32 protein-coding genes, 14 tRNA genes and 12 rRNA genes (2 of these 58 only partly in view) are annotated in these 57,671 nt (G+C 44.7%); 47 read left to right on the top strand and 11 right to left on the bottom strand.

Going from position 1 to position 57,671, the window contains the following annotated elements:
- The 22 genes from OC457_RS13275 to OC457_RS13170 form a co-directional block, all read left to right on the top strand.
- A 16S ribosomal RNA gene (locus OC457_RS13275) occupies positions 1–861 on the top strand (it extends 684 nt beyond the left edge of the window).
- A gap of 101 nt (positions 862–962) precedes the next feature.
- Positions 963–1,038: transfer RNA gene (locus tag OC457_RS13270), tRNA-Glu, on the top strand.
- A gap of 2 nt (positions 1,039–1,040) precedes the next feature.
- Positions 1,041–1,116 (top strand) — tRNA-Lys (locus OC457_RS13265).
- Positions 1,117–1,184: 68 nt separating this feature from the next.
- A tRNA-Val gene (locus OC457_RS13260) sits at positions 1,185–1,260 on the top strand.
- A 330-nt stretch (positions 1,261–1,590) separates the two neighbouring features.
- Positions 1,591–4,484, top strand: a 23S ribosomal RNA gene (locus OC457_RS13255).
- A 137-nt stretch (positions 4,485–4,621) separates the two neighbouring features.
- A 5S ribosomal RNA gene (gene rrf / locus OC457_RS13250) occupies positions 4,622–4,737 on the top strand.
- Between the two features lie 451 nt (positions 4,738–5,188).
- Positions 5,189–6,733 (top strand): 16S ribosomal RNA (locus OC457_RS13245).
- 73 nt (positions 6,734–6,806) lie between these two features.
- Positions 6,807–6,883: transfer RNA gene (locus OC457_RS13240), tRNA-Ile, on the top strand.
- Between the two features lie 44 nt (positions 6,884–6,927).
- Positions 6,928–7,003: transfer RNA gene (locus tag OC457_RS13235), tRNA-Ala, on the top strand.
- Positions 7,004–7,368: 365 nt separating this feature from the next.
- Positions 7,369–10,262 (top strand): 23S ribosomal RNA (locus OC457_RS13230).
- A 137-nt stretch (positions 10,263–10,399) separates the two neighbouring features.
- Positions 10,400–10,515 (top strand): 5S ribosomal RNA (gene rrf / locus OC457_RS13225).
- A gap of 450 nt (positions 10,516–10,965) precedes the next feature.
- Positions 10,966–12,510 (top strand): 16S ribosomal RNA (locus OC457_RS13220).
- 73 nt (positions 12,511–12,583) lie between these two features.
- A tRNA-Ile gene (locus OC457_RS13215) sits at positions 12,584–12,660 on the top strand.
- A 44-nt stretch (positions 12,661–12,704) separates the two neighbouring features.
- Positions 12,705–12,780: transfer RNA gene (locus OC457_RS13210), tRNA-Ala, on the top strand.
- Between the two features lie 335 nt (positions 12,781–13,115).
- A 23S ribosomal RNA gene (locus OC457_RS13205) occupies positions 13,116–16,009 on the top strand.
- A 136-nt stretch (positions 16,010–16,145) separates the two neighbouring features.
- Positions 16,146–16,261, top strand: a 5S ribosomal RNA gene (rrf, locus tag OC457_RS13200).
- 432 nt (positions 16,262–16,693) lie between these two features.
- Positions 16,694–18,238, top strand: a 16S ribosomal RNA gene (locus OC457_RS13195).
- 73 nt (positions 18,239–18,311) lie between these two features.
- Positions 18,312–18,388, top strand: a tRNA-Ile gene (locus OC457_RS13190).
- A 44-nt stretch (positions 18,389–18,432) separates the two neighbouring features.
- Positions 18,433–18,508 (top strand) — tRNA-Ala (locus OC457_RS13185).
- A gap of 335 nt (positions 18,509–18,843) precedes the next feature.
- Positions 18,844–21,737: ribosomal RNA gene (locus OC457_RS13180) — 23S ribosomal RNA — on the top strand.
- A 137-nt stretch (positions 21,738–21,874) separates the two neighbouring features.
- Positions 21,875–21,990: ribosomal RNA gene (rrf, locus tag OC457_RS13175) — 5S ribosomal RNA — on the top strand.
- The 16S, 23S and 5S rRNA genes sit together here with 10 tRNA genes alongside, the layout of an rRNA operon.
- 69 nt (positions 21,991–22,059) lie before the next feature.
- Positions 22,060–22,136, top strand: a tRNA-Asp gene (locus tag OC457_RS13170).
- An 85-nt stretch (positions 22,137–22,221) separates the two neighbouring features.
- Here the strand turns inward: OC457_RS13170 and OC457_RS13165 are convergent.
- The 3 genes from OC457_RS13165 to OC457_RS13155 all read right to left on the bottom strand — a co-directional run bounded on the left by OC457_RS13165 (position 22,222) and on the right by OC457_RS13155 (position 25,319).
- Positions 22,222–23,257 (bottom strand): IS630 family transposase gene (locus OC457_RS13165; RefSeq protein WP_262054062.1). Its coding sequence is split into 2 segments (ribosomal slippage): positions 22,222–22,797 and positions 22,799–23,257, totalling 1,035 coding nucleotides; the frame shifts between segments, so codons are not numbered across the junction.
- A gap of 157 nt (positions 23,258–23,414) precedes the next feature.
- Complete coding sequence (gene pssA, locus OC457_RS13160) at positions 23,415–24,764, bottom strand: CDP-diacylglycerol--serine O-phosphatidyltransferase (protein ID WP_080176560.1); 1,350 nt, start codon at positions 24,762–24,764, stop codon at positions 23,415–23,417.
- Positions 24,765–24,887: 123 nt separating this feature from the next.
- Positions 24,888–25,319, bottom strand: a complete 432-nt coding sequence (locus OC457_RS13155; RefSeq protein WP_080176561.1) for a GNAT family N-acetyltransferase — start codon at positions 25,317–25,319, stop codon at positions 24,888–24,890.
- A gap of 74 nt (positions 25,320–25,393) precedes the next feature.
- Between OC457_RS13155 and murB the strand changes: the two genes are divergently transcribed.
- From murB to rpoC, 16 genes are all read left to right on the top strand, one after another.
- Positions 25,394–26,437, top strand: coding sequence for a UDP-N-acetylmuramate dehydrogenase (gene murB / locus OC457_RS13150; RefSeq protein ID WP_080176562.1), 1,044 nt, complete (start codon positions 25,394–25,396; stop codon positions 26,435–26,437).
- Positions 26,434–27,396: a bifunctional biotin--[acetyl-CoA-carboxylase] ligase/biotin operon repressor BirA gene (gene birA / locus OC457_RS13145; protein ID WP_080176563.1), complete on the top strand. Its 963-nt coding sequence runs from the start codon at positions 26,434–26,436 to the stop codon at positions 27,394–27,396. The genes murB and birA overlap by 4 nt, the downstream gene beginning before the upstream one ends.
- The gene (locus OC457_RS13140) at positions 27,396–28,127 is read left to right on the top strand and encodes a type III pantothenate kinase (RefSeq protein ID WP_080176564.1); all 732 of its coding nucleotides are present in this window, start codon (positions 27,396–27,398) and stop codon (positions 28,125–28,127) included. The genes birA and OC457_RS13140 overlap by 1 nt, the downstream gene beginning before the upstream one ends.
- A gap of 96 nt (positions 28,128–28,223) precedes the next feature.
- A tRNA-Thr gene (locus OC457_RS13135) sits at positions 28,224–28,299 on the top strand.
- Positions 28,300–28,313: 14 nt separating this feature from the next.
- A tRNA-Tyr gene (locus OC457_RS13130) sits at positions 28,314–28,398 on the top strand.
- 43 nt (positions 28,399–28,441) lie between these two features.
- A tRNA-Gly gene (locus OC457_RS13125) sits at positions 28,442–28,516 on the top strand.
- A 12-nt stretch (positions 28,517–28,528) separates the two neighbouring features.
- Positions 28,529–28,604: transfer RNA gene (locus OC457_RS13120), tRNA-Thr, on the top strand.
- Positions 28,605–28,704: 100 nt separating this feature from the next.
- Positions 28,705–29,889, top strand: coding sequence for an elongation factor Tu (gene tuf / locus OC457_RS13115; RefSeq protein WP_256383349.1), 1,185 nt, complete (start codon positions 28,705–28,707; stop codon positions 29,887–29,889).
- Between the two features lie 243 nt (positions 29,890–30,132).
- The gene (gene secE / locus OC457_RS13110) at positions 30,133–30,510 is read left to right on the top strand and encodes a preprotein translocase subunit SecE (RefSeq protein WP_080175051.1); all 378 of its coding nucleotides are present in this window, start codon (positions 30,133–30,135) and stop codon (positions 30,508–30,510) included.
- An 11-nt stretch (positions 30,511–30,521) separates the two neighbouring features.
- Positions 30,522–31,067, top strand: a complete 546-nt coding sequence (gene nusG, locus OC457_RS13105) for a transcription termination/antitermination protein NusG (protein WP_045038844.1) — start codon at positions 30,522–30,524, stop codon at positions 31,065–31,067.
- Between the two features lie 124 nt (positions 31,068–31,191).
- Positions 31,192–31,620 carry a 50S ribosomal protein L11 gene (gene rplK / locus OC457_RS13100; protein ID WP_080175050.1) on the top strand — a complete coding sequence of 143 codons (429 nt, stop codon included), beginning with the start codon at positions 31,192–31,194 and terminating at the stop codon, positions 31,618–31,620.
- 4 nt (positions 31,621–31,624) lie between these two features.
- Positions 31,625–32,329, top strand: a complete 705-nt coding sequence (gene rplA, locus OC457_RS13095) for a 50S ribosomal protein L1 (RefSeq protein WP_080175049.1) — start codon at positions 31,625–31,627, stop codon at positions 32,327–32,329.
- Positions 32,330–32,580: 251 nt separating this feature from the next.
- Positions 32,581–33,075 carry a 50S ribosomal protein L10 gene (gene rplJ, locus OC457_RS13090; protein ID WP_080175048.1) on the top strand — a complete coding sequence of 165 codons (495 nt, stop codon included), beginning with the start codon at positions 32,581–32,583 and terminating at the stop codon, positions 33,073–33,075.
- Between the two features lie 59 nt (positions 33,076–33,134).
- Positions 33,135–33,497 carry a 50S ribosomal protein L7/L12 gene (rplL, locus tag OC457_RS13085; RefSeq protein ID WP_080175047.1) on the top strand — a complete coding sequence of 121 codons (363 nt, stop codon included), beginning with the start codon at positions 33,135–33,137 and terminating at the stop codon, positions 33,495–33,497.
- Between the two features lie 230 nt (positions 33,498–33,727).
- The gene (gene rpoB, locus OC457_RS13080; RefSeq protein WP_080175046.1) at positions 33,728–37,753 is read left to right on the top strand and encodes a DNA-directed RNA polymerase subunit beta; all 4,026 of its coding nucleotides are present in this window, start codon (positions 33,728–33,730) and stop codon (positions 37,751–37,753) included.
- A gap of 101 nt (positions 37,754–37,854) precedes the next feature.
- A complete protein-coding gene (gene rpoC, locus OC457_RS13075; RefSeq protein ID WP_080175045.1) occupies positions 37,855–42,072 on the top strand; it encodes a DNA-directed RNA polymerase subunit beta' in 4,218 nt (1,405 codons plus the stop codon).
- A gap of 164 nt (positions 42,073–42,236) precedes the next feature.
- On the opposite strand, the gene OC457_RS13070 is transcribed toward rpoC, so the two are convergent.
- Positions 42,237–42,716 carry an Rsd/AlgQ family anti-sigma factor gene (locus tag OC457_RS13070; protein ID WP_080175044.1) on the bottom strand — a complete coding sequence of 160 codons (480 nt, stop codon included), beginning with the start codon at positions 42,714–42,716 and terminating at the stop codon, positions 42,237–42,239.
- 148 nt (positions 42,717–42,864) lie between these two features.
- Between OC457_RS13070 and nudC the strand changes: the two genes are divergently transcribed.
- Positions 42,865–43,641, top strand: a complete 777-nt coding sequence (gene nudC / locus OC457_RS13065; RefSeq protein WP_080175043.1) for an NAD(+) diphosphatase — start codon at positions 42,865–42,867, stop codon at positions 43,639–43,641.
- Between the two features lie 84 nt (positions 43,642–43,725).
- A complete protein-coding gene (gene hemE, locus OC457_RS13060; protein WP_080175042.1) occupies positions 43,726–44,793 on the top strand; it encodes a uroporphyrinogen decarboxylase in 1,068 nt (355 codons plus the stop codon).
- 200 nt (positions 44,794–44,993) lie between these two features.
- On the opposite strand, the gene OC457_RS13055 is transcribed toward hemE, so the two are convergent.
- Complete coding sequence (locus tag OC457_RS13055; RefSeq protein ID WP_080175041.1) at positions 44,994–45,905, bottom strand: D-2-hydroxyacid dehydrogenase; 912 nt, start codon at positions 45,903–45,905, stop codon at positions 44,994–44,996.
- 67 nt (positions 45,906–45,972) lie between these two features.
- On the opposite strand from OC457_RS13055, the gene OC457_RS13050 reads away from it, so the two are divergent.
- Positions 45,973–46,563 (top strand): YjaG family protein, encoded by a 591-nt coding sequence (locus OC457_RS13050; protein ID WP_080175040.1) that lies wholly within the window; start codon positions 45,973–45,975, stop codon positions 46,561–46,563.
- A 582-nt stretch (positions 46,564–47,145) separates the two neighbouring features.
- On the top strand, positions 47,146–48,450 hold the full coding sequence (brnQ, locus tag OC457_RS13045; protein ID WP_080175039.1) for a branched-chain amino acid transport system II carrier protein: 1,305 nt from the start codon (positions 47,146–47,148) through the stop codon (positions 48,448–48,450).
- 96 nt (positions 48,451–48,546) lie between these two features.
- Here the strand turns inward: brnQ and OC457_RS13040 are convergent, their stop codons facing one another.
- Positions 48,547–49,605 (bottom strand): CNNM domain-containing protein, encoded by a 1,059-nt coding sequence (locus tag OC457_RS13040; RefSeq protein ID WP_080175038.1) that lies wholly within the window; start codon positions 49,603–49,605, stop codon positions 48,547–48,549.
- Between the two features lie 228 nt (positions 49,606–49,833).
- On the opposite strand from OC457_RS13040, the gene hupA reads away from it, so the two are divergent.
- Entirely contained in the window at positions 49,834–50,106 is a 273-nt protein-coding gene (hupA, locus tag OC457_RS13035; protein ID WP_045032623.1) for a nucleoid-associated protein HU-alpha, read from the top strand.
- Positions 50,107–50,148: 42 nt separating this feature from the next.
- Complete coding sequence (locus tag OC457_RS13030; RefSeq protein WP_080175037.1) at positions 50,149–50,823, top strand: DUF1481 domain-containing protein; 675 nt, start codon at positions 50,149–50,151, stop codon at positions 50,821–50,823.
- 86 nt (positions 50,824–50,909) lie between these two features.
- Here the strand turns inward: OC457_RS13030 and purD are convergent, their stop codons facing one another.
- Positions 50,910–52,196, bottom strand: coding sequence for a phosphoribosylamine--glycine ligase (gene purD, locus OC457_RS13025; protein WP_080175036.1), 1,287 nt, complete (start codon positions 52,194–52,196; stop codon positions 50,910–50,912).
- Positions 52,197–52,333: 137 nt separating this feature from the next.
- Positions 52,334–53,926 (bottom strand): bifunctional phosphoribosylaminoimidazolecarboxamide formyltransferase/IMP cyclohydrolase, encoded by a 1,593-nt coding sequence (purH, locus tag OC457_RS13020; protein ID WP_080175035.1) that lies wholly within the window; start codon positions 53,924–53,926, stop codon positions 52,334–52,336.
- A 227-nt stretch (positions 53,927–54,153) separates the two neighbouring features.
- Here purH and zntR point away from each other — a divergent pair, with 227 nt between their 5' ends.
- From zntR to OC457_RS13005, 3 genes are all read left to right on the top strand, one after another.
- Positions 54,154–54,624: a Zn(2+)-responsive transcriptional regulator gene (gene zntR, locus OC457_RS13015; RefSeq protein ID WP_080175034.1), complete on the top strand. Its 471-nt coding sequence runs from the start codon at positions 54,154–54,156 to the stop codon at positions 54,622–54,624.
- 130 nt (positions 54,625–54,754) lie between these two features.
- Complete coding sequence (gene ppnP / locus OC457_RS13010; RefSeq protein ID WP_036788928.1) at positions 54,755–55,036, top strand: pyrimidine/purine nucleoside phosphorylase; 282 nt, start codon at positions 54,755–54,757, stop codon at positions 55,034–55,036.
- A gap of 285 nt (positions 55,037–55,321) precedes the next feature.
- A complete protein-coding gene (locus OC457_RS13005) occupies positions 55,322–55,489 on the top strand; it encodes a hypothetical protein (protein ID WP_262054061.1) in 168 nt (55 codons plus the stop codon).
- A gap of 96 nt (positions 55,490–55,585) precedes the next feature.
- On the opposite strand, the gene fis is transcribed toward OC457_RS13005, so the two are convergent.
- The 3 genes from fis to prmA all read right to left on the bottom strand — a co-directional run.
- Positions 55,586–55,882: a DNA-binding transcriptional regulator Fis gene (gene fis / locus OC457_RS13000; protein ID WP_005372656.1), complete on the bottom strand. Its 297-nt coding sequence runs from the start codon at positions 55,880–55,882 to the stop codon at positions 55,586–55,588.
- Between the two features lie 23 nt (positions 55,883–55,905).
- Entirely contained in the window at positions 55,906–56,871 is a 966-nt protein-coding gene (gene dusB / locus OC457_RS12995) for a tRNA dihydrouridine synthase DusB (RefSeq protein WP_080175056.1), read from the bottom strand.
- 176 nt (positions 56,872–57,047) lie between these two features.
- On the bottom strand, positions 57,048–57,671 hold the 3' portion of the coding sequence (prmA, locus tag OC457_RS12990; RefSeq protein ID WP_080175033.1) for a 50S ribosomal protein L11 methyltransferase. It continues 261 nt past the right edge of the window; only the last 624 of its 885 coding nucleotides appear in the window; its start codon lies beyond the right edge, outside the window; its stop codon occupies positions 57,048–57,050.

Raw genomic sequence — 57,671 nt, 5'->3', positions numbered from 1 at the left:
GTGTAGCGGTGAAATGCGTAGAGATCTGAAGGAATACCGGTGGCGAAGGCGGCCCCCTGGACAAAGACTGACGCTCAGATGCGAAAGCGTGGGGAGCAAACAGGATTAGATACCCTGGTAGTCCACGCCGTAAACGATGTCTACTTGAAGGTTGTGGCCTTGAGCCGTGGCTTTCGGAGCTAACGCGTTAAGTAGACCGCCTGGGGAGTACGGTCGCAAGATTAAAACTCAAATGAATTGACGGGGGCCCGCACAAGCGGTGGAGCATGTGGTTTAATTCGATGCAACGCGAAGAACCTTACCTACTCTTGACATCCAGAGAATTCGCTAGAGATAGCTTAGTGCCTTCGGGAACTCTGAGACAGGTGCTGCATGGCTGTCGTCAGCTCGTGTTGTGAAATGTTGGGTTAAGTCCCGCAACGAGCGCAACCCTTATCCTTGTTTGCCAGCACGTAATGGTGGGAACTCCAGGGAGACTGCCGGTGATAAACCGGAGGAAGGTGGGGACGACGTCAAGTCATCATGGCCCTTACGAGTAGGGCTACACACGTGCTACAATGGCGTATACAGAGGGCTGCAAACTAGCGATAGTGAGCGAATCCCACAAAGTACGTCGTAGTCCGGATTGGAGTCTGCAACTCGACTCCATGAAGTCGGAATCGCTAGTAATCGTGAATCAGAATGTCACGGTGAATACGTTCCCGGGCCTTGTACACACCGCCCGTCACACCATGGGAGTGGGCTGCACCAGAAGTAGATAGCTTAACCTTCGGGAGGGCGTTTACCACGGTGTGGTTCATGACTGGGGTGAAGTCGTAACAAGGTAGCCCTAGGGGAACCTGGGGCTGGATCACCTCCTTACCTAAAGACTTATACTGTTTTATGCAGTGTCCACACAGATTGCTTGGTTAAAATGTAAGAGAGCCACTTATTGTTGCCCAACAACAATAAGTATGAACATTGTCCCGTTCGTCTAGAGGCCTAGGACACCGCCCTTTCACGGCGGTAACAGGGGTTCGACTCCCCTACGGGACGCCAATGGGTCGTTAGCTCAGTTGGTAGAGCAGTTGACTTTTAATCAATTGGTCGCAGGTTCGAATCCTGCACGACCCACCATTTCCTTTCCACGAAGGAAAGCTAGTTTGAATTTACTTTTTAAAGTGAAAACAAATAGCAACTATCGTGGGCGATTAGCTCAGTTGGGAGAGCACCTCCCTTACAAGGAGGGGGTCACTGGTTCGAGCCCGGTATCGCCCACCACTCTCTAAGAATTTTCTGCACGGAATCGCAGATTTAATGAAGAATACCTTTGTTAAGTCCGCATTGTTGTCACTGAAAATCATTAGAAAGTGGTTATCGTTAGATAATTGCATGCTCTTTAACAATCTGGAAAGCTGACTAGTAAATTTAATCGAAAGATTAATTTTAAAAAATGTTTTTATTTTCGAATAAAAACGAGTTCTCAAAACAACACACATTCAAGTGTCTTGTATCGAGTCCGGCGAAAAACCAATGTTTAATATTTTCTTGATCGGATTATTAAACACAAACCTTGGTTGTTTGAACATACAAGACCTCTTGGGGTTGTATGGTTAAGTGACTAAGCGTACACGGTGGATGCCTTGGCAGTCAGAGGCGATGAAGGACGTATTAACTTGCGATAAGCCCAGATTAGGCAGTAAAAGCCACTTGAGTCTGGGATTTCCGAATGGGGAAACCCACTAGCATAAGCTAGTATCATTAACTGAATACATAGGTTAATGAAGCGAACCGGGGGAACTGAAACATCTAAGTACCCCGAGGAAGAGAAATCAACCGAGATTCCGGTAGTAGCGGCGAGCGAAACCGGATTAGCCCTTAAGTTAGTTCAGCGTTAGGTGAAGGTTCTGGAAAGTACCGCGATACAGGGTGATAGCCCCGTAACCAACAACGCTTTATTAGTGAAATCGAGTAGGACGGGACACGTGATATCCTGTTTGAACATGGGGGGACCATCCTCCAAGGCTAAATACTCCTGACTGACCGATAGTGAACCAGTACCGTGAGGGAAAGGCGAAAAGAACCCCTGTGAGGGGAGTGAAATAGAACCTGAAACCGTGTACGTACAAGCAGTAGGAGCCCACTTGTTGGGTGACTGCGTACCTTTTGTATAATGGGTCAGCGACTTAATTTTAGTAGCAAGGTTAACCGTTTAGGGGAGCCGTAGGGAAACCGAGTCTTAACTGGGCGAATTAGTTGCTAGGATTAGACCCGAAACCGAGTGATCTAGCCATGGGCAGGTTGAAGGTGAGGTAACACTTACTGGAGGACCGAACCGACTAATGTTGAAAAATTAGCGGATGACTTGTGGCTAGGGGTGAAAGGCCAATCAAACTCGGAGATAGCTGGTTCTCCCCGAAAGCTATTTAGGTAGCGCCTCGGACGAATACTACTGGGGGTAGAGCACTGTTAAGGCTAGGGGGTCATCCCGACTTACCAACCCTTTGCAAACTCCGAATACCAGTAAGTAATATCCGGGAGACACACGGCGGGTGCTAACGTCCGTCGTGAAGAGGGAAACAACCCAGACCGCCAGCTAAGGTCCCAAAGTTATAGCTAAGTGGGAAACGATGTGGGAAGGCTCAGACAGCCAGGATGTTGGCTTAGAAGCAGCCATCATTTAAAGAAAGCGTAATAGCTCACTGGTCGAGTCGGCCTGCGCGGAAGATTTAACGGGGCTAAGCTATACACCGAAGCTGCGGCAATGTGAACTCGTTCATATTGGGTAGGGGAGCGTTCTGTAAGCCGTTGAAGGTGCATTGTAAAGTGTGCTGGAGGTATCAGAAGTGCGAATGCTGACATGAGTAACGATAAAGGGAGTGAAAAACTCCCTCGCCGGAAGATCAAGGGTTCCTGTCCAACGTTAATCGGGGCAGGGTAAGTCGACCCCTAAGGCGAGGCCGAAAGGCGTAGTCGATGGGAAACGGGTTAATATTCCCGTACTTCTTATAATTGCGATGGAGGGACGGAGAAGGCTAGGTGAGCCTGGCGACGGTTGTCCAGGTCCAAGTATGTAGGCTGATGGTTTAGGCAAATCCGGACCATCTTAAGGCTGAGATACGATGTCGAGCTACTACGGTAGTGAAGTCATTGATGCCATGCTTCCGGGAAAAGCTTCTAAGCTTCAGATTATAAGAAATCGTACCCCAAACCGACACAGGTGATCAGGTAGAGAATACCAAGGCGCTTGAGAGAACTCGGGTGAAGGAACTAGGCAAAATGGTACCGTAACTTCGGGAGAAGGTACGCTCCTAGCGGTGATGAGACTTGCTCTCTAAGCTGCCGGGAGTCGCAGATACCAGGTGGCTGCAACTGTTTATTAAAAACACAGCACTGTGCAAAATCGAAAGATGACGTATACGGTGTGACGCCTGCCCGGTGCCGGAAGGTTAATTGATGGGGTTAGACTTCGGTCGAAGCTCTTGATCGAAGCCCCGGTAAACGGCGGCCGTAACTATAACGGTCCTAAGGTAGCGAAATTCCTTGTCGGGTAAGTTCCGACCTGCACGAATGGCGTAATGATGGCCACGCTGTCTCCACCCGAGACTCAGTGAAATTGAAATCGCAGTGAAGATGCTGTGTACCCGCGGCTAGACGGAAAGACCCCGTGAACCTTTACTATAGCTTGGCACTGAACATTGACCCTACATGTGTAGGATAGGTGGGAGACGTTGAAGCAACCGCGCCAGTGGTTGTGGAGTCAATCTTGAAATACCACCCTTGTATGCTTGATGTTCTAACGTCGACCCCTTATCGGGGTTACGGACAGTGCCTGGTGGGTAGTTTGACTGGGGCGGTCTCCTCCCAAAGAGTAACGGAGGAGCACGAAGGTGGGCTAATCACGGTCGGACATCGTGAGGTTAGTGCAATGGCATAAGCCCGCTTGACTGCGAGAATGACAATTCGAGCAGGTGCGAAAGCAGGTCATAGTGATCCGGTGGTTCTGAATGGAAGGGCCATCGCTCAACGGATAAAAGGTACTCCGGGGATAACAGGCTGATACCGCCCAAGAGTTCATATCGACGGCGGTGTTTGGCACCTCGATGTCGGCTCATCACATCCTGGGGCTGAAGTCGGTCCCAAGGGTATGGCTGTTCGCCATTTAAAGTGGTACGCGAGCTGGGTTTAGAACGTCGTGAGACAGTTCGGTCCCTATCTGCCGTGGGCGTTGGATGATTGAGAGGGGCTGCTCCTAGTACGAGAGGACCGGAGTGGACGAACCGCTGGTGTTCGGGTTGTATCGCCAGATGCATTGCCCGGTAGCTAAGTTCGGAATCGATAACCGCTGAAAGCATCTAAGCGGGAAGCGAGCCTCAAGATGAGTCATCCCTAGACCTTTAAGGTCTCTAAAGGGTTGTTGAAGACTACAACGTTGATAGGTCAGGTGTGTAAGTGCTGCGAGGCATTGAGCTAACTGATACTAATTGCCCGTGAGGCTTAACCATACAACACCCAAGGGGTTTTTCTTCTCAAAAGAGAAGAGACGGACTCTACAAACGCTTGAATGCGTGTTGAGAACAACTAGTTAGATTTTCCCAGATTGCTATTTATTGCCATAAGGCAATAAATAAAACAGAATTTGCTTGGCGACCATAGCGTTATGGACCCACCTGATCCCATGCCGAACTCAGTAGTGAAACGTAATAGCGCCGATGGTAGTGTGGGGTCTCCCCATGTGAGAGTAGGACATCGCCAGGCTTCAAATTATGAGAGCCCGTTCAATGAACGGGCTTTTATTTCGCTTCCACTGATTGAAAGGTGAGCGACGTCAATAGAAAGTTTTTACTTTTTAATCAACTGATAAAAAAGAATAAAATTTTGTCTTGACTGAATATCAGAAAAGCGTATTATACGCCACCTGACTTGCTGAAGCGTAACGCGCTAAGGCATTGATAGTCAACGTTCTTTAACAATTTGACCATGCAATCTGTGTGGGCACTCACTGAAGAGTTAAGTCGAAAGATTTATCAATAAACTGAGTGACCAATACAAAATAGCCCAATCTATTTATAGAGAAGATTATTTTGGCACAGTTATTTAATTATCATTCTTTGAATGATAAAAAGCTTTAAAATTACGTTCTTTATTTATAAAGAATTGGTATTTAAAGTCAGTATTTATTGAGCCGGTCGAAAGACCAACAAAACTTTAATTGAAGAGTTTGATCATGGCTCAGATTGAACGCTGGCGGCAGGCCTAACACATGCAAGTCGAGCGGTAACAGAAAAGAAGCTTGCTTCTTTTGCTGACGAGCGGCGGACGGGTGAGTAATGCCTGGGAATATACCCTGATGTGGGGGATAACTATTGGAAACGATAGCTAATACCGCATAATCTCTTCGGAGCAAAGAGGGGGACCTTCGGGCCTCTCGCGTCAGGATTAGCCCAGGTGGGATTAGTTAGTTGGTGAGGTAATGGCTCACCAAGGCGACGATCCCTAGCTGGTCTGAGAGGATGATCAGCCACACTGGAACTGAGACACGGTCCAGACTCCTACGGGAGGCAGCAGTGGGGAATATTGCACAATGGGGGAAACCCTGATGCAGCCATGCCGCGTGTATGAAGAAGGCCTTCGGGTTGTAAAGTACTTTCAGTTGTGAGGAAGGCAGTTAAGTTAATAGCTTAGCTGTTTGACGTTAGCAACAGAAGAAGCACCGGCTAACTCCGTGCCAGCAGCCGCGGTAATACGGAGGGTGCGAGCGTTAATCGGAATTACTGGGCGTAAAGCGCATGCAGGCGGTCTGTTAAGCAAGATGTGAAAGCCCGGGGCTCAACCTCGGAACAGCATTTTGAACTGGCAGACTAGAGTCTTGTAGAGGGGGGTAGAATTTCAGGTGTAGCGGTGAAATGCGTAGAGATCTGAAGGAATACCGGTGGCGAAGGCGGCCCCCTGGACAAAGACTGACGCTCAGATGCGAAAGCGTGGGGAGCAAACAGGATTAGATACCCTGGTAGTCCACGCCGTAAACGATGTCTACTTGAAGGTTGTGGCCTTGAGCCGTGGCTTTCGGAGCTAACGCGTTAAGTAGACCGCCTGGGGAGTACGGTCGCAAGATTAAAACTCAAATGAATTGACGGGGGCCCGCACAAGCGGTGGAGCATGTGGTTTAATTCGATGCAACGCGAAGAACCTTACCTACTCTTGACATCCAGAGAATTCGCTAGAGATAGCTTAGTGCCTTCGGGAACTCTGAGACAGGTGCTGCATGGCTGTCGTCAGCTCGTGTTGTGAAATGTTGGGTTAAGTCCCGCAACGAGCGCAACCCTTATCCTTGTTTGCCAGCACGTAATGGTGGGAACTCCAGGGAGACTGCCGGTGATAAACCGGAGGAAGGTGGGGACGACGTCAAGTCATCATGGCCCTTACGAGTAGGGCTACACACGTGCTACAATGGCGTATACAGAGGGCTGCAAACTAGCGATAGTGAGCGAATCCCACAAAGTACGTCGTAGTCCGGATTGGAGTCTGCAACTCGACTCCATGAAGTCGGAATCGCTAGTAATCGTGAATCAGAATGTCACGGTGAATACGTTCCCGGGCCTTGTACACACCGCCCGTCACACCATGGGAGTGGGCTGCACCAGAAGTAGATAGCTTAACCTTCGGGAGGGCGTTTACCACGGTGTGGTTCATGACTGGGGTGAAGTCGTAACAAGGTAGCCCTAGGGGAACCTGGGGCTGGATCACCTCCTTACCTAAAGACTTATACTGTTTTATGCAGTGTCCACACAGATTGCTTGGTTAAAATGTAGAACGTAAAAAGACTTGGGTCTGTAGCTCAGGTGGTTAGAGCGCACCCCTGATAAGGGTGAGGTCGGTGGTTCGAGTCCACTCAGACCCACCACTTTTTCTCCCAGAAAAAGTGGTGGTACAGTCTTTTAAATCGTTGGGGTTATAGCTCAGCTGGGAGAGCGCCTGCCTTGCACGCAGGAGGTCTGCGGTTCGATCCCGCATAGCTCCACCACTCTTTAAACATACTTCTCTTTTTATAGAGATGAAAAGTGTTTTTAAAAAGTGGTTATCTAACGATGATTACATGTTCTTTAACAATCTGGAAAGCTGACTAGTAAATTTAATCGAAAGATTAATTTTAAAAATGTTTTTATTGCTTCTTGTAAAAGAACAATAAAAACGAGTTCTCAAAACATACACATTCAAGTGTCTGTGTTTGCTTTCACTTTTTAAAGTGAAGACAAATAAATGAGTCCGGCGAAAAACCAATGTTTAATATTTTCTTGATCGGATTATTAAACACAAACCTTGGTTGTTTGACCAACTTACTCCACTTTTTAAGTGGAAACTAAGAGTAAAGACCTCTTGGGGTTGTATGGTTAAGTGACTAAGCGTGCACGGTGGATGCCTTGGCAGTCAGAGGCGATGAAGGACGTATTAACTTGCGATAAGCCCAGATTAGGCAGTAAAAGCCACTTGAGTCTGGGATTTCCGAATGGGGAAACCCACTAGCATAAGCTAGTATCATTAACTGAATACATAGGTTAATGAAGCGAACCGGGGGAACTGAAACATCTAAGTACCCCGAGGAAGAGAAATCAACCGAGATTCCGGTAGTAGCGGCGAGCGAAACCGGATTAGCCCTTAAGTTAGTTCAGCGTTAGGTGAAGGTTCTGGAAAGTACCGCGATACAGGGTGATAGCCCCGTAACCAACAACGCTTTATTAGTGAAATCGAGTAGGACGGGACACGTGATATCCTGTTTGAACATGGGGGGACCATCCTCCAAGGCTAAATACTCCTGACTGACCGATAGTGAACCAGTACCGTGAGGGAAAGGCGAAAAGAACCCCTGTGAGGGGAGTGAAATAGAACCTGAAACCGTGTACGTACAAGCAGTAGGAGCCCACTTGTTGGGTGACTGCGTACCTTTTGTATAATGGGTCAGCGACTTAATTTTAGTAGCAAGGTTAACCGTTTAGGGGAGCCGTAGGGAAACCGAGTCTTAACTGGGCGAATTAGTTGCTAGGATTAGACCCGAAACCGAGTGATCTAGCCATGGGCAGGTTGAAGGTGAGGTAACACTTACTGGAGGACCGAACCGACTAATGTTGAAAAATTAGCGGATGACTTGTGGCTAGGGGTGAAAGGCCAATCAAACTCGGAGATAGCTGGTTCTCCCCGAAAGCTATTTAGGTAGCGCCTCGGACGAATACTACTGGGGGTAGAGCACTGTTAAGGCTAGGGGGTCATCCCGACTTACCAACCCTTTGCAAACTCCGAATACCAGTAAGTAATATCCGGGAGACACACGGCGGGTGCTAACGTCCGTCGTGAAGAGGGAAACAACCCAGACCGCCAGCTAAGGTCCCAAAGTTATAGCTAAGTGGGAAACGATGTGGGAAGGCTCAGACAGCCAGGATGTTGGCTTAGAAGCAGCCATCATTTAAAGAAAGCGTAATAGCTCACTGGTCGAGTCGGCCTGCGCGGAAGATTTAACGGGGCTAAGCTATACACCGAAGCTGCGGCAATGTGAACTTGTTCACATTGGGTAGGGGAGCGTTCTGTAAGCCGTTGAAGGTGCATTGTAAAGTGTGCTGGAGGTATCAGAAGTGCGAATGCTGACATGAGTAACGATAAAGGGAGTGAAAAACTCCCTCGCCGGAAGATCAAGGGTTCCTGTCCAACGTTAATCGGGGCAGGGTAAGTCGACCCCTAAGGCGAGGCCGAAAGGCGTAGTCGATGGGAAACGGGTTAATATTCCCGTACTTCTTATAATTGCGATGGAGGGACGGAGAAGGCTAGGTGAGCCTGGCGACGGTTGTCCAGGTCCAAGTATGTAGGCTGATGGTTTAGGCAAATCCGGACCATCTTAAGGCTGAGATACGATGTCGAGCTACTACGGTAGTGAAGTCATTGATGCCATGCTTCCGGGAAAAGCTTCTAAGCTTCAGATTATAAGAAATCGTACCCCAAACCGACACAGGTGATCAGGTAGAGAATACCAAGGCGCTTGAGAGAACTCGGGTGAAGGAACTAGGCAAAATGGTACCGTAACTTCGGGAGAAGGTACGCTCCTAGCGGTGATGAGACTTGCTCTCTAAGCTGCCGGGAGTCGCAGATACCAGGTGGCTGCAACTGTTTATTAAAAACACAGCACTGTGCAAAATCGAAAGATGACGTATACGGTGTGACGCCTGCCCGGTGCCGGAAGGTTAATTGATGGGGTTAGACTTCGGTCGAAGCTCTTGATCGAAGCCCCGGTAAACGGCGGCCGTAACTATAACGGTCCTAAGGTAGCGAAATTCCTTGTCGGGTAAGTTCCGACCTGCACGAATGGCGTAATGATGGCCACGCTGTCTCCACCCGAGACTCAGTGAAATTGAAATCGCAGTGAAGATGCTGTGTACCCGCGGCTAGACGGAAAGACCCCGTGAACCTTTACTATAGCTTGGCACTGAACATTGACCCTACATGTGTAGGATAGGTGGGAGACGTTGAAGCAACCGCGCCAGTGGTTGTGGAGTCAATCTTGAAATACCACCCTTGTATGCTTGATGTTCTAACGTCGACCCCTTATCGGGGTTACGGACAGTGCCTGGTGGGTAGTTTGACTGGGGCGGTCTCCTCCCAAAGAGTAACGGAGGAGCACGAAGGTGGGCTAATCACGGTCGGACATCGTGAGGTTAGTGCAATGGCATAAGCCCGCTTGACTGCGAGAATGACAATTCGAGCAGGTGCGAAAGCAGGTCATAGTGATCCGGTGGTTCTGAATGGAAGGGCCATCGCTCAACGGATAAAAGGTACTCCGGGGATAACAGGCTGATACCGCCCAAGAGTTCATATCGACGGCGGTGTTTGGCACCTCGATGTCGGCTCATCACATCCTGGGGCTGAAGTCGGTCCCAAGGGTATGGCTGTTCGCCATTTAAAGTGGTACGCGAGCTGGGTTTAGAACGTCGTGAGACAGTTCGGTCCCTATCTGCCGTGGGCGTTGGATGATTGAGAGGGGCTGCTCCTAGTACGAGAGGACCGGAGTGGACGAACCGCTGGTGTTCGGGTTGTATCGCCAGATGCATTGCCCGGTAGCTAAGTTCGGAATCGATAACCGCTGAAAGCATCTAAGCGGGAAGCGAGCCTCAAGATGAGTCATCCCTAGACCTTTAAGGTCTCTAAAGGGTTGTTGAAGACTACAACGTTGATAGGTCAGGTGTGTAAGTGCTGCGAGGCATTGAGCTAACTGATACTAATTGCCCGTGAGGCTTAACCATACAACACCCAAGGGGTTTTTCTTCTCAAAAGAGAAGAGACGGACTCTACAAACGCTTGAATGCGTGTTGAGAACAACTAGTTAGATTTTCCCAGATTGCTATTTATTGCCACAAGGCAATAAATAAAACAGAATTTGCTTGGCGACCATAGCGTTATGGACCCACCTGATCCCATGCCGAACTCAGTAGTGAAACGTAATAGCGCCGATGGTAGTGTGGGGTCTCCCCATGTGAGAGTAGGACATCGCCAGGCTTTAAATTATGAGAGCCCGTTCAATGAACGGGCTTTTATTTCGCTTCCACTGATTGAAAGGTGAGCGACGTCAATAGAAAGTTTTTACTTTTTAATCAACTGATAAAAAAGAATAAAATTTTGTCTTGACTGAATATCAGAAAAGCGTATTATACGCCACCTGACTTGCTGAAGCGTAACGCGCTAAGGCATTGATAGTCAACGTTCTTTAACAATTTGACCATGCAATCTGTGTGGGCACTCACTGAAGAGTTAAGTCGAAAGATTTATCAATAAACTGAGTGACCAATACAAAATAGCCCAATCTATTTATAGAGAAGATTATTTTGGCACAGTTATTTAATTATCATTCTTTGAATGATAAAAAGCTTTAATTTACATTCTTTATTTATAAAGAATTTGTATTTAAAGTCAGTATTTATTGAGTCGGTCGAAAGACCAACAAAACTTTAATTGAAGAGTTTGATCATGGCTCAGATTGAACGCTGGCGGCAGGCCTAACACATGCAAGTCGAGCGGTAACAGAAAGAAAGCTTGCTTTCTTTGCTGACGAGCGGCGGACGGGTGAGTAATGCCTGGGAATATACCCTGATGTGGGGGATAACTATTGGAAACGATAGCTAATACCGCATAATCTCTTCGGAGCAAAGAGGGGGACCTTCGGGCCTCTCGCGTCAGGATTAGCCCAGGTGGGATTAGCTAGTTGGTGGGGTAATGGCTCACCAAGGCGACGATCCCTAGCTGGTCTGAGAGGATGATCAGCCACACTGGAACTGAGACACGGTCCAGACTCCTACGGGAGGCAGCAGTGGGGAATATTGCACAATGGGGGAAACCCTGATGCAGCCATGCCGCGTGTATGAAGAAGGCCTTCGGGTTGTAAAGTACTTTCAGTTGTGAGGAAGGCGTTAAAGTTAATAGCTTTAGCGTTTGACGTTAGCAACAGAAGAAGCACCGGCTAACTCCGTGCCAGCAGCCGCGGTAATACGGAGGGTGCGAGCGTTAATCGGAATTACTGGGCGTAAAGCGCATGCAGGCGGTCTGTTAAGCAAGATGTGAAAGCCCGGGGCTCAACCTCGGAACAGCATTTTGAACTGGCAGACTAGAGTCTTGTAGAGGGGGGTAGAATTTCAGGTGTAGCGGTGAAATGCGTAGAGATCTGAAGGAATACCGGTGGCGAAGGCGGCCCCCTGGACAAAGACTGACGCTCAGATGCGAAAGCGTGGGGAGCAAACAGGATTAGATACCCTGGTAGTCCACGCCGTAAACGATGTCTACTTGAAGGTTGTGGCCTTGAGCCGTGGCTTTCGGAGCTAACGCGTTAAGTAGACCGCCTGGGGAGTACGGTCGCAAGATTAAAACTCAAATGAATTGACGGGGGCCCGCACAAGCGGTGGAGCATGTGGTTTAATTCGATGCAACGCGAAGAACCTTACCTACTCTTGACATCCAGAGAATTCGCTAGAGATAGCTTAGTGCCTTCGGGAACTCTGAGACAGGTGCTGCATGGCTGTCGTCAGCTCGTGTTGTGAAATGTTGGGTTAAGTCCCGCAACGAGCGCAACCCTTATCCTTGTTTGCCAGCACGTAATGGTGGGAACTCCAGGGAGACTGCCGGTGATAAACCGGAGGAAGGTGGGGACGACGTCAAGTCATCATGGCCCTTACGAGTAGGGCTACACACGTGCTACAATGGCGTATACAGAGGGCTGCAAACTAGCGATAGTGAGCGAATCCCACAAAGTACGTCGTAGTCCGGATTGGAGTCTGCAACTCGACTCCATGAAGTCGGAATCGCTAGTAATCGTGAATCAGAATGTCACGGTGAATACGTTCCCGGGCCTTGTACACACCGCCCGTCACACCATGGGAGTGGGCTGCACCAGAAGTAGATAGCTTAACCTTCGGGAGGGCGTTTACCACGGTGTGGTTCATGACTGGGGTGAAGTCGTAACAAGGTAGCCCTAGGGGAACCTGGGGCTGGATCACCTCCTTACCTAAAGACTTATACTGTTTTATGCAGTGTCCACACAGATTGCTTGGTTAAAATGTAGAACGTAAAAAGACTTGGGTCTGTAGCTCAGGTGGTTAGAGCGCACCCCTGATAAGGGTGAGGTCGGTGGTTCGAGTCCACTCAGACCCACCACTTTTTCTCCCAGAAAAAGTGGTGGTACAGTCTTTTAAATCGTTGGGGTTATAGCTCAGCTGGGAGAGCGCCTGCCTTGCACGCAGGAGGTCTGCGGTTCGATCCCGCATAGCTCCACCACTCTTTAAACATACTTCTCTTTTTATAGAGATGAAAAGTGTTTTTAAAAAGTGGTTATCTAACGATGATTACATGTTCTTTAACAATCTGGAAAGCTGACTAGTAAATTTAATCGAAAGATTAATTTTAAAAAATGTTTTTGTTGCTTCTTGTAAAAGAAGAATAAAAACGAGTTCTCAAAACATACACATTCAAGTGTCTGTGTTTGCTTTCACTTTTTAAAGTGAAGACAAATAAATGAGTCCGGCGAAAAACCAATGTTTAATATTTTCTTGATCGGATTATTAAACACAAACCTTGGTTGTTTGAACATACAAGACCTCTTGGGGTTGTATGGTTAAGTGACTAAGCGTACACGGTGGATGCCTTGGCAGTCAGAGGCGATGAAGGACGTATTAACTTGCGATAAGCCCAGATTAGGCAGTAAAAGCCACTTGAGTCTGGGATTTCCGAATGGGGAAACCCACTAGCATAAGCTAGTATCATTAACTGAATACATAGGTTAATGAAGCGAACCGGGGGAACTGAAACATCTAAGTACCCCGAGGAAGAGAAATCAACCGAGATTCCGGTAGTAGCGGCGAGCGAAACCGGATTAGCCCTTAAGTTAGTTCAGCGTTAGGTGAAGGTTCTGGAAAGTACCGCGATACAGGGTGATAGCCCCGTAACCAACAACGCTTTATTAGTGAAATCGAGTAGGACGGGACACGTGATATCCTGTTTGAACATGGGGGGACCATCCTCCAAGGCTAAATACTCCTGACTGACCGATAGTGAACCAGTACCGTGAGGGAAAGGCGAAAAGAACCCCTGTGAGGGGAGTGAAATAGAACCTGAAACCGTGTACGTACAAGCAGTAGGAGCCCACTTGTTGGGTGACTGCGTACCTTTTGTATAATGGGTCAGCGACTTAATTTTAGTAGCAAGGTTAACCGTTTAGGGGAGCCGTAGGGAAACCGAGTCTTAACTGGGCGAATTAGTTGCTAGGATTAGACCCGAAACCGAGTGATCTAGCCATGGGCAGGTTGAAGGTGAGGTAACACTTACTGGAGGACCGAACCGACTAATGTTGAAAAATTAGCGGATGACTTGTGGCTAGGGGTGAAAGGCCAATCAAACTCGGAGATAGCTGGTTCTCCCCGAAAGCTATTTAGGTAGCGCCTCGGACGAATACTACTGGGGGTAGAGCACTGTTAAGGCTAGGGGGTCATCCCGACTTACCAACCCTTTGCAAACTCCGAATACCAGTAAGTAATATCCGGGAGACACACGGCGGGTGCTAACGTCCGTCGTGAAGAGGGAAACAACCCAGACCGCCAGCTAAGGTCCCAAAGTTATAGCTAAGTGGGAAACGATGTGGGAAGGCTCAGACAGCCAGGATGTTGGCTTAGAAGCAGCCATCATTTAAAGAAAGCGTAATAGCTCACTGGTCGAGTCGGCCTGCGCGGAAGATTTAACGGGGCTAAGCTATACACCGAAGCTGCGGCAATGTGAACTTGTTCACATTGGGTAGGGGAGCGTTCTGTAAGCCGTTGAAGGTGCATTGTAAAGTGTGCTGGAGGTATCAGAAGTGCGAATGCTGACATGAGTAACGATAAAGGGAGTGAAAAACTCCCTCGCCGGAAGATCAAGGGTTCCTGTCCAACGTTAATCGGGGCAGGGTAAGTCGACCCCTAAGGCGAGGCCGAAAGGCGTAGTCGATGGGAAACGGGTTAATATTCCCGTACTTCTTATAATTGCGATGGAGGGACGGAGAAGGCTAGGTGAGCCTGGCGACGGTTGTCCAGGTCCAAGTATGTAGGCTGATGGTTTAGGCAAATCCGGACCATCTTAAGGCTGAGATACGATGTCGAGCTACTACGGTAGTGAAGTCATTGATGCCATGCTTCCGGGAAAAGCTTCTAAGCTTCAGATTATAAGAAATCGTACCCCAAACCGACACAGGTGATCAGGTAGAGAATACCAAGGCGCTTGAGAGAACTCGGGTGAAGGAACTAGGCAAAATGGTACCGTAACTTCGGGAGAAGGTACGCTCCTAGCGGTGATGAGACTTGCTCTCTAAGCTGCCGGGAGTCGCAGATACCAGGTGGCTGCAACTGTTTATTAAAAACACAGCACTGTGCAAAATCGAAAGATGACGTATACGGTGTGACGCCTGCCCGGTGCCGGAAGGTTAATTGATGGGGTTAGACTTCGGTCGAAGCTCTTGATCGAAGCCCCGGTAAACGGCGGCCGTAACTATAACGGTCCTAAGGTAGCGAAATTCCTTGTCGGGTAAGTTCCGACCTGCACGAATGGCGTAATGATGGCCACGCTGTCTCCACCCGAGACTCAGTGAAATTGAAATCGCAGTGAAGATGCTGTGTACCCGCGGCTAGACGGAAAGACCCCGTGAACCTTTACTATAGCTTGGCACTGAACATTGACCCTACATGTGTAGGATAGGTGGGAGACGTTGAAGCAACCGCGCCAGTGGTTGTGGAGTCAATCTTGAAATACCACCCTTGTATGCTTGATGTTCTAACGTCGACCCCTTATCGGGGTTACGGACAGTGCCTGGTGGGTAGTTTGACTGGGGCGGTCTCCTCCCAAAGAGTAACGGAGGAGCACGAAGGTGGGCTAATCACGGTCGGACATCGTGAGGTTAGTGCAATGGCATAAGCCCGCTTGACTGCGAGAATGACAATTCGAGCAGGTGCGAAAGCAGGTCATAGTGATCCGGTGGTTCTGAATGGAAGGGCCATCGCTCAACGGATAAAAGGTACTCCGGGGATAACAGGCTGATACCGCCCAAGAGTTCATATCGACGGCGGTGTTTGGCACCTCGATGTCGGCTCATCACATCCTGGGGCTGAAGTCGGTCCCAAGGGTATGGCTGTTCGCCATTTAAAGTGGTACGCGAGCTGGGTTTAGAACGTCGTGAGACAGTTCGGTCCCTATCTGCCGTGGGCGTTGGATGATTGAGAGGGGCTGCTCCTAGTACGAGAGGACCGGAGTGGACGAACCGCTGGTGTTCGGGTTGTATCGCCAGATGCATTGCCCGGTAGCTAAGTTCGGAATCGATAACCGCTGAAAGCATCTAAGCGGGAAGCGAGCCTCAAGATGAGTCATCCCTAGACCTTTAAGGTCTCTAAAGGGTTGTTGAAGACTACAACGTTGATAGGTCAGGTGTGTAAGTGCTGCGAGGCATTGAGCTAACTGATACTAATTGCCCGTGAGGCTTAACCATACAACACCCAAGGGGTTTTTCTTCTCAAAAGAGAAGAGACGGACTCTACAAACGCTTGAATGAGTGTGAGAACAACTAGTTAGATTTTCCCAGATTGCTATTTATTGCCATAAGGCAATAAATAAAACAGAATTTGCTTGGCGACCATAGCGTTATGGACCCACCTGATCCCATGCCGAACTCAGTAGTGAAACGTAATAGCGCCGATGGTAGTGTGGGGTCTCCCCATGTGAGAGTAGGACATCGCCAGGCTTCAAATTATGAGAGCCCGTTCAATGAACGGGCTTTTATTTCGCTTCCACTGATTGAAAGGTGAGCGACGTCAATAGAAAGTTTTTACTTTTTAATCAACTGATAAAAAAGAATAAAATTTTGTCTTGACTGAATATCAGAAAAGCGTATTATACGCCACCTGACTTGCTGAAGCGTAACGCGCTAAGGCATTGATAGTCAACGTTCTTTAACAATTTGACCATGCAATCTGTGTGGGCACTCACTGAAGAGTTAAGTCGAAAGATTTATCAATAAACTGAGTGACCAATACAAAATAGCCTAATCTATTTATAGAGAAGATTATTTTGGCACAGTTATTTAATTATCATTCTTTGAATGATAAAAAGCTTTAATTTACTACGGTATTTAAAGTCAGTATTTATTGAGCCGGTCGAAAGACCAACAAAACTTTAATTGAAGAGTTTGATCATGGCTCAGATTGAACGCTGGCGGCAGGCCTAACACATGCAAGTCGAGCGGTAACAGATTGATAGCTTGCTATCAATGCTGACGAGCGGCGGACGGGTGAGTAATGCCTGGGAATATACCCTGATGTGGGGGATAACTATTGGAAACGATAGCTAATACCGCATAATCTCTTCGGAGCAAAGAGGGGGACCTTCGGGCCTCTCGCGTCAGGATTAGCCCAGGTGGGATTAGCTAGTTGGTGGGGTAATGGCTCACCAAGGCGACGATCCCTAGCTGGTCTGAGAGGATGATCAGCCACACTGGAACTGAGACACGGTCCAGACTCCTACGGGAGGCAGCAGTGGGGAATATTGCACAATGGGGGAAACCCTGATGCAGCCATGCCGCGTGTATGAAGAAGGCCTTCGGGTTGTAAAGTACTTTCAGTTGTGAGGAAGGCAGTTAAGTTAATAGCTTAGCTGTTTGACGTTAGCAACAGAAGAAGCACCGGCTAACTCCGTGCCAGCAGCCGCGGTAATACGGAGGGTGCGAGCGTTAATCGGAATTACTGGGCGTAAAGCGCATGCAGGCGGTCTGTTAAGCAAGATGTGAAAGCCCGGGGCTCAACCTCGGAACAGCATTTTGAACTGGCAGACTAGAGTCTTGTAGAGGGGGGTAGAATTTCAGGTGTAGCGGTGAAATGCGTAGAGATCTGAAGGAATACCGGTGGCGAAGGCGGCCCCCTGGACAAAGACTGACGCTCAGATGCGAAAGCGTGGGGAGCAAACAGGATTAGATACCCTGGTAGTCCACGCCGTAAACGATGTCTACTTGAAGGTTGTGGCCTTGAGCCGTGGCTTTCGGAGCTAACGCGTTAAGTAGACCGCCTGGGGAGTACGGTCGCAAGATTAAAACTCAAATGAATTGACGGGGGCCCGCACAAGCGGTGGAGCATGTGGTTTAATTCGATGCAACGCGAAGAACCTTACCTACTCTTGACATCCAGAGAATTCGCTAGAGATAGCTTAGTGCCTTCGGGAACTCTGAGACAGGTGCTGCATGGCTGTCGTCAGCTCGTGTTGTGAAATGTTGGGTTAAGTCCCGCAACGAGCGCAACCCTTATCCTTGTTTGCCAGCACGTAATGGTGGGAACTCCAGGGAGACTGCCGGTGATAAACCGGAGGAAGGTGGGGACGACGTCAAGTCATCATGGCCCTTACGAGTAGGGCTACACACGTGCTACAATGGCGTATACAGAGGGCTGCAAACTAGCGATAGTGAGCGAATCCCACAAAGTACGTCGTAGTCCGGATTGGAGTCTGCAACTCGACTCCATGAAGTCGGAATCGCTAGTAATCGTGAATCAGAATGTCACGGTGAATACGTTCCCGGGCCTTGTACACACCGCCCGTCACACCATGGGAGTGGGCTGCACCAGAAGTAGATAGCTTAACCTTCGGGAGGGCGTTTACCACGGTGTGGTTCATGACTGGGGTGAAGTCGTAACAAGGTAGCCCTAGGGGAACCTGGGGCTGGATCACCTCCTTACCTAAAGACTTATACTGTTTTATGCAGTGTCCACACAGATTGCTTGGTTAAAATGTAGAACGTAAAAAGACTTGGGTCTGTAGCTCAGGTGGTTAGAGCGCACCCCTGATAAGGGTGAGGTCGGTGGTTCGAGTCCACTCAGACCCACCACTTTTTCTCCCAGAAAAAGTGGTGGTACAGTCTTTTAAATCGTTGGGGTTATAGCTCAGCTGGGAGAGCGCCTGCCTTGCACGCAGGAGGTCTGCGGTTCGATCCCGCATAGCTCCACCACTCTTTAAACATACTTCTCTTTTTATAGAGATGAAAAGTGTTTTTAAAAAGTGGTTATCTAACGATGATTACATGTTCTTTAACAATCTGGAAAGCTGACTAGTAAATTTAATCGAAAGATTAATTTTAAAAAATGTTTTTGTTGCTTCTTGTAAAAGAAGAATAAAAACGAGTTCTCAAAACATACACATTCAAGTGTCTGTGTTTGCTTTCACTTTTTAAAGTGAAGACAAATAAATGAGTCCGGCGAAAAACCAATGTTTAATATTTTCTTGATCGGATTATTAAACACAAACCTTGGTTGTTTGAACATACAAGACCTCTTGGGGTTGTATGGTTAAGTGACTAAGCGTACACGGTGGATGCCTTGGCAGTCAGAGGCGATGAAGGACGTATTAACTTGCGATAAGCCCAGATTAGGCAGTAAAAGCCACTTGAGTCTGGGATTTCCGAATGGGGAAACCCACTAGCATAAGCTAGTATCATTAACTGAATACATAGGTTAATGAAGCGAACCGGGGGAACTGAAACATCTAAGTACCCCGAGGAAGAGAAATCAACCGAGATTCCGGTAGTAGCGGCGAGCGAAACCGGATTAGCCCTTAAGTTAGTTCAGCGTTAGGTGAAGGTTCTGGAAAGTACCGCGATACAGGGTGATAGCCCCGTAACCAACAACGCTTTATTAGTGAAATCGAGTAGGACGGGACACGTGATATCCTGTTTGAACATGGGGGGACCATCCTCCAAGGCTAAATACTCCTGACTGACCGATAGTGAACCAGTACCGTGAGGGAAAGGCGAAAAGAACCCCTGTGAGGGGAGTGAAATAGAACCTGAAACCGTGTACGTACAAGCAGTAGGAGCCCACTTGTTGGGTGACTGCGTACCTTTTGTATAATGGGTCAGCGACTTAATTTTAGTAGCAAGGTTAACCGTTTAGGGGAGCCGTAGGGAAACCGAGTCTTAACTGGGCGAATTAGTTGCTAGGATTAGACCCGAAACCGAGTGATCTAGCCATGGGCAGGTTGAAGGTGAGGTAACACTTACTGGAGGACCGAACCGACTAATGTTGAAAAATTAGCGGATGACTTGTGGCTAGGGGTGAAAGGCCAATCAAACTCGGAGATAGCTGGTTCTCCCCGAAAGCTATTTAGGTAGCGCCTCGGACGAATACTACTGGGGGTAGAGCACTGTTAAGGCTAGGGGGTCATCCCGACTTACCAACCCTTTGCAAACTCCGAATACCAGTAAGTAATATCCGGGAGACACACGGCGGGTGCTAACGTCCGTCGTGAAGAGGGAAACAACCCAGACCGCCAGCTAAGGTCCCAAAGTTATAGCTAAGTGGGAAACGATGTGGGAAGGCTCAGACAGCCAGGATGTTGGCTTAGAAGCAGCCATCATTTAAAGAAAGCGTAATAGCTCACTGGTCGAGTCGGCCTGCGCGGAAGATTTAACGGGGCTAAGCTATACACCGAAGCTGCGGCAATGTGAACTTGTTCACATTGGGTAGGGGAGCGTTCTGTAAGCCGTTGAAGGTGCATTGTAAAGTGTGCTGGAGGTATCAGAAGTGCGAATGCTGACATGAGTAACGATAAAGGGAGTGAAAAACTCCCTCGCCGGAAGATCAAGGGTTCCTGTCCAACGTTAATCGGGGCAGGGTAAGTCGACCCCTAAGGCGAGGCCGAAAGGCGTAGTCGATGGGAAACGGGTTAATATTCCCGTACTTCTTATAATTGCGATGGAGGGACGGAGAAGGCTAGGTGAGCCTGGCGACGGTTGTCCAGGTCCAAGTATGTAGGCTGATGGTTTAGGCAAATCCGGACCATCTTAAGGCTGAGATACGATGTCGAGCTACTACGGTAGTGAAGTCATTGATGCCATGCTTCCGGGAAAAGCTTCTAAGCTTCAGATTATAAGAAATCGTACCCCAAACCGACACAGGTGATCAGGTAGAGAATACCAAGGCGCTTGAGAGAACTCGGGTGAAGGAACTAGGCAAAATGGTACCGTAACTTCGGGAGAAGGTACGCTCCTAGCGGTGATGAGACTTGCTCTCTAAGCTGCCGGGAGTCGCAGATACCAGGTGGCTGCAACTGTTTATTAAAAACACAGCACTGTGCAAAATCGAAAGATGACGTATACGGTGTGACGCCTGCCCGGTGCCGGAAGGTTAATTGATGGGGTTAGACTTCGGTCGAAGCTCTTGATCGAAGCCCCGGTAAACGGCGGCCGTAACTATAACGGTCCTAAGGTAGCGAAATTCCTTGTCGGGTAAGTTCCGACCTGCACGAATGGCGTAATGATGGCCACGCTGTCTCCACCCGAGACTCAGTGAAATTGAAATCGCAGTGAAGATGCTGTGTACCCGCGGCTAGACGGAAAGACCCCGTGAACCTTTACTATAGCTTGGCACTGAACATTGACCCTACATGTGTAGGATAGGTGGGAGACGTTGAAGCAACCGCGCCAGTGGTTGTGGAGTCAATCTTGAAATACCACCCTTGTATGCTTGATGTTCTAACGTCGACCCCTTATCGGGGTTACGGACAGTGCCTGGTGGGTAGTTTGACTGGGGCGGTCTCCTCCCAAAGAGTAACGGAGGAGCACGAAGGTGGGCTAATCACGGTCGGACATCGTGAGGTTAGTGCAATGGCATAAGCCCGCTTGACTGCGAGAATGACAATTCGAGCAGGTGCGAAAGCAGGTCATAGTGATCCGGTGGTTCTGAATGGAAGGGCCATCGCTCAACGGATAAAAGGTACTCCGGGGATAACAGGCTGATACCGCCCAAGAGTTCATATCGACGGCGGTGTTTGGCACCTCGATGTCGGCTCATCACATCCTGGGGCTGAAGTCGGTCCCAAGGGTATGGCTGTTCGCCATTTAAAGTGGTACGCGAGCTGGGTTTAGAACGTCGTGAGACAGTTCGGTCCCTATCTGCCGTGGGCGTTGGATGATTGAGAGGGGCTGCTCCTAGTACGAGAGGACCGGAGTGGACGAACCGCTGGTGTTCGGGTTGTATCGCCAGATGCATTGCCCGGTAGCTAAGTTCGGAATCGATAACCGCTGAAAGCATCTAAGCGGGAAGCGAGCCTCAAGATGAGTCATCCCTAGACCTTTAAGGTCTCTAAAGGGTTGTTGAAGACTACAACGTTGATAGGTCAGGTGTGTAAGTGCTGCGAGGCATTGAGCTAACTGATACTAATTGCCCGTGAGGCTTAACCATACAACACCCAAGGGGTTTTTCTTCTCAAAAGAGAAGAGACGGACTCTACAAACGCTTGAATGCGTGTTGAGAACAACTAGTTAGATTTTCCCAGATTGCTATTTATTGCCACAAGGTGATAAATAAACAAGAATTTGCTTGGCGACCATAGCGTTATGGACCCACCTGATCCCATGCCGAACTCAGTAGTGAAACGTAATAGCGCCGATGGTAGTGTGGGGTCTCCCCATGTGAGAGTAGGACATCGCCAGGCTTTAATTTCGTTTTTATCTTTTTATAAAGGTAGAGACAACAAGTTGCATTTATGCTGAATAGACACTGCGGAGTGGTAGTTCAGTTGGTTAGAATACCGGCCTGTCACGCCGGGGGTCGCGGGTTCGAGTCCCGTCCACTCCGCCATTATTAAGAAAACCTGAATCGAAAGATTCAGGTTTTTTTTTCGTCTGTATAATACCAATCTGGAAAATTATACCAATCTGGAAAATTAACTGGTCAGGTTGATCCAATCTCTTGAACACATTCTAGTGATGCGTGAAGCCGATTCATTAAACTGATTCCATGCAAGGCAGACCTTATCGAGAATGTCGTTATAATCAGAAAAATTTTGATTAGCGAGATAGTGTTGTCGTAACCAACTCCAAACTTGTTCTATTGGGTTAAGTTCTGGGGAATATGGTGGAAGTTTGATGATGCTGAGATTATTAAACGGATTAGCAATATCGTCAGTATGCCAGCCTGCACCATCCATCACTACAATAGCATAACGACCTTTTTCTGTGGTTCGTGATATCTGAGCAAGGTGCTCAGTCATTATTTCTTTATTTACCCAAGGTACCACTAACGCCTCACCAACTCCTCTTGCTGGGCACACCGAACCAAATAGATAAGCATATTCAAACTGCTGTTGTTTTATCGCTCTTGGTCGAGTTCCTCGTTCAGCCCAAAGACGGGTAGTGGTATTTTGTTGTCCAAACCTTGCTTCATCTTGAAACCATACATCGACCTTATCGAGCGCTATATGTCCTGGGATCTTAAGGATCGTTTCAATTTTAAATTTTTTTAAAATTATCTTGAGCTTGCTGTGATTGTTTTGGATGTTTTGACCGTGATGTTATCCACGAAAAGCCCATGCGCTTAAGTAGATAATAGATAGAATCTGGGTGGTAGTTTTTATCAAATTCTTTGAGAATGTAAGCATGAATATCCGCGCCTATTAATCGCCCGCCAGAAGAGTCTTGAGCTTTAAGTTTAATATAATTGGATAGCTGCTCACGTTGTTTAGGTGAGAGAAATGCAGGGCGACCACTACGCGTTTTTTCTTGAAGCCCTTCTAAGCCTTCTTCAAGAAAGACACTCACCCATTTATTAACACTTGTTCGGCTAACTTTGAGATATTTAGCAATTTGAGTACGAGATTTACCTTCCTTGAAGTGCTCCAAGGCAAGTAATCTCATTTTCATTTGAATTTTTTTTTGTTGGCGAGCAAGCTTTTTAAAGTCGGTATTGTTTAGGCTGTCCATAGCGAATCTCATTTAAAAATGATGGCTTAAATTAGATCATTATTTTAGTTAGATTGGTATTATTATATGAAAGGCTTAAAGAGAATGCGTGAGTAGTGGGATGAATTTGTGGTGTTAATTGGCGCAGCAACCTGATTATTGCTGCGCTTTGTATGAGTTATAAAATTTGATTAAGAATATGATCAGCTTTAACTCGGCGGATCCGCTTAATTAATTTATTTACTTTAGTTGGATAACTATCGATTTTCTCGATTTGTTTATAACTACCAATTAAAGTGGTATGAGTAAGTATACAATCAATTTCTTGCTGAGTTTGCTGGGCAAGAAGCTGATTTTTATCATGAATAAGAATGGCATTTTCTAAGTCAAGTTTCCATGCTCGTGGGTTTAAATTATTACCCGTAACCAGCATATATTGATCATCGACCCAGATCCCTTTGAGATGGAAGCTATTATTATCATGTTTCCATAGGTGAATCGCTAATTGACGACTGGCAATAGCGGCTTCATTACTTTTGGCAAAATTACGTAAGTTTACTTCGTAAAGGTAAGGTAAGCCTGCAATTGTTTTAAATGGCTCTGATGGCGGAATATAAAAGTCATTCGCTGTTTTATCACCAACAACAATCGTTACTTTTACTCCACGCTTTAATGCTTTAATTACTTCTTTGCTGACACCACGAGGGAAATTAAAATAAGGTGTGCAAATGGTTAATTTATTCTGTGCACTGGCAATTAAAGTGCAGATATCTTGATTGAGTTGATTACGACGTTTACCTAAACCAATGAGAGGTGTTAAACCCACTTCATCTGCTGCAATAGCTTCTGATTCGTAGTGGTAGCTTGCTTGTTGTAATTCTGCCCGTAGATCTTTTATCGCGCTTTTTAATGATTTTGTATCAGGGCGTACTGCTTGGTTTAGACAATTAACAGCATCACTTTCGACTAGTGTTTCAGTAATAAACAGTGCCATGCTATTTGCGAGTTTATTATTTTTTATTACATGGTAGCGATCGTAACGATAACGATCATGCTGTGCGAGATAGACATCATTAAGACTAGCGCCGCTATATATCACGGTATCATCGATAATAAAGCCTTTTAGGTGCAATACACCAAAGACTTCGCGATTTCGAACGGGTACGCCAAGTACTTCTATAGAATGCTGGTATTTTTCTGCATATTCACGGTATAACGCGGCATTACCATCTGATTGTCCTGCGCCGATAAGGCCACGTTGGGCGCGATGCCAATCAACAAATACTTTAATATCTAATGCAGGGTTACGTTGTTTTGCCTCATATAGCGCTGTCAGTATACCGCGACCAGCTTCATCGTCTTGCAAATAAAGAGCAACGATATAAATTCGTTGATGTGCTGAGTCAATTTCTTGGTATAAACGCTCCCTGAAAGAACTCGCGTCAAAAAGAGTCTCTAAATTTTCGGGCTTGTGCGCAATACGCGGCAGCTGATCTATATGCTGCCTGTTAGCAATAGCTGAATCCATTATCGCCTCGTTTACACGATCTATTAAGAATATAAATTTGAGTTAAGAAGCGAATTATATCAGAAAAAATAGCAAGTCAACCTATATCATTGTCAGATATATAACCGCCTCACTAAATTGTTATTATGACTGAGTATTATATTGCATTGGGATAAGTTTTTTTCCGCTATTACAATAACGTTCAAATCGTTGTAGTAGATCATGGGGTAATTGTTGGGGTTGTAATGTCGTGAATCCTGCTTGTTGATAAAGCGTTTCAAGTTCTTTAAATGCAAAGCAATAACATGGCTTTTGTTCTATTTGTGGTATGGCATGTTGGAGTAAATGCGTTGCTATTTTTTGACCACGGAATGTAGGCTGAACAAGCATGCCCGTTAAGAGCTGTAATTCACCAATAGATTTAAATCGAACACAACAAATAATGCCTTGTGGTGATTCTCCAACCCATAAAACTTCATCACGCTTGGCTTTCCCTGCGGGATAAAAATCTTTATAGAGCTTATTAACGATTGGTAAGCGAATTATATCTAATGGTTGGTAGCTGATTGAGTTCATGGGAAAACACTGCGTTGTAAGGTTGAATCGGGTAAAATGAATCAAATAGTATAAAGATATGGTCCTAAATTAATATGAAAGTTTTACATGATCATGGGTTAGCGCCTTATCATACCTTTGGTATTGATGTTTCTGCTACACAGATTGTCGTAGCCGAGAATATTGACGATTTTATTGGTATTTGGCACGATTTAAGTTTTAATGAAATGCCCAAATTGGTTGTAGGAAAAGGGAGTAATTTACTTTTTTGCGAAGACTATCAAGGTGTGGTTATCCTTAATCGTATTAAAGGAATTACCGTAACAGAAACATCAACGAATTTTTGTTTGCATGTTGGTGGTGGTGAGGATTGGCATCAATTGGTTTGTTGGTGTGTAGATCGTAATATTGGTGGTTTAGAGAATTTAGCGTTAATTCCAGGTTGTGTGGGATCGTCACCAATTCAAAATATTGGCGCTTATGGTGTCGAGCTTAAAGATGTATGCCAATACGTTGATGTACTTGATGTACTTACTCATGAAATTAAACGCTATGACGCAGCTATGTGTCAATTTGGTTATCGAGATTCTATTTTTAAACACCAACTAAAAGATGGCCATATTATTGTTGCCGTTGGTTTTTGTCTGCCTAAAATATGGCAGCCTAAAATTGCTTATGCGCCTTTGAATCAATTTGAACTAGCAACGGTGACTCTTCAACAAGTTTTTAATGCTGTATGTGAAGTTCGTCAAGCAAAACTGCCAGATCCTGCGGTAATTGGTAATGCTGGTAGCTTTTTTAAAAACCCAATTATTTCTAAGAAATTACGTGATAAGCTACTTGTTGATTATCCGGCAATGCCTAGCTATGGTGTTGACGATCATTCTGTGAAATTAGCTGCTGGTTGGTTAATTGATCAATGTGGTTTAAAGGGATATCAAATTGGTGGTGCAAAAGTGCATCCACATCAGGCTCTAGTGCTAACAAATGTTGAGATGGCAACAGCCCAAGATGTTATTCACTTAGCGCAATATGTGGTTGATAGTGTCGCTACAAAATTTGGTATCGCTTTGGAACATGAAGTACGGTTTATGGCGGCAAATACTGAAACATATTTGACTGAGATCCTTACATCATGAAAGAGCACTCAACTCGCTTAGCCCTGATCCATTTATTAGCGGATGGTCAATTTCATTCAGGTGAACAATTAGGACAAGCATTGGGAATGTCACGCGCTGGAATTGCCAAGCAAATTAAAATCATTCAACAGTGGGGACTTGATTTATACCGTGTTCAGGGCAAAGGTTATTGTTTAGCGGCACCAATTGAATTGCTTGATAGTCAGCGTATCACTGAATTAGTTAATTGCCCTCAATTAGCGTTAATTCCAGTAATTGATTCGACAAATCAGCATTTACTTAATCAGATAGATCAATTACCTAGTGGTGCGGTTTGCTTAGCTGAATATCAACAAGCAGGTCGTGGACGCCGAGGTCGACAATGGCAATCGCCTTTTGGGAGTAATTTATATTTATCGACCTATTGGCGTTTAGAAGCTGGTGTTGCGGCAGCGATGGGATTAAGTTTGGTTGTTGGCGTAGCAATTGCTGAAACTTTACAGCAATTTGGTGCACCTGATATTCGCGTTAAATGGCCAAATGATCTTTACTATCATGATCAAAAATTAGCGGGTATTTTAGTTGAAATGACGGGGAAAGCCGGTGATGCAGCACATTTGGTGATTGGAATGGGATTAAATATTGCGATGCCAGCAGTTGCAACAACGATGATAGATCAAGCATGGACAAATTTAAGTGCCGCATGTTCACCTCTTCCATCACGTAATGTTTTGGCTGCAAAACTCATTGATTGTATTCATAGTACATTAAAAGAATATGAGGATGTTGGATTAAGTGGTTTTGTTGAGCGTTGGAATAAAATTGATAACTTTTTAAATCGTCCAGTTCAGTTATTAATAGGTGAGCGTGTTATAGACGGTATTGCTCGTGGCATTAATGAGCAAGGGGCTTTATTACTTGAGGTTAATGGTGATATTACAGCTTATGTTGGTGGCGAAATCAGCCTTAGAGGTTGTTAATGCAATTATTAATTGAAGCGGGTAATACTTACGTCAAGGTTGCTTTATTACAGATTAATGGCCGTGTAGAGCTTATTGGTAAATATCCCAGTAAAAAATTAGAATTAGTACTCGATCCTATTTTAGAACAAAAAATTAAACGGATTGTTTTTGCCAGTGTTGGCCCTGTTGAGGTTGATAATACTATTCAGCGTATTGCGCAAGTCGCCAATATACCTGTATTACATGTAAAAACGATGCGGAAAGATTTTGGGGTTAAGAATGGGTATAGTGAATATCAATATTTAGGTGTTGATCGATGGCTAACATTGGTTGCTATTTATCATAAATTTAAACGTCCGACGGTCATCGTTGATATTGGTACTGCATTAACATTTGATGTCTTAAATGGTGATGGAAAGCATCTTGGTGGTTGGATTGCGCCAGGTTATCAATTAATGATGAAAGCGGTATTAGAAAATACGACTAAAGTGTTTTCTGATCATGAGCATAGTGATCGTTTAGGTTTGGCCGATAATACCGCTGATGGCCTTAAAAATGGGTGCCGTGCTGCATTGATTGGTTTGATTGAATATGGTTTAAAAGAGGCTCGAGAAAAGTTAGCGACCGAGCCTCAAGTGGTGCTATGTGGTGGTGGTGTTAGGCATCTCCCTCTTGATGATATTAAAAATTATAATCACCGTTCAGAATTAGTTATTGAGGGACTGGCGTTGTATGCGAAGTGTCGATAATGGATAAAATTGCGTCAATTGATAAAAAAAGCATAAAAAAAAGACACTAAAGTATTGCATCAAAAATCATCATTATCTAGAATGCGCATCAATTAAGCCGACTTAGCTCAGTAGGTAGAGCAACTGACTTGTAATCAGTAGGTCACCAGTTCGACTCCGGTAGTCGGCACCAGTTTTAAGAATTTCGGTGGGGTTCCCGAGTGGCCAAAGGGAGCAGATTGTAAATCTGCCGGCACTGCCTTCGAAGGTTCGAATCCTTCCCCCACCACCATTATTCAAATAGTTAAATAGCGCTACGAGTAAAATAAGTTTTTGCGGGCATCGTATAATGGCTATTACCTCAGCCTTCCAAGCTGATGACGCGGGTTCGATTCCCGCTGCCCGCTCCACACTTCTTGTGTGCTGATATAGCTCAGTTGGTAGAGCGCACCCTTGGTAAGGGTGAGGTCGGCAGTTCGAATCTGCCTATCAGCACCACTCTTCAGTCAATATTTATCAATTTGTTATATACTCAACAAACCCATGTTTGGTTGTGTGGTCGTAATGCCACTAAATACCGTGCCCAGAGGGACTATCCATGTCTAAAGAAAAATTCGAACGCGTAAAACCGCACGTTAACGTTGGTACAATCGGCCACGTTGACCACGGTAAAACAACTCTAACAGCTGCTATCTGTACTACACTTGCAAAAGTGTACGGTGGTGTTGCTAAAGACTTCGCATCTATTGATAACGCTCCTGAAGAGCGCGAGCGCGGTATCACAATCTCTACTTCTCACGTAGAATACGATACTCCTACTCGTCACTACGCACACGTAGACTGTCCTGGACACGCCGATTATGTTAAAAACATGATCACTGGTGCTGCTCAAATGGATGGTGGTATCCTAGTTGTTGCTGCAACTGATGGTCCTATGCCTCAAACTCGTGAGCACATCCTACTTGGTCGTCAAGTTGGTATTCCTTACATCATCGTATTCATGAACAAGTGTGACATGGTTGATGATGAAGAACTACTTGAACTAGTAGAGATGGAAGTTCGTGAACTTCTTTCTGAGTACGATTTCCCAGGTGATGATTGCCCAGTAATCATGGGTTCTGCACTAGGCGCGCTAAACGGCGAAGCTGAGTGGGAAGCTAAGATTGTTGAACTAGCTGAAGCTCTAGATTCTTACATTCCAGAGCCAGAGCGTGCTATCGATCTACCATTCATCCTTCCAATCGAAGATGTTTTCTCAATCCAAGGCCGTGGTACTGTTGTAACTGGTCGTATTGAGCAAGGTATCGTTAAAGTTGGTGACGAAGTAGCTATCATCGGTATCAAAGACACTATCACTACTACATGTACTGGTGTTGAGATGTTCCGTAAGCTTCTTGACGAAGGCCGTGCTGGTGAGAACGTTGGTGTTCTACTACGTGGTACTAAGCGTGATGACGTTGAACGTGGTCAAGTTCTTGCTAAGCCAGGTTCAATCACTCCACACACTACTTTCACTTCAGAAATCTATGTTCTTTCTAAAGATGAAGGTGGTCGTCACACTCCTTTCTTCAAAGGTTACCGTCCACAGTTCTACTTCCGTACAACTGACGTAACTGGTACTATCGAGTTACCAGAAGGCGTTGAAATGGTAATGCCTGGTGATAACATCTCTATGACTGTTACTCTAATCGCACCTATCGCGATGGATGAAGGTCTACGTTTTGCTATCCGTGAAGGTGGCCGTACAGTTGGTGCTGGTGTTGTTGCAACTATCGTTGCATAAGCTACGCTAATATCGTTGAATTAAATTTGACGATAGAGCACTAAAGAGGGCATCATTTGATGCCCTTTTTCTACACTTTAACTTGAAATTGCATATTTTTTGTTCAAAGTATGGAAGTGAAATTTCGTAAAGATGAAGTTTTTAATAATGTTATTAAAGGGTTAGCCCTTTCCTTCATCCTAGACCTCGCCCACGCGGGGTCATTTTCGTCTAGATGATTAAGACTAGTTACAGGTTGGTTGTATGAAAGCGAATGCCGAAAACCAAGAAAGCGAAAGCAAAATGGATGGCCTGAAATGGGTCGTGGTTTTTGCTTTGCTAGCTGCTGCTGTGGTTGGTAATTACCTATACAGTGATGTTTCTGTTGTTTTGCGCTCTTCTGCTGTAGTAGCCCTAGTGGTTATTGCTGGTATTTTTGCCGCATTAACAGCTAAAGGTAAATCCGTGGTTACGTTCGCACGTGAATCGCGCATGGAAGTCCGCAAAGTAGTGTGGCCTACTCGTCAGGAAGCTACGCAGACAACCTTTATTGTTCTAGCAGTCACTGTCGTAATGGCATTAGCCCTTTGGGGTATTGATGGCATTATGGTCCGTTTAGTGCGCCTAGTTACTGGCGCGTGAGGTAAGAATTCATGATCGAAGCTCCAAAAAAACGTTGGTATGTAGTACAGGCTTTTTCAGGTTTTGAAGGCCGTGTAGCGCAATCACTACGTGAACATATCAAAATTCATGGTATGGAAGAGCACTTTGACGAGGTTTTAGTACCGACGGAAGAAGTGGTAGAAATGCGTGCTGGCCAACGCCGTAAAAGTGAGCGTAAGTTTTTCCCAGGTTATGTACTTGTACAGATGGTGATGAACGATGAAACATGGCACCTTGTACGTAGTATCCCTCGCGTAATGGGATTCATTGGCGGTACGTCTGATCGTCCAGCACCTATTTCTGATAAAGAAGCTGATGCGATTTTAAACCGTTTACAACAAGCTAGTGAGTCTCCAGTACATAAAACAGTATTTGAACCTGGTGAAGTGGTACGTGTGACTGATGGTCCATTTGCTGACTTTAATGGTACGATTGAATCTGTAGATTATGATAAGAGCCGTGTTAAGGTTTCTGTATCAATCTTTGGTCGTGCAACACCAGTAGAACTAGAGTTCGGTCAAATCGAAAAGAACTGATCAAATTCTGCTCAACTCGTATTGTCAGGGGCGTGGAATTAGGCTATAATTTCGCGCCCTTTCGTTAGACGGGGAGTCTATTTGTTTAAGATAGACGTTTGAACCCAAAATTAGGTATATAGCAATGGCTAAAAAAGTAGAAGCTTACATCAAGCTGCAAGTTGCAGCTGGTGCAGCAAATCCAAGTCCACCAGTTGGTCCAGCTCTTGGTCAACATGGTGTAAACATCATGGAATTCTGTAAGGCGTTTAACGCTAAGACTGACTCAGTAGAGAAAGGTCTTCCGACTCCTGTTGTTATCACTGTTTACAGTGACCGTTCTTTCACGTTCATCACTAAGACACCACCTGCTGCAGTTCTTCTGCTTAAAGCTGCTGGTCTTAAGTCTGGTTCTGGCCGTCCGAACACTGACAAAGTGGGTACTGTAACTGACGCTCAGATCCAAGAGATCGCTGAGACTAAAGCTGCAGACATGACTGGTGCTGACATTGAAGCTATGAAGCGTTCAATTGCTGGTACTGCTCGCTCAATGGGCCTAGTGGTAGAGGGTTAAGATAATGGCTAAACTGACTAAGCGCATGCGCGTTATCCGTGACAAAGTTGATGCTACTCGTGAATACGACATCACTGAAGCTGTTGCTCTTCTTAAAGAACTAGCTACTGCTAAATTCGTTGAAAGTGTTGACGTTGCTGTTAACCTTGGCATCGATGCACGTAAATCAGACCAAAACGTTCGTGGTGCAACTGTACTACCTAACGGTACTGGCCGTGATATCCGTGTTGCTGTATTTACACAAGGCGCAAACGCTGAAGCTGCTAAAGAAGCTGGCGCTGAGCTTGTAGGTATGGAAGATCTAGCTGCTCTTGTTAAGAAAGGCGAAATGAACTTTGACGTAGTTATCGCATCTCCTGATGCAATGCGCGTTGTAGGTCAACTTGGTACCATTCTTGGTCCACGTGGTCTTATGCCAAACCCTAAAGTTGGTACTGTAACTCCTAACGTTGCTGAAGCAGTTAAAAATGCTAAAGCTGGTCAGGTTCGTTACCGTAACGACAAAAATGGTATCATTCACACTACTATCGGTAAAGTGAACTTTGATGCCGCTCAACTACAAGAGAACCTTGAGTCTCTTCTAGTTGCACTGAAGCGCGCTAAGCCGTCTTCAGCGAAAGGTACTTTCATCAAGAAAGTAAGCATCTCTACCACTATGGGTGCAGGTGTAGCGCTAGATCAGAACTCTCTGAAAGCGACAGTAGCGTAAACTAATTTGCAGAAGCGATAAGTTAGTGTATAATTTGTCGCTTCCGAATTCGTGGCTGAGGTTGATTGATTTCAATTAACCTCCGTCAAAGACCGTAGGTGTTTTTCGGAACTTAATTTACCTACGTAGACGGTGCCAGAACATGATTGATGTAAGTCTTTTTTGGATCTGCGCCGTAAAACTCTCCTGTCAACCGGCAGTGAGTGGTGTAAATGCTGGGGATACCCAGAAATTATCCAGGAGCAAATCCAATGGCATTAAATCTTCAAGACAAAAAAGCAATTGTTGCTGAAGTCAACGAAGCTGCCAATGGTGCCCTGTCTGCAGTTGTTGCTGACTCTCGCGGTGTTAGTGTGTGTGCAATGACAACTCTACGTAAACAAGCTCGTGAAGCTGGCGTTTACCTACGAGTTGTTCGTAACACATTAGCACGTCGTGCAGTTGAAGGTACTAACTTTGAATGTCTACAAGACGTTTTCGTTGGTCCTTCACTAATCGGCTTCTCTAATGAGCACCCAGGTGCTGCAGCGCGTCTTTTCAAAGACTTCGCTAAAGAGAACAAAAGCTTCGAGATCAAAGCTGCTGCATTCGAAGGCACTATTGCCAACGCTGATGTACTAGCAACTCTACCAACTTACGACGAAGCTATCGCACGCTTAATGATGTGCATGAAAGAAGCGTCTGCTGGTAAACTTGTACGTACTATCGCGGCTGTACGTGATCAGAAAGAAGAAGCTGCTGCTTAATTGCAGTGCTTTATCTGATTACTATTTATATTTATTGTTGACTTTAAAAGAGAATTGTTATGTCTATCACTAACGAGCAAATCCTAGACGCAGTTGCAGAAATGTCTGTAATGCAAGTTGTTGAGCTTATCGAAGCTATGGAAGAAAAATTCGGTGTTTCTGCTGCTGCTGCAGTAGTTGCTGGCGGCGCTGCTGCTGAAGTTGAAGAGCAAACTGAATTTGACGTAATCCTAACAGCTGCTGGCGCTAACAAAGTACAAGTTATCAAAGCTGTACGTGGCGCAACTGGTCTTGGTCTTAAAGAAGCTAAAGCTGTAGTTGACGGCGCTCCTGCTGCTGTTAAAGAAGGCGTAGATAAAGCTGAAGCTGAAGCTCTTAAAGCTCAATTAGAAGAAGCTGGTGCTTCTGTTGAAGTTAAATAATTATTATTTGATTTCATAGCCTTTTATGGCTATTGGCTGGTGGCAAAAATGCCACCGGCCTTTTTGCGCTATAGACCGGTGGTATTTTTACCTTGTTTTGTATCCACTGTCTGCGTGAAAAATATTCTAGTTTTATTAGAATATTCCTACTATAAAAAACAACGATTAGTCACTACCCCCGCATGTGATATGGGGTAGTTTGGATCACTTATCAGCGATCTGAGGAACCTATGGTTTACTCTTATACCGAGAAAAAGCGTATCCGTAAGGATTTTGGTAAGCGTCCACAAGTGTTGGATGCACCATACTTGCTATCGATCCAGCTTGATTCTTTCCAAAAATTTATCGAGCAGGATCCAGAAGGGCATTACGGTCTAGAAGCTGCCTTTCGCTCTGTTTTTCCAATCCAGAGCTATAATGGCAATTCCGAGCTGCAATACGTTAGCTATCGTCTCGGTGAGCCGGTCTTCGATGTCAAAGAATGTCAAATTCGTGGCGTAACTTATTCTGCTCCACTACGCGTGAAGCTACGTCTGGTCATGTATGACCGTGATGCGCCGGCTGGCACCGTAAAAGACATTAAAGAACAAGAAGTTTACATGGGCGAAATTCCGCTCATGACAGATAACGGTACATTCGTTATTAACGGTACCGAGAGGGTTATCGTATCTCAGCTGCACCGTAGTCCTGGTGTATTCTTTGACAGCGATAAGGGTAAAACCCACTCCTCAGGTAAAGTGTTATATAACGCTCGTGTTATCCCTTACCGTGGTTCATGGTTGGATTTCGAGTTCGATCCTAAGGATAATCTTTTCGTACGTATCGACCGTCGTCGTAAATTACCTGCGTCTATTATCCTTCGCGCACTTAACTACACAACTGAACAGATCCTTGACATGTTCTTCGAGAAAATTAATTTCGAAGTACGTGGTAAGTCTCTAGTTATGGAGTTAGTACCTGAGCGTTTACGTGGCGAAACTGCAAGCTTTGATATTGAAGCGAACGGTACAGTTTACGTAGAGCAAGGTCGTCGTATCACTGCTCGTCATATTCGTCAATTGGCGAAAGATGGCATTGATAGTATCGAAGTACCTGTTGAATATATCGTTGGTAAAATCGCAGCACGCGATTACATCAATGAAGAAACTGGCGAACTGATTGTTACGGCTAACCAAGAATTAAGCTTGGAAGCATTAGCACTTCTATCTCAGGCTGGCCATAAAGCTATTGAAGTTCTATTTACGAACGATTTAGACAATGGTCCGTACATGTCAGACACACTACGTGTGGATAACAGTACTGATCGTTTGAGTGCATTGGTAGAAATCTACCGCATGATGCGCCCTGGCGAGCCACCAACACGCGAAGCAGCTGATCAATTATTTGAAAGCTTGTTCTTCTCAGAAGATCGTTACGATCTTTCTGCTGTTGGTCGTATGAAGTTTAACAGCTCTCTACTTCGTGATGAAATCACTGGTTCTGGTATTCTAGACCATGATGACATCATTGATGTTATGCGTAAGCTGATCGATATTCGTAACGGCAAAGGCGTGGTTGATGATATCGATCACCTTGGTAACCGTCGTATTCGTTCTGTTGGCGAAATGGCTGAAAACCAATTCCGTGTAGGTTTAGTTCGGGTTGAGCGTGCTGTTAAAGAACGTCTAAGTTTAGGCGATCTTGATGCAATCATGCCGCAAGATCTAATCAATGCGAAGCCAATTTCTGCGGCAGTGAAAGAGTTCTTTGGCTCTTCTCAGTTGTCACAGTTTATGGACCAGAACAACCCACTGTCAGAAGTTACTCACAAACGTCGTATCTCGGCGCTTGGTCCAGGTGGTCTGACTCGTGAACGTGCTGGCTTTGAAGTTCGAGACGTACACGCGACGCACTACGGTCGCCTATGTCCTATCGAAACTCCAGAAGGTCCAAACATCGGTCTAATCAACTCGCTAGCTGTATTTGCGCGTTGTAACTCTTACGGTTTCTTGGAAACACCTTACCGTAAAGTTGTTGATGGACAAGTAACAGATCAAATTGAATACCTATCAGCGATTGAAGAAGGTCTATACGTTATTGCACAGGCAAACGCCGCGCTTAACGAAGATGGTTCTTTTGCTGACGAATTGATCACTGCACGTCAAAGTGGCGATTCAGGTTTGCACCCACGCGACCATGTTCAGTACATGGACGTTGCAACAAACCAGATCGTATCTGTGGCGGCATCGCTTATTCCGTTCCTAGAACACGATGATGCTAACCGTGCCCTTATGGGTGCGAACATGCAACGTCAGGCAGTTCCTACTATTCGCTCTGATAAGCCTTTAGTTGGTACTGGTATTGAACGTCAAATCGGTGTTGATTCAGGTGTTACGGCTGTCGCTAAACGTGGCGGTCAGGTTCAGTCTGTAGATGCTTCTCGTATCGTTATCAAAGTTAACGAAGACGAATTGATTCCTGGTGAAGCCGGTATCGATATCTACAACTTAACTAAGTACACTCGTTCTAACCAGAACACATGTATTAACCAGCGTCCAACCGTACTACCTGGCGAGCCAGTAGCACGTGGTGATGTGCTTGCTGATGGTCCTTCAACAGACCTTGGTGAGCTAGCGCTTGGTCAAAACATGCGTATCGCGTTCATGCCTTGGAACGGTTACAACTTCGAAGACTCCATCTTAGTTTCTGAGCGTGTAGTTCAGGAAGATCGTTTCACTACTATCCACATTCAAGAGCTTTCTTGTGTGGCGCGTGATACGAAGCTAGGTTCTGAAGAAATCACTGCAGATATCCCTAACGTGGGTGAAGCAGCGCTTTCTAAGTTGGACGAATCAGGTATCGTTTACATCGGTGCAGAAGTGAAGGGTGGCGACATCCTAGTTGGTAAAGTGACACCTAAGGGTGAAACACAACTAACACCTGAAGAGAAGCTTCTACGAGCTATCTTTGGTGAAAAAGCTTCTGACGTTAAAGATTCATCTCTACGTGTTCCTGGTAGTGTTACTGGTACGATCATTGACGTACAAGTATTTACTCGTGATGGCGTTGAGAAAGACAAGCGTGCTCTTGAAATTGAAGAGATGCAGCTGAAAGAAGCGAAGAAAGATATCACAGAAGAATTCCAGATCCTTGAGGGTGGTCTTCTTGCTCGTGTTCGTACGCTTCTACTATCTGCAGGTTACGGCGAAGAGAAAATCTCTACAATGAACCGCGATACGTTGTTTGCACAAACGCTTGACGACGAATCTTTACAAAACCAATTGGAACAGCTTGCAGAACAGTATGATGAACTGAAAGCTGAGTTCGATAAGAAGTTTGAAACTAAACGTCGTAAAATCACTCAGGGTGATGACTTAGCACCTGGCGTACTTAAGATTGTTAAAGTATACCTAGCTGTTCGTCGTCGCATTCAACCTGGTGATAAGATGGCAGGTCGTCACGGTAACAAGGGTGTAATCTCTAAGATCAACCCTGTTGAAGACATGCCATACGATGAAAAAGGTCAGACTGTTGATATCGTTCTGAACCCATTGGGTGTACCGTCTCGTATGAACATCGGTCAGATCCTTGAGACTCACTTAGGTCTTGCGGCGAAAGGTATCGGTGACAAACTTAACGATATGCTGAAAGAACAGCAGGAGTTACATAAGTTCCGTAACTTCCTACAACGTGTTTACAATCTTGGTGATACTCGCCAGAAGGTTGACATTGCTGAACTATCAGACGAAGAAGTACGTACACTTGTACAAAACCTTCGTAAAGGTCTACCTATTGCAACGCCTGTATTTGATGGTTGTCCAGAATCATCTATCAAAGAGTTGTTGCAACTTGGTGATCTACCAACGTCTGGTCAGCTGAAGTTGTTTGATGGCCGTACTGGTGACCCGTTTGAGCGTCCTGTAACTGTTGGTTACATGTACATGCTTAAACTGAACCACTTGGTTGATGACAAGATGCACGCCCGTTCTACCGGTTCTTACAGCCTTGTTACTCAGCAGCCGCTGGGTGGTAAAGCTCAGTTCGGTGGTCAGCGTTTCGGTGAGATGGAAGTATGGGCGCTTGAAGCATATGGCGCAGCGTACACCCTTCAAGAAATGCTAACCGTTAAGTCAGATGACGTTAACGGCCGTACGAAGATGTATAAAAACATCGTTGACGGTGATCATCGTATGGAACCTGGTATGCCGGAATCATTCAACGTATTGTTGAAAGAAATCCGCTCGTTGGGTATCAACATCGAGCTGGAAGACAAATAAATTTAGGTTAGTCACCTATACTTATTAGTTACTCCGGTATAAATATGAAGGCGCCAGTAGTCCTGGCGCCTTTATGGGTCAACTCCTCACAGGAGCCGAATGTGAAAGACTTACTTAAGTTTCTGAAAGCACAACATAAGACCGAAGAATTTGATGCTATCAAAATCGGTCTAGCTTCACCTGACATGATCCGTTCATGGTCTTTTGGTGAAGTTAAAAAGCCAGAAACAATCAACTATCGTACCTTCAAGCCTGAGCGTGACGGTCTTTTCTGTGCACGTATCTTTGGCCCGGTAAAAGACTACGAGTGTCTTTGTGGTAAATACAAGCGCTTGAAGCACCGTGGTGTGATCTGTGAAAAATGTGGTGTTGAAGTTACTCAGACTAAAGTACGCCGTGAGCGTATGGGTCACATTGAGCTTGCTTCACCTGTTGCCCACATCTGGTTCTTAAAGTCACTGCCATCTCGTATTGGTCTGTTAATGGACATGCCTCTACGTGATATCGAACGTGTACTTTATTTTGAATCATACGTAGTTATCGAACCTGGTATGACCAACCTTGAGCGTAGCCAACTGCTTTCTGAAGAGCAGTACTTGGATGCACTTGAAGAGTGGGGCGACGAGTTCGACGCGAAGATGGGCGCAGAAGCGGTTAAAGCACTTTTAGGCAATATGGACCTAAATGCTGAAATCGAAAATATGCGTGAAGAGCTAGAAGAAACTAACTCTGAAACTAAGCGTAAGAAATTAACCAAGCGTCTTAAGCTTGTAGAAGCATTCCTACAGTCTGGAAACAACCCTGAGTGGATGATCCTGTCTGTACTGCCAGTATTACCGCCGGATCTTCGTCCGTTGGTACCACTAGACGGCGGCCGTTTCGCGACTTCAGATCTTAACGATCTTTACCGTCGTGTAATTAACCGTAATAACCGTCTGAAGCGTCTACTTGACCTGGCTGCTCCTGATATCATCGTACGTAACGAAAAGCGTATGTTGCAGGAATCTGTTGATGCATTGCTAGATAACGGTCGTCGTGGCCGCGCTATTACAGGCTCTAACAAGCGTCCTCTGAAATCTTTGGCTGACATGATCAAAGGTAAGCAGGGTCGTTTCCGTCAGAACTTGCTAGGTAAGCGTGTTGACTACTCTGGTCGTTCTGTTATCACCGTAGGTCCATACTTACGTTTGCATCAGTGTGGTCTTCCTAAGAAGATGGCACTTGAGCTATTTAAGCCATTCATCTACGGCAAGCTAGAAGCTCGTGGTCTTGCGACTACTATCAAAGCTGCTAAGAAGATGGTTGAGCGCGAAGAAGCGATTGTTTGGGATATCCTAGACGAAGTTATTCGTGAACATCCAGTAATGCTAAACCGTGCACCTACATTGCACCGTCTTGGTATTCAGGCGTTTGAACCAATCCTTATCGAAGGTAAAGCGATTCAGCTTCACCCACTAGTGTGTGCGGCATACAACGCCGACTTCGATGGTGACCAGATGGCGGTTCACTTGCCATTGACTCTTGAAGCGCAGCTTGAAGCTCGTGCTCTAATGATGTCAACTAACAACATCCTTTCACCTGCATCAGGTGATCCGATCATCGTACCTTCTCAGGACGTTGTATTGGGTCTTTACTACATGACGCGTGAGAAAATCAACGCGAAGGGTGAAGGCATGTTCCTTGCTGGACCAGCGGAAGCTGAGAAAGCATACCTTACTAAGACGGCAGAGCTTCACGCTCGCGTTAAAGTACGTATCACAGAATTTGTGAAAGACGAGCAGGGTAACTTTGCCGAGAAGACTGGCTTAGTTGATACTACTGTTGGTCGTGCAATGCTATGGCCTATCGTTCCTAAAGGTCTGCCATTTAGCCTTGTAAACACTGAAGCACTTGGTAAGAAGCAGATTTCTAAGCTTCTTAACACTTGTTACCGTAAGTTGGGCATGAAAGATACTGTTATCTTTGCTGACCAAATTATGTACACAGGTTTTGCTTACGCGGCACTTTCTGGTGTATCTGTTGGTATCGACGATATGGTTGTACCTGCGGCTAAGTACACTAAGATCGCTGAAGCTGAAGCAGAAGTTGCTGAAATTCAAGAGCAGTTCCAGTCAGGTCTTGTGACTGCTGGTGAACGTTACAACAAAGTTATCGATATCTGGGCTACAGCCAACGAACAAGTTGCTAAAGCGATGATGGATAACCTGTCTTTTGAAACTGTCATGAATCGTGACGGCGAAGAAGAACAGCAAAAATCGTTCAACAGTGTATACATGATGGCCGATTCTGGTGCGCGTGGTTCTGCTGCACAGATTCGTCAGTTGGCGGGTATGCGTGGTCTGATGGCTAAGCCGGATGGCTCAATCATCGAAACGCCGATCACTGCGAACTTCCGTGAAGGTCTAAACGTACTCCAGTACTTTATCTCTACACACGGTGCTCGTAAGGGTCTTGCGGATACCGCACTTAAGACAGCGAACTCAGGTTACCTAACGCGTCGTCTAGTAGACGTTGCGCAAGACGTGGTAATCACAGCAGATGACTGTGGTACTCACGCTGGTATCACCATGATGCCTCTTATCGAGGGTGGTGATGTTAAGGAACAACTTGGTGATCGTGTTCTTGGTCGTGTTGTTGCTGAAGATGTCTTTATTCCTGGTACAGAAGAAGTTCTAGCACCACGTAATACACTTCTTGATGAGAAGTGGTGTGAGATCCTAGAAGCGAACTCTGTTGACCAAGTTAAAGTACGTTCTGTTGTAACGTGTGAAAATGACTTCGGTTGTTGTAAGTTCTGTTACGGTCGTGACCTTGCTCGTGGTCACCTGATCAACTCAGGTGAAGCAGTAGGTGTTGTTGCAGCGCAGTCTATCGGTGAACCTGGTACACAGCTAACAATGCGTACGTTCCACATCGGTGGTGCAGCATCAGCAGCAGCTGCAGATAATAAGATCGTAGTGAAAACTACTGGTTCTATGAAACTGCACAATGCGAAGTTCGTAACTAACAATGCTGGTAAGCTTGTAATTACTTCTCGTGCATCTGAGCTAAGCATCATTGATAAGCTTGGTCGTACGAAAGAGAACTACAAACTGTCTTACGGTACGTTGCTAACTAAAGGTGATGGCGCCGAGGTTGTTGCTGGTGAAACAGTAGCAAACTGGGAAGCTCACACCATGCCAATCATCACTGAAGTGGCTGGTCGTATCCAGTTCGTTGATATGATCGATGGCGTTACAGTTTCTCGTCAAACAGATGATCTAACAGGTCTATCTTCAAGCGAAGTAACTGATCCAGCAGCACGCCCAGCAGCAGGTAAAGATATGCGTCCAGCTATCAAACTTGTTGATATGGATGGTAACGATGTAATGATCCCTGGTACTGAAATGCCAGCTCAATACTTCCTACCTGGTAAGGCGATTGTTCAGCTTGACGACGGCGCTATGGTTGGTATCGGTGATACGCTTGCACGTATTCCGCAAAAATCTGGCGGTAACAAGGATATCACGGGTGGTCTACCACGCGTTGCTGACTTGTTTGAAGCACGTAAACCAAAAGAGCCAGCTATCTTGGCTGAAATTACCGGTGCAATTTCATTCGGTAAAGAGACCAAAGGTAAGCGTCGTTTGATCATCACTCCAACAGATGGTCAGCCGTACGAAGAGATGATTCTGAAGCATCGCCAACTTAACGTTTTCGAAGGTGAAAAAGTTGAGAAGGGTGACGTAATTGCTGATGGTCCTGAAACTCCGCACGATATTCTACGTCTACGTGGTGTTCACGCAGTAGCAGAATACATCGTTAACGAAGTACAGGAAGTTTACCGTCTACAAGGCGTTAAGATTAATGATAAGCACATTGAGACTATCATTCGTCAAATGCTACGTAAGGTAACTATCACTGTTGCTGGTGACTCTGACTTCCTAGAAGGCGAGCAAGTTGAATTCTCTCGCGTAACGATTGCTAACCGTCAGCTTGAAGCTGAAGGTAAGACATTAGTAAGCTTCACTCGTGACTTACTAGGTATTACTAAAGCATCGCTTGCGACTGAGTCATTCATCTCAGCAGCATCGTTCCAGGAAACAACGCGCGTTCTAACAGAAGCAGCTGTTTCTGGTAAGCGTGATGAGCTTCGTGGTCTGAAAGAAAACGTAATCGTGGGTCGTTTGATCCCTGCGGGTACTGGTTTCTCTTACCACCTACGTCGCCAGAACCAACGTAATGTTGAGCTGGAGCCAGTAGCACCACAAGTTGATGCAGAGCAAGCCTCTCAAGACTTAGCGGCACTATTGAATGCAGGTCTTAACGACGAGAATTAATTCTTATCGTGACTGATTCTAAAAGGCATCCTTCGGGGTGCCTTTTTTATTGGCTGCTATTTGGGATTTGAGAATAATTATAAGGTTCGAGGTGTGCAGAAATAGGTGGCAGCAAGGTTACTGCCACAATAATTAATGAGTGATATTGCTATTGATGCTGGTGGTTAAGCACCAGGAGGACAAGCAAGGCTATCACTGATTAATTCAATCAACTTATCTTCTAGCGCAAAGCGTGATTCCATTAATTCACCAATCTGTGATAAATCATTATCAAGGGTATCTAATGGGTCGTTATCATTAATAGCACCATAGCGATCATTAAAATTTAATAAAGGCTCGGTGGTTAGGGTGATTTTCACATAGAGGGCAGACATTTCTTCTGTGGGTGAAAAGCCTGTTTGATGCCAGCGTGCCATTACGTTATCGTAAATCTTGAAGTGACCGGCTGAAATATAATCAACAAGATCTTCACTAAATAAACATAGCTTGGACGCGGTAGGTAAATGACGATTATCATCATTGGGAGTGATACCGATTAGCTTACAGTAATCGATCAGCAGTTGTTGGCGCATCATTAGCCATTGATCAATAACATCGTTATGGCCGCCCCATTCTTTTTTAACTTGTTCAAATTTACTTAGCATGAGCACATCCTCATGATCTATCAGCATCTTAATTGGATGCTTGTGCGATCCGGCTCTTGATATAAGAGATATGGTTTCGGATAAATATTCCGTTTCAAGTTTAGATTGCCAGTAAATTTACGTCGCTGCAAGGATGAAAGTAATAAAAATGTTAAAAAATGAGAAATTGGCCTATTGGTGTGTGACTAGAAATGACAAGTTGTTGTTACAAAACGGGGAGTTGCCTTTATGTTTAAGTGAGCAACTTATTTGTAATACAACAACTAAACGAATTATTGGCTATTTTAATTCTATTCCTGTGTATTGGTTAGTTGATGAAAATGGCTTTAATGAGGCTGATTTTTTTAATCTAAGAGCATTATTAGGGGGTGATAACGCGTTGTTTGCGTTGGCTGGTAGATCTATTCAATTAGCTTATATGATCCAAACTCAACGCTTTTGTTGTCATTGTGGTCATCCGCTGCAATTAGATACTAAAGTGCTAGCGATGCATTGCTCTGGCTGTGAGAGTCTTCATTATCCGCGAGTATCGCCTTGTATCATTGTTGCTGTGCGAAAAGGTAACCACTTATTATTAGCTCAACATCCGCGTCATAAAACCGGTATGTATACCGTGATTGCCGGCTTTATTGAACCGGGTGAAACGGCAGAGCAATGTGTGGCTCGTGAAGTATTAGAAGAAACTGGAATTGCGGTAAAAAATATTCGGTATTTTGATAGTCAGCCATGGGCATTTCCATCTAATTTAATGCTAGGATTTATTGCAGATTATGCGGCTGGTGAGATTAAACCTGATTATGAAGAATTAACCGATGCAATGTGGGCCACCGCTGATAAATTACCAGAGATTGCACCGTTAGGAACTATTGCACGACGACTTATCGATACTACTTTGTTGATTAATGATGGAAATGATCAGCATTGATCAACGGTCAGTAAATAATTGCACTCGGTTGTTAAGATTAATGAGTGTTACAATATGACCCAGAATTAACCCATGGAGTCTCAAATGAGCGAATTAAAAAATGACCGCTATCTACGTGCATTGCTAAAGCAGCCCGTAGATTGCACACCTGTATGGATGATGCGTCAGGCTGGCCGTTACCTACCTGAGTATCGTGCAACACGTGGTGTTGCTGGTGACTTCATGTCGCTATGTAAAAATGCTGAATTAGCCAGTGAAGTTACGCTTCAGCCTTTGAAACGTTTTCCATTGGATGCTGCCATTTTATTTTCTGATATTTTGACCATTCCTGATGCGATGGGATTAGGGCTTTATTTTGAAGCTGGTGAAGGTCCTAAATTTAGTCATCCGATTACCTGTAAAGCCGATGTAGAACGCATTGGTGTGCCAGATCCTGAAGGTGAATTACAATATGTGATGAATGCGGTACGTCAAATTCGTCACGATCTACAAGGTGAAGTACCATTAATTGGTTTCTCTGGTAGTCCATGGACGCTGGCAACGTATATGGTTGAAGGTGGTAGCTCTAAGGCTTTCACTAAGATCAAGAAAATGATGTATGCCGAGCCTCAAACTCTTCATCTATTGCTTGATAAATTAGCCGATAGCGTAATTGAGTATTTAAATGCTCAAATCAAAGCGGGTGCGCAGGCGATAATGGTATTTGACACATGGGGCGGTGTGTTAACCCCTCGTGATTACAATGAGTTCTCATTACGTTACATGCATAAAATTGTTGATGGCTTAATTCGTGAGAATGATGGTCGTCGTGTGCCTGTGACGCTGTTTACTAAAAATGGTGGCATGTGGCTTGAGCAAATTGCAGCAACGGGTTGTGATGCGATTGGTTTAGATTGGACAATTGATATTCGCGATGCAAAACGTCGTGTGGGCGATAAAGTTGCTCTTCAGGGTAATATGGATCCATCGGTTCTTTATGCTCAGCCTGAACGTATTCGCCAAGAAGTCGCGACTATCTTAGAAGGTTTTGGTGATACGGGTACTGGTCATGTATTTAATTTAGGCCATGGTATTCATCTTGACGTGCCGCCTGAAAATGCTGGTGTATTTGTTGATGCTGTACATGAATTATCAAAGCCATACCATAAATAACCCATGTTTTAGAAATACACTTTAAACAGTGTATTGCAAACTCAAGGTTGATAAAGAACCACACCATTGCGGTGTGGTTTTTTTTATCATTATTTTCTGGATGCTAAAAAGACAGACGAAGCAAGCATGATCTTACTAGGATCGTTATTGTTATCAAGATGTATCTTAATGACAAGGTTAATAGTTAGTGGTCTAATCTATTAATAACCTCTTTTAAAATCAATAAGATAGTTAAGTTTTTGCTGTTGTTGAAAACGTAAGTAGTTAGCTTTAAATATCGTAAATACTTGTTCTGGGAAGCTTTCTGCTGCGATGTGTGGCGTAATGGTGATCTTTGGATGGTGCCAGAAGGGATGATCTGGCGTGGGAGGTTCTATTTTAAATACATCAATAAAAGCATGAGCGATATGTTGTTGCTCCAATGCCATTAGTAGCCCTTGTTCATTAACAGCGTTACCACGACCAACATTGAAAAATAGCATATTTTTGCAATGGCTAAAGTTATCTTGATCAAAAAGATCATTAGTGTCAGTGGTCGCAGGCAAGGTGGAAATCACATAATCAGCTTGAGTCAGGGCGGTATTTAAGGCTGTGATGGCATAAGTTTGCTGAAAATCAGTACTGACGGTGATACCACTGCGATTAACACCAATGATATGGCAGCCAAATACGGCTCCAACCTTTGCTAAGTGCTGCCCGATGGTGCCGGTACCGATAATGACCATGGTTTTACCCACCATGGATTGGTAAGGATGTGATTGCCAATGTGATAGCTGTTGTTGTGCCTTATAGCGAGGAAAATGACGTTGGTGGTTGATAATATGACCTACAATATATTCGGCGATCAGAGGGCCAAAGATACCGCGAATATTAGTGAGTTGATAATTTTGTCTGATCTCAGGGCTAATGAGCGTATCAATACCTGCATAAGTGGATTGTAGCCATTGTAAATGTGGATATTTTGCTAAATGAGGCGCAATTAAAGGAGGATCAGCAAGTAACACTGTTGCTTGTTGCGGATCTTCCGTTATTTCCAGCTGTGGTAGCTGTGCGTTAGTCAGTAATTGTACATAACGTTGCTGTTGGCGAGAGACGATCTTAACTTTGATCATGCTTTTCCTTTTGTAGCCTTCGTTTATCAAGTAAACTTCAACCTAAATCACTACTGTAGATTATCCCATGCTTAAGAATCCAATCCAGTTACGTTTAGAAAAATTAGAACCTTGGCAACATCTTACTTTTATGGTGTCGTTATGTGAGCGTATGTATCCGAACTACGCTTTTTTCTGTGCTGAAACACAGTTTACAGATGGTCAACGTTACCGAGTGATCTTAGATAGCGTGTGGGAGATCCTCACGGTTAAAAATGCCAAAATTAACTTTGAAAGTCAGCTTGAAAAGTTAGAAGACATGGTACCAAGTGAAAATGATTACGATCTATATGCTGTGCGTCCTGCGATTGATGCTTGTGTTGCCTTAGCTGATCTTCTACATGCAATGTTGGATCGTGATTTGATGTTGGAAACGGTCGTTAAGTTAAGTGCTTTATCTGCCGAAACCGTGGCAGATTTAGAGTTTGCACAAACCGGTATTGAAATTACTAACGATAATCAAAAACAAAATGAAGCAGTATGCGCTGAGTGGGATACTCAGTGGGAAATTTTCCGCGCGCTAAAAGAAGCAGAGCGTCGTGATATTGACTTGATAAAAGATTTACGTGCTGAATTACGTGATGAGCCAATCAGTAATATCGGTATTGAATGTAACTAGTTGTTAGTTATTAATTCAATAAAAAAAGAAGCCGATGGCTTCTTTTTTTTTATCTGATGTTATTTATTGCATAATTTGAGCTGATTATTCTTTGAACTGTAATGAATAAAACAGTGCGTTATGAATGAACTAAATAGCCGTTATTTAATGTTAATAAAATGTTTAATTCGTATCAGTTGTTTATGCTGATTTGAAACTTTAAAAGCAGTGAATATGACTGCTTGGAGAGTAAAGTTTACGCCATTCCACTTATTTTGTTTTGGCTCTTGTAATTGTAACCCATTGGCGTTTATAACAGGACTATTGCGTAGCACTGCCGTTACGCCATTCGTGGTCTGTTCGTTAGATGGAGGCAAATATGAAATATTCTACTGTAAACGTTGTTGTATCTTGCTTCGGTCCTACTGTTGTTGCTAATCACAAATCAATGATGATTTCGCTCCTCCTGCTCTCTTTGAATCTTATTCAAGGCTGACAGGCCATACTTATTTTTCTGTCAGCTTGTGAGCAAGCTAGCAGGATAAACCACTCTACATCCCGTCTCGTTTTCTCCAAGCTGCAAAGTAATAACCAAGGAATACTATGTTAAGTGCCCGTAATATCGCCGCCTTAGGCTTCATGACATTTGCCATGTACTTAGGTGCAGGTAATTTAATTTTTCCGCCCTATTTAGGTTACCAAGCTGGAGATAATTTTCTTAATGGTATGGTGGGCTTTTTATTAACAGGAGTTGGCTTACCTGCAATAGCGCTAGTGATTGTGGCTTGGGTACGTGGATCGGATAATTTAACTGCCGCATTACCTAAACCATTAGCGACAGGTTTTTGGGTGATGTTATTTATTGTTATTGGCCCTGCTTTTATTATTCCTCGTACAATTACCGTTGCTTACCAATTTAGTTTAGCGCCGTTTATTGGTGATAGTGGGTTAATCCCTTTTTCTGCGGTGTTCTGTTTAGTGGCGATTTTATTTTCACTATATCCTGCGAAGTTGGTTGATACGCTAGGAAAATGGCTGACACCGGCGTTATTAACGATCTTAACGATTATGGCTGTTGTCGCACTGTTATATCCATCCGGTCAGGTTGAAATTGCATCAGGTCCTTATGCTACGGGTGCAATGGCTGAAGGTATGACTCAAGGTTACATGACTATGGATGCATTGGGCTCGATTGGCTTTGGATGGGTCATTTTCAGAGCAATAGAAAGTATGGGGGTTAAATGCCCGAAAGCAATTGCTAAATATACGTTTATCGCTGCTCTAATGTATGCCACTGCAATGGCGTTAGTGTATTTATCATTGGCATATATTGGTGTCACTAGTGCTAATTTAGGTACTGGTTTTGCAAACGGTGGTGAAATTCTTACTGCCTTTACTAATGCTCATTTTGGTGCTTTTGGAACGATTATTTTAGGTTCAGTGTTAGTGTTGGCCTGCTTAACAACCGCAATAGGCGTAACCACTGCGGGGAGTGAATTTTACAGCCGTAGTTTTAGTCGTGTGACTTACCCTAAAAGTGTATGGGTAATTATGGTGCTATCGGGTTTGATTGCGAATGTTGGCTTAGCGCAGTTATTAGAGGTGACATTGCCTGTTGTTGTCGCATTGCATCCCATTGCGATTGCGTTGTTATTGATTGCGCCGTTACGTCATCAATTATCTCAAGCTGCAGTATTAACGGTTGTGGCTACGGCGACATTATTTGGCTGTGTTGATGCGGCTCATATTCTGGGTGTCATGCCAACAGCTATTGATAACGCTTTAAATGCACATTTACCGTTATATCATTATTATGCGGGTTGGGTTTTACCGACTGTCTTGGTGTTAATGTTGGGGTGGGTTGTTAGTCGTATGAGTGGCTATAATTATTGTGTGGAAAGCCATTGATCAATCATGATTATCCGTTGCGATTATCATAAATAATACTCATAAAAAAAGGGACCGTAATGGTCCCTTTCTTATGACTAGCATTGATGATGTTGATTAAATATCATCATCATTATTTTCAATCATCTTATGTTTTTTCTTCCACTTATCCCAACGTTGATAAGCTAATTGCTGCATGTCAGTATTTTTATCTGCTTCATCAACAATTTCTTCGCCAACCAAACTTTCAAAAATATCTTCCAGTGTCACTAAGCCTTGTACGGTACCGTACTCATCAACAATCAGAATTAACTGTGAACGTTCTTGCATTAAGCGTTCAAATGCTTTCGGTACGCTAACGTTGTTCATGATCACCGGCAGTGGACGCATTAGCGTGCCGATTTCTTGACCACCTTTGCCTGCTTGGCTTTCTGCAAACAGTTCTAAGCGGTGCACAAAGCCAACGATATTATCGCTTTGCTCACTAAACACTAATGGGCGAGAGAAGGGACTGCTTTTATATTTTGCTAAAAATTCGTTGATAGTTTGCTCTGCATTTACGCGGAATAATACCGGACGCGGTGTCATAATTTTGGTAACACTCACATCTTTAAATTGCAGTAGGTTAGTGAGAATTTTTGATTCACCAGCACCCAACTCTCCTGATTCATGGGCTAACATTGCCATCGCTGACAATTCATCACGTAGTTTCGGTTGAACGTGCCCATGAGCAAGACGGCGAGTTATTTGTTCTGAAATCCACACTAATGGCATTAATAAGATCACCATCCAGCGTAATAAAATAGCAGACGTTGGGGCTAATTGACGCCAATAGGTTGCACCAATTGTTTTTGGAATGATTTCTGACAGTAATAAAATACCAACGGTTAATGCACCAGAGAAAACACCTAACCATTCACTACCAAAAACAACAGTAGCTTGTGCACCAGCAGTTGCTGCGCCGACGGTATGGGCAACGGTATTTAGGGTTAGAATTGAAGCTAAGGGTCGATCTATATTATCTTTGAGCGCCGCGAGTTTTGCTGCTGCGGGGTGGTTTTGTTGACGTAAAGTGCCGATATATCCCGGCGAAATACTCAATAAAACCGCTTCTAAAACGGAACAAATAAACGACACCCCTATTGCTACAGAGATGTAAATCGTAAGCAGTACCATATCAACCTGTCAATTAATCAGCGAATTTCGGCTATATTAATCGGGGCTGGTGGAAATAAAAACAACTCTTTTTTGAATGTTATTAGTAACATTTTGTGAACCTTAGCTCAGTTTATGGTTAAAGAGTCTCCATTTAGACAGAGAAAAGCCGACAAACCTTTGCCACATAGGCTTCTTTTGAATTAGAGTTGGGCGGTATTAAGCCCAAAACCTTAGAAGGGAAACCTAATGAACAAGACCCAACTGATTGACCTGATCGCAGAAAAAGCAGATTTGTCTAAAGCACAAGCAAAATTAGCATTGGAAGCTACTCTTGAAGGCGTTACTGATGCGCTTAAAGACGGTGACCAGGTTCAACTAATTGGCTTTGGTACATTTAAAGTGAATCATCGTGCAGCACGTACTGGTCGTAACCCACAAACAGGTGCGGAAATTCAAATTGCTGCTGCTAACGTTCCTGCGTTCGTTTCGGGCAAAGCACTTAAAGACGCATTGAAGTAATTTAAAATAACGCCAGAATGCATTCGCTTCTGGCGCTTTTTTATGAATCGTATAACGCTTTCTCTGGTGGTTGCATTTTTACTTACAGGCTGTGCGGCAAGCGACATAGCTGAAAATGCAGTAATTGCGCCTAAAACTGTCACGGTTGCTCAAATGGCAACGGATGGTCCTCATTTTTATTGGTATACCTTCCGTCCTAATCATCCTATAACGCTCAATGAGCGCGTATTCACTCATAACCAAGGGGAATGTCAGGCTAGCTATCGTTGGCGCTCAGGACAGCTGTTTGAGCTCTATCAACAAGGCCAACAACGTATTGATGGCTCTCTAACCCCATTTCAATTGCAGTTACGGTTTGATAGTGATGGCTTAGCGGTATTTCAGCGTTATCAACAAGGGCAAACTATTGTGCCGTTAACCAATGTTGAAATTGCTAAATTGCATCGTCAAGCAGTAGGATTGGCTGCAAAAGTGGAACAACTGAGTCATCATCAGCATTCGTGGGTGCAGGGGCACTGGCAACAGCAGCGATTTATTCCCTGCCAGCAGCAACAAACAGTTGAGGTAATTGCTCAATTTAATGCTGAAAAATTATCAGGCCAAGGATATATGGCGGTTAATGGTCAGCTAAAAGGGCGACGATTGGTGGTTGATAATGTGTTATTGCAGTATCCACATCAGCAATGTCTGGTGGCACCGAATTTATTGGAAAAGTAATACTATTGATAGTTGATAGTTGATAGTTGATAGTGATAAACAAAAAACGCGCCGTGAGCGCGTTTTTTAGCAGAGAAAAGTGATGTTTATTGTTCGCGAGCAACTGCTCGATAGCCAATGTCATCACGGTGGAACATTCCATTCCATGATATTTGCTTGGCTAACGCATAAGCACGTTGTTGTGCTGCAAGAACACTATCGCCCATTGCGGTTGCACATAACACTCGGCCACCATTTGTTACTACATCGCCATGGGTATTATGAATAGTACCGGCATGGAAGATTTTCTCACCGGATTGCTCTTGCTGAGGTAAGCCATTAATAATATCGCCTTTATGGTAATCAGCAGGATAACCACCCGCCGCCAGTACGATCCCAATCGCTGCACGTGGATCCCATTTCGATTCAAGCGTATCAAGTTTGCCAGCAATCGCGGCTAAACACAGATCCACTAAATCGGATTGCATACGTAGCATAATAGGTTGAGTTTCTGGATCACCAAAGCGACAGTTATATTCAATCACTTTGGGCGTGCCATCAGCCATTACCATTAAGCCGGCATAAAGGAAACCTGTATACGGTACACCTTCTGCTGCCATACCTTTGACGGTTGGATAGATCACTTCTTTCATGACGCGATCATGAATGTCTTGTGTAACAACAGGCGCTGGAGAGTAAGCCCCCATGCCGCCAGTATTGGGACCCGTATCGCCGTTACCTACACGTTTATGATCTTGGCTGGTGGCCATTGGTAATACATGCTTACCATCGACCATAACGATAAAACTCGCTTCCTCACCCTCTAAAAATTCTTCAATAACCACTCGATGCCCAGCTTCACCAAAGGCACTGCCAGCAAGCATATCGCGGACGGCATCTTCGGCTTCTTGTGCTGTCATTGCAACAATCACGCCTTTACCTGCGGCTAAGCCATCCGCTTTAACCACAATTGGTGCGCCTTTTTGCTTTAAGTAAGCAAGAGCGGGTTCGATTTCAGTAAAATTTTGGTACTCAGCGGTTGGAATATTGTGGCGCGCTAAAAAATCTTTGGTAAAAGCTTTAGAGCCTTCAAGTTGCGCAGCGGCTTGAGTGGGACCAAAAATAGCTAATCCAGCAGCACGAAAAGCATCAACAACACCAATCACTAGCGGAACTTCAGGACCAACAATGGTCAGTTCGATGTGATTGTTCTGTGCAAATTCAACTAACTCCGTAATATTCTCAACGTTAATATCGATATTTTCTAATTTTGGTTCAAGTGCGGTGCCAGCATTACCGGGAGCAATGAAGATTTTTTCTACGGTTGGGTTTTGTGCTACTTTCCAGCCCAGAGCGTGTTCACGGCCGCCATTACCAATAATTAGTACTTTCATCATTTTCCCTTTGAGCGCTGCGCTAAAATTAATATTTTAAACTGTTGTAGCCATTAAAGTGCTACCCATTTCACAACTGTAAATCAATGCAGGCTCTAGATTAAGAGCCTGAATATAGTTTATCTGTTATTTCTCAATTAATGACGGAAATGACGCATACCCGTAAAGAGCATCGCCATACCATGTTCATCGGCAGCCGCAATGACTTCATCGTCACGCATTGAGCCGCCAGGTTGAATAACACAAGTAATGCCAGCTTCTGCAGCGGCATCAATACCATCACGGAAAGGGAAGAATGCATCTGAAGCCATAACGCTACCAGCCACTTCGAGGTTTTCATCAGCGGCTTTAATACCGGCAATTTTGGCAGAATAAACACGGCTCATTTGACCGGCACCGACACCGATAGTCATATTGCCTTTCGCATAAACAATAGCATTTGATTTAACGTATTTCGCCACTTTCCAACAAAATAGCGCATCACGTAATTCGTCAGCTGTTGGTTGGCGTTTTGATACCACAGTGAGATCATCAATCGATACCATACCTTGGTCACGATCTTGAACCAATAAGCCCCCGTTAACACGTTTAACATCAAAACCTGTCGTTTTAGTCGACCATTGGCCACACTCAAGCAGACGTAAGTTCTTCTTGGCAGCGATAATAGCTGTTGCTTGTGGTGAAACTTTAGGTGCAATGATCACTTCAACAAATTGGCGATCAACGATAGCTTGTGCGGTTGCTGCATCAAGTTCACGGTTAAACGCAATAATGCCGCCAAAGGCTGAGGTTGGATCAGTTTTGTAAGCGCGATCGTAGGCTTCAAGCAGATTCTCACCTAGGGCGACACCGCATGGGTTGGCGTGTTTTACAATCACACAAGCGGGAAGGTCAAATTCTTTAACACACTCAAGTGCCGCGTCAGTATCGGCAATGTTGTTGTATGACAGCGCCTTACCTTGTAGTTGCGTTGCTGTAGCAACCGAGGCTTCTTGTGGATGTGCTTCAACATAGAATGCGGCTGCTTGGTGGCTGTTTTCCCCGTAGCGCATGTCTTGTTTTTTCTCGAACTGTTGATTGAAAGTGCGGGGGAACGTTGACGCTTGATCACCTTCTTTATTGTCGCCGTAAGAAGGCACCATAGTACCGAAGTAGTTGGCAATCATACCGTCGTAAGCCGCCGTATGTTCAAAAGCCGAAATAGCAAGATCAAAACGCGTTGCATGGGTTAATGAGCCATCATTGGCGCTCATTTCAGTTAGAACGCGATCATAATCGTTAGCATTAACCACAATCGTTACGTCTTTGTGGTTTTTAGCGGCTGAGCGCACCATAGTCGGTCCGCCGATATCAATATTTTCGACCGCGTCTTCTAAGCTACAGTTTGGATTAGCAACGGTTGCAGCGAATGGGTAGAGGTTAACTACGACCATATCAATAGGGTTAATACCGTGTTGTGCCATCACGTTATCATCAATACCGCGACGACCTAAAACGCCACCATGTACTTTAGGGTGAAGGGTTTTTACGCGGCCATCCATCATTTCTGGAAAACCGGTGTAGTTGGAAACTTCAGTGACTTGAATGTTCTGTTCTGCAAGTAAACGCGCGGTACCACCTGTAGATAAAATTTCTACGCCGCGATTGGCAAGGGCGTGAGCGAATTCAACAATACCTGTTTTGTCTGATACGCTTAGCAGCGCACGGCGAATAGGACGAACGTTTTCCATTGCTACCATCTCTCTAATACACAGTGAATAGGATATTTTCCAACGCCAAGCTTTGTCGGATTAGATTGGCGTTAGGAAATATCCTCGGCTAAAATCGAGCAATGCCAAGAATAAGTAAACGATATGTATCAATATAGAGTCTATTCTACATGAATATTTTTATTGCGCAAACGTTTGCTATTTGAAGGTGATCACTGAAAACTAGCGCTAGGTTAAAGGGTGTTTGAATGTATTTAATTGGGCAACTAGCAAAATTATGTAATGTCAGTAGTGATACTTTACGTTTCTATGAAAAGAATGGGTTGATTGAGCCTGCAGGTCGTAGTGACAGTGGCTATCGCCTCTATAGTGAAGGCGATTTATCTCGCGTTAAATTTATTTTACGGGCGAAAGCTATCGGTTTGAGCTTAGGTGAAATTTGTGAATTACTGGATATTAGGCTAGAGGCAAGTCAACATAGTTGTGCTGAAGTTAAAGCGATCACACAGGCTAAATTAGATGAAGTGGATAGTAAAATTGCAGAACTTCAACGGATCCGTGGTGCATTAAAAAAGATCAATGATGCTTGTTGTGGGCATAGTAATGATGATGCCAGTCACTGCTCTATTCTTGGTGCCTTGAATGACAGTGATGATATGGCCAACCCCGAAGTAAAACCAGAGCCTTGCCATTCTGGACGATATCAATGTAATCATTAACAGTTGGTCGTATTTGGGGCTCTAGTAATCACCTTTTTGATGCGTATTTTTCGTTAGGGGTTCATTTAAAATTGTGATAGTTTCAGGACTTATAAAATTTGCTTTACCTGTTTAGCAATAAGGAAATTCAATGTTAAAAGTGAATGAATATTTTGATGGCCAAGTGAAATCTGTTGGCTTTGAATCTGCAGGTGATCATGCCAGTGTTGGTGTGATGGTTGCAGGTGAATATACTTTTTCAACCGCTGCCCCTGAACGTATGACTGTCGTAAAAGGCGAGCTTACTGTCAAGCTTCCGGGTCATGTCGATTGGGAAACCTATGGTGCTGGTGATGATTTTGAAGTTCCTGGTGACAGTGCATTCCATGTTAAAGTGACCAAAACCACTGCTTATTTGTGTGACTATCTATAAGTTAATTTAAGTCAATTAGTCAGTAAAAAAAGCTTCGTTATGACGAAGCTTTTTTATGCATTGCGTTTAAGCATACTCACTGCGGATAAGTTGTTTTTCATACACCTATTGCCTTTTATGTTAATAAGATTTTTTATCTAAAAATAATAAAATTATTGCTTTAAGCGTTAATCAAAGAGTGAATTAATACTAATTAGCATTAATAAAATTATGCAATTGGTTTGTTTTGTGTTTAGTTTTCGTTATGCTGCTAATTGCGTATTGGTGGTTAAAAGGGAGTTAGACATGAATCAATGTAGCTGTTGTCAGTCATATGATATAGGCCGAGTACATCGTAAATTTTATCAGCGACTATTTATTCGGCGTATTATTCAGTGTCGTCAATGTAATCATGTCCAGAAATGGTTCAAATATGACTTTTTAAATAAAGCGAATATTGGTGAATATAAATAATAGTGCACTGATTAATATATTACTTTATATAATGAAAAAGCCCATTTCATCGTGATGATGAAATGGGCTTTTTTACAATCATTAAACCTAATTGGCTTAGTTCATGCCGTATTTCTTTAGTTTCTTACGTAGCGTACCACGGTTGATACCCATCATGGTTGCAGCGCGTGTTTGGTTACCGCGAGTGTACTGCATGATAGTGTCTAGTAGTGGTTGTTCAACTTCTGCAAGCACAAGCTCGTACAGATCGTCGACTTCCTGACCATTTAATTGAGCAAGGTAGTTTTTAAGGGATGCCTTCACTGAATCACGTAATGGTTTCTGTGTGATTTGGTCTTGTGAAGTTACAGTTGTTACTGTTAACGCTTCGGAAGTCAGATTTTGTTCGAACATAATTCTGTAAGCTCTTCTAGTATTTATGCAACGTTTTCGAAGTAGCCTTGCAGCGCATCGATTTGCTGTTGAGCATCCTCGAGTGCGTTGAAGGTCCGGCGGAAATCACCTGCAGGTGCATGTTCTTTCAAGTACCAAGACACGTGTTTACGTGCAATGCGTAATCCTAGGTAATCACCATAAAATTGGTGAAGTGCCTTAACATGCCCCAACATAATTTCACTGATTTCGTCAATTGACGGTGCAGCGAGGTGTTCACCGGTTGTTAAGTAATGGTGGATTTCTCTAAAAATCCACGGCTTTCCTTGTGCAGGTCGGCCAATCATCAGAGCATCGGCACCCGTATAATCGAGTACAAAGCGTGCTTTCTCCGGGCTATCGATATCACCGTTAGCGATAACTGGGATCGAGATAGCTTGTTTCACCGCTCTAATGTAGTCATATTCCGCTTCGCCTTTGTACATGCAAGCCTTAGTACGTCCATGAAGGGCGAGAGCTTGTATGCCGCATTGCTCGGCGAGTTTGGCTATGTTGACACAGTTCCTGTTGTCTAGATCCCACCCCGTACGGGTTTTAAGCGTAACGGGTACATCTACTGCGTCCACCACTGTACGAAGAATATCTTCGATTAGATTGGGATACTGCAATAGTGCAGAGCCAGCTAATCGTTTATTTACTTTCTTGGCTGGGCATCCCATGTTGATATCGATGATTTGCGCACCGTTTTCAACACTGAATTGCGCAGCTTCGGCCATCAATTTTGGATCAGCACCTGCTATCTGAACCGAACGAATTCCTGATTCACCTTCATGAACCATGCGATTGAGCGATTTAGACGTTTTCCAGAGATCTGGATTCGATGACATCATTTCGCTAATAGCCATACCTGCGCCGTAGCGAAGGCATAATTCACGAAATGGCCGATCGGTCACACCCGCCATTGGCGCGACTATCAGTTGGTTTTTAAGTTGATATGGACCGATATGCAAAATGTCTGTACCTGACTGTGCCAGTAAGGGCGCGCATTTTACGCATTTTTTACGCTGCTGAAAAGGCCAATAATTGAGCATGATGATTTTGTTTGTCAAAATCGCATGATTTTCAATCAATTGACCCATTAAATTAATTAATAATAATCAACAGCAGCAACCAATTACCGTAAATTTTATGCTTTATGCCCAGAGATACGACACCATTCTTCGCGTGCCATTACTGGATCTAATGTGATTTCATCGCTGTAGTAAGTCGCAACATCTTCAGCTTGGCTTTCAAGCACACCAGAAATTGCGAGGTCGCCACCATTTTTTACCAAGCTCTTAATCACTGGTGATAATTCACGCAATGGACCGGCTAGAATGTTAGCAACTACCACATCAGCTTGAATACCTTGTGGTTGATCTTGTGGCAGATATAGCTCTAGATTAGCGGAAACACCATTGCGTTCAGCGTTATCACGTGAGGCTAAAATAGCTTGTGGATCGATATCAATACCGATAACTTTTGCCGCACCTAATTTAAGGGCAGCAATCGCTAAAATACCTGAACCACAACCAAAATCGATAATCGTTTTACCGACTAAATCTTGACCGTCTAGCCATTCAAGACACAATGATGTGGTTGGGTGAGTGCCTGTACCAAATGCCAAACCTGGGTCTAACAATACATTAACGGCTTCTGGTTCTGGTGCTTCACGCCAGCTTGGACAAATCCATAAACGACGACCAAAACGCATTGGGTGGAAATTATCCATCCACTCTCGTTCCCAGTCTTTATCTTCTAATTGCTCGAT

Origin of the sequence: Photobacterium toruni (assembly GCF_024529955.1) — a bacterium.
Lineage (GTDB): Bacteria > Pseudomonadota > Gammaproteobacteria > Enterobacterales > Vibrionaceae > Photobacterium > Photobacterium toruni.
Note: the sequence above shows the minus strand (reverse complement) of the source record. Positions and strands in the feature narration are given on the sequence as shown.

Bases quoted from the DNA above. Each gene is read 5' to 3' on its own strand.
- pssA (WP_080176560.1), bottom strand. From the start codon at position 24,764: ATGGATTCAGCTATTGCTAACAGGCAGCATATAGATCAGCTGCCGCGT.
- OC457_RS13155 (WP_080176561.1), bottom strand. From the start codon at position 25,319: ATGAACTCAATCAGCTACCAACCATTAGATATAATTCGCTTACCAATC.
- murB (WP_080176562.1), top strand. From the start codon at position 25,394: ATGAAAGTTTTACATGATCATGGGTTAGCGCCTTATCATACCTTTGGT.
- birA (WP_080176563.1), top strand. From the start codon at position 26,434: ATGAAAGAGCACTCAACTCGCTTAGCCCTGATCCATTTATTAGCGGAT.
- OC457_RS13140 (WP_080176564.1), top strand. From the start codon at position 27,396: ATGCAATTATTAATTGAAGCGGGTAATACTTACGTCAAGGTTGCTTTA.
- tuf (WP_256383349.1), top strand. From the start codon at position 28,705: ATGTCTAAAGAAAAATTCGAACGCGTAAAACCGCACGTTAACGTTGGT.
- secE (WP_080175051.1), top strand. From the start codon at position 30,133: ATGAAAGCGAATGCCGAAAACCAAGAAAGCGAAAGCAAAATGGATGGC.
- nusG (WP_045038844.1), top strand. From the start codon at position 30,522: ATGATCGAAGCTCCAAAAAAACGTTGGTATGTAGTACAGGCTTTTTCA.
- rplK (WP_080175050.1), top strand. From the start codon at position 31,192: ATGGCTAAAAAAGTAGAAGCTTACATCAAGCTGCAAGTTGCAGCTGGT.
- rplA (WP_080175049.1), top strand. From the start codon at position 31,625: ATGGCTAAACTGACTAAGCGCATGCGCGTTATCCGTGACAAAGTTGAT.
- rplJ (WP_080175048.1), top strand. From the start codon at position 32,581: ATGGCATTAAATCTTCAAGACAAAAAAGCAATTGTTGCTGAAGTCAAC.
- rplL (WP_080175047.1), top strand. From the start codon at position 33,135: ATGTCTATCACTAACGAGCAAATCCTAGACGCAGTTGCAGAAATGTCT.
- rpoB (WP_080175046.1), top strand. From the start codon at position 33,728: ATGGTTTACTCTTATACCGAGAAAAAGCGTATCCGTAAGGATTTTGGT.
- OC457_RS13070 (WP_080175044.1), bottom strand. From the start codon at position 42,716: ATGCTAAGTAAATTTGAACAAGTTAAAAAAGAATGGGGCGGCCATAAC.
- nudC (WP_080175043.1), top strand. From the start codon at position 42,865: ATGTTAAAAAATGAGAAATTGGCCTATTGGTGTGTGACTAGAAATGAC.
- hemE (WP_080175042.1), top strand. From the start codon at position 43,726: ATGAGCGAATTAAAAAATGACCGCTATCTACGTGCATTGCTAAAGCAG.
- OC457_RS13055 (WP_080175041.1), bottom strand. From the start codon at position 45,905: ATGATCAAAGTTAAGATCGTCTCTCGCCAACAGCAACGTTATGTACAA.
- OC457_RS13050 (WP_080175040.1), top strand. From the start codon at position 45,973: ATGCTTAAGAATCCAATCCAGTTACGTTTAGAAAAATTAGAACCTTGG.
- brnQ (WP_080175039.1), top strand. From the start codon at position 47,146: ATGTTAAGTGCCCGTAATATCGCCGCCTTAGGCTTCATGACATTTGCC.
- OC457_RS13040 (WP_080175038.1), bottom strand. From the start codon at position 49,605: ATGGTACTGCTTACGATTTACATCTCTGTAGCAATAGGGGTGTCGTTT.
- hupA (WP_045032623.1), top strand. From the start codon at position 49,834: ATGAACAAGACCCAACTGATTGACCTGATCGCAGAAAAAGCAGATTTG.
- OC457_RS13030 (WP_080175037.1), top strand. From the start codon at position 50,149: ATGAATCGTATAACGCTTTCTCTGGTGGTTGCATTTTTACTTACAGGC.
- purD (WP_080175036.1), bottom strand. From the start codon at position 52,196: ATGAAAGTACTAATTATTGGTAATGGCGGCCGTGAACACGCTCTGGGC.
- purH (WP_080175035.1), bottom strand. From the start codon at position 53,926: ATGGAAAACGTTCGTCCTATTCGCCGTGCGCTGCTAAGCGTATCAGAC.
- zntR (WP_080175034.1), top strand. From the start codon at position 54,154: ATGTATTTAATTGGGCAACTAGCAAAATTATGTAATGTCAGTAGTGAT.
- ppnP (WP_036788928.1), top strand. From the start codon at position 54,755: ATGTTAAAAGTGAATGAATATTTTGATGGCCAAGTGAAATCTGTTGGC.
- OC457_RS13005 (WP_262054061.1), top strand. From the start codon at position 55,322: ATGAATCAATGTAGCTGTTGTCAGTCATATGATATAGGCCGAGTACAT.
- fis (WP_005372656.1), bottom strand. From the start codon at position 55,882: ATGTTCGAACAAAATCTGACTTCCGAAGCGTTAACAGTAACAACTGTA.